Source organism: Nocardiopsis rhodophaea (assembly GCF_039530945.1).
Classification (GTDB): Bacteria; Actinomycetota; Actinomycetes; order Streptosporangiales; family Streptosporangiaceae; genus Nocardiopsis_C; species Nocardiopsis_C rhodophaea.
In genome coordinates, this window is the sequence record NZ_BAAAPC010000005.1 from 57,672 (window position 1) to 114,138 (window position 56,467).

Consider the following 56,467-nt stretch of genomic DNA (forward strand, 5'->3'; position numbering starts at 1 on the left):
CCGCGCTGTGCGGCGCCGACGTCGTCGTCCTCGCGACGACGGCGGGCGAGCCCTACATTCTGGATCGCTCGACATTCGCTCCCGGGCAGGTCGTCCTGAATATCTCGCTGCGCGATATCGGCCCGGACATCATTCTCGACGCGGACAACGTGGTGGACGACGGCGGAAGGCCGCGCACCAGTACCTCCCGAAGTTGCTCGGGGCAACGCTCATCGAGTGGATCGGTACCGGGCTGTTCACGGCCGTTTCGGCCATCTACTTCGTCCGCGTCGTCGGCCTCTCCGAGAGTTCCGTCGGTATCGGCATGATGCTGGCGGGTGTGGTCGCGATGCTCACGGCGGTCCCGGTCGGGGCGCTGGCCGACCGATGGGGCGTGCGCCGCTCTCTGATCGCGATCACCCTGTGGCGCGCGGCGGCGGTGGCCGCCTACGCGGTGGTCACCAACTGGTGGATCTTCTTCGTGGTCACGGCGGCTGTGGTGGTCGGGGAGCAGGCCGTCTACCCATTGACGCAGGCCCTGGTCGGGGAGCGCACCCCGGAGAGCAGGCGCACGAAGGTGATGGCGGCCACCGGGCGGTACTCAACATCGGCATGAGTGTCGGCGGACTGGCCGCCGCCATCCCCCTGGCCATCGGTACGCCAAGCGCGTTCCGCTGGCTGTTCCTCGCCATGGCGGTGCTCTTCGTGGTGAGCGCCGGATTGATCGCGCTCCTCCCCGACACGCGCGTCGCGTGGCGGCCCGCGACGTGGCGGCTCAGCGCGCTACGCGACCGCAGACTCCTCGCGCTGACCACCTACGACAGCATCGCCGCACTGTGGCTGCCCATGCTCAACGTCGCCTTCCCCCTGTGGCTGACCGGACGCACCGGAGCCCCCGACGCACTGGTCGGCGTCCTGTACGCGGTGAACACCGCGACATGCGTCCTGCTGCAGATCCCCATGAGCCGCTTCGTTAACGGTTCCCGCGACGCACTGCGCGCCTACACCGTCAACGCGACCCTGCTCATGGTGTCCTGCGTGGGCTTCGCCCTCGCACCGCTCCTGGGCGGCTGGCCCACCCTCATCCTCCTGAGCGCCGCCATCCTCGTCCTGACGATCGGAGAGCTCTGCCAAGTCAGCGCGGCTTGGACCCTCTCCTACGCGATCGCCCCCGAACAGCGCCGCACCGAGTACCTCGCGACGTTCAGCCTCGGCCGTACCAGCAGCGCACGCCTCTACGGCCCGGTCCTGATGACAGGCGGCGTGCTCGCCCTCGGCAGCACCGGCTGGCTCCTACTGGCCCTACTCTTCGCAGCGGCGGCTCTGGCCCCCGCCGTGGTCCGACACCGGCTCCCACGACCCGCCACCCCTTGAGCCCCCGCGAGCCTCCCCGCCCGGACCCGGCCCGGTCACCGATCCGGGCCACGCGAGAACAGGCACTCCCCGGAGAATCCCCACTGGTCATCCCCTGGATCCGCCACCCACACGCCCTCGGCACCCCCGCCCAGGCCGGAGAAGCTGTCACGAGCACGCTCTGAGATGCGATAGAGTCTTACTCGTTGGCGGGGACGGAAAAGCCTCGAACAACACCGGGACGTAGCGCAGTTTGGTAGCGCACTTGACTGGGGGTCAAGGGGTCGTGGGTTCAAATCCCGCCGTCCCGACACAGGTCAGCAGGGGCATCCGCCGCGGGCGGGTGCCCCTTTTGGCGCTCGGTGGGGTACAGGTGGGGTTGAAGGATTTTCACGTTTCGGCTCCCTTCGAGATCGTCTCCATCGCCGTGGCCGCTGAGCGGCGGACCGGCCGCAGCTGGTGGCGGTAGACCCGCTCGGTCGTATCGGTCTCGTCGTGGCCAACCAGCAGTGAGATTTCCTCGATGCTCACCCCGTGGTCCGACAGCAACGACACGAAGGTGTGCCGCAGCTCGCGCGCGGTCCACTCCTCGGGGGGAAGTCCCGAGATCCTGCAGGCCAGAGCGCAGGAGGGGCCGTTGTGCGCCGTGTGGGCGTGCCCGCTGCCGCGCTTCCGGACCGACCGATGACCGCCTTCGTCACCTCATTGGGTGGCAAGCTCGCCGAACGGTGGCTGGCGGCACTGATGCTGCCCGGTGTGGTGTTCGTCTGCGTGGCCGCGATCGCCGTCGAACTCGGCCAGGCACACTGGGCGGAGCCTGCGTTGCTCCGTTCGGCCGTCGACCGGTTCGCCGCCTCCCCTGCCGCGCACAGCAATGGCGCGATCGCGCTCATCGCGCTCGCGACCGTGGCCTTGGCGGTCGCCGCGTCCGCATTGGCCTAAGCTCTGACCCAGCTGGTGGTATGGATGTGGACCGGGACTTGGGGCCGCTGCGGCCTGCCGCTCGTCCGCCGGCGCCGGCGCCGGCGCCGCTGGCAGCGGGCCGTCCGGCAGTACGAGGACGCGCTACGGGAGAAGGCCCGCCGAATGCGCGGAGTCCAGCCGGCGCCCGCCTCGCGTCCCCTGCCGGACACCGCGGCCCTGGCCGCCGCCCGCGACCGCATCGCGCTGACGGAGCCGCAGCTGCCCATATGGATGGGGGACCGTATACGGGCCGTGGACGAGCGCGTTCGCATGGCCTACGATCTCGACCTCGCCACCGTCTGGCCCTCCTCTGGCTGACACTGTCCGAGGAGGCCCGAGCACCCCTCACCCGAGCCCAAGCCGACTTCACCGGCGCTGCCCGCCTAGCGAGTTGGGGCGGCCTCTATCTCGTATTGAGCCTGTGGTGGTGGCCCGCCTCACTGATCAGTGTCGGTGCCTGGACGATCGCCTGGTGGCAGGGCCGCACCTACATGGAACACCTCGCCCAGCTCGTTGAAGCCACCATCGACCTCCACATCACCCCCCTGGCCACGATCCTGGGACGTGTGGTCGAAGGCCCCTTCACCCCGGCCGACGGGGAGGCGGTCACTCGGGCTCTGCACAAAGGGTACTGAGCCGCGACACGATGACCAGGCTGTCCCCCACGGCCGATCCATTCTCGCCGTGGGGGGTGATCACCGCAGGTCACAGGCGCATAATGAGCCAATTGAACCCCACTACACAGCAACAGGGCCCGGTACGAGCGGAGGAGTCACCTCACCGCTCGCACCACAGGAACCCTGTTGCGCGTCCCCCGCGCCCGGCGGGGCCGCCGCCACCCGATCGAATGCGTCCTGGGGATCGTGCTGTGCGCCCTTGGTTCCGTTCGCGGTTGACGGCTCTGGCTCACTCTGCACGGATCCCTCACCCAGCGTGACAAGCGGTCAGGCGAGCAGAATGCGTTTGCGGAGCAGCGGGAACCCGGCACACCCGTGCATCTGCCGTCAGCAATCGACGGCTTCCGGATCAACCGCTTGGTTCCTGGGGCCAAGCATCTAACTATCGGGCGATCGCTCTGTATGACTATGGAACGACCGACTTGGCGCCGTGGTGCGAACTTTGTGTAGAAGACCTCGGCTGGCGGCCACCCTGCACCTGGCCAAGGGCAGATATGAAGGTGGTCCAGGAGCTGCGGCGGCATTCCACGATCAATCTGACGCCGACACCTACACCAGCGTCGTGCGCGACGTCGCTCGGACCGCTGCGGAGAAGGCCGCTGCACTGGTCCCGCATACTCCTGCTGAACGGGGCTGAGAGGCCGCCATGTACTGAGAAGGTACCGGCGAGCACACCCGGAGCAGACCCGGGAAGCATTAAACCCCAGTCCGGGGCTAGGAATAGCCTGCGGCCTGGGGTTTTCTGTGGGTCACCAGGGGATTGAACCCTGAACCCGCGGATTAAAAGTCCGCTGCTCTGCCAATTGAGCTAAGGGCCCCGATGCGCGCTGCCGTCGTGGGTACGGTGCCACACCATGCGTGCTAAGACTAACGGGTTTTCCGCCCCGATGCGGAACCCAGGGCCGTGTGCGGTCGGTGCCCGGCCGTTTGTGACCGTCCACTCCCGCCCCGTCCGCCCCGGTTCCAGAACTGCCGAGCACACCGGGAGCACACCGACGCTGGGCCCGGCGCGGTATTGACCAGCGGTCCCACCAGCCACTCGATCTGCGCCGGGATGCCGTGGGCGCCCGCCAGCAGGGCAACGTTGACCGTGGACAGGGCCTGGGGCCGATGGTTATCGGGGCGAGCGTATCTAGGCGGAGCTCGCTGCATGCGCTGACATCCACCAGAGTCATGTGTGGGTGGACTTCCAAGATGGGGTGTTCTCCGCCAAGGCAGGGAGCACGGCATGTCCCGGGTCTGCGCTCCACCCACATGGACTTACCCCCGCGTAGGCGGGGAGCACTGTCGGGCTGGTGGAGGCGACGAGTGGAGAAGGGACTCACCCCCGCGTAGGCGGGGAGCACCCTTCACGACCTGCTGCAACGTGGGCCGTTATTCATTCTTTACCTCGTCGTCTTTCGGCCAGCCGATCAGGGTCAGCCCATCGATGGCACGGGGCGTACGGCTTCCCTCTCCATGAGTGAGGACTTGATAGCCCTGCTCATTGTTGGCGCCGTGGACGAGCACCGCCCACCCGCCTTGGTCGTCGATGGCCTCTTGCAGGCCGGACCATAGGTGGTCGCGGACGCGCTTGGTCAGCGTCCCCACATACACCCCGGGTGCCGGTTCCAGCATCCAGCGGGTCAGGGCCCCGCGGGTGCCATCCGCGATGGCGGTGGTGGAGATGACGCAGAACCCGCTGGCCATTACCACCCCGCCTCGTTGGCGTAGTTCACCCCGGAGGGAACCTCGCCGTCGGGGTCCCACAGGTTGATCACGTTCGAGGGGCCAGGCGTGTCGGAGACCGGCAGGTCCAGCACCTTGTAGATGTCGGTGACCATGCGCGGGATCAGCTTCAGCAGGCGGAAGTCCTCGCGTAGGCGCAGGCGTGCGGCGCGTTCAGGGTCGGAACTGTTGTGCAGTGAGAAGGCCAGGGGGATCGTGGTCTCGGCCTTGTACAGGTCGGCCAGGTCCAAGGCGAAGGCGCGCTGCTGGCCGTGGTGGAGGATGCCCAGCGCGGGTGAGGCGCCCAAGCTGAGCACGACCGCGGTGGCGATGCCGTACAGGGCCTGGTTGCCTGAGGTGAGTGCCTTGTTGACGGGGTCTTGGGCATCGAAGTCGGCCGGGTCGTAGCTGCGTTTGAAGCGCGGGACCCGGTGTTGCTGGGCGAGCGTGCGGTAGAGCACCTTCATGCGGCGCCCTTCTAGGCCGCGCAGCTTGTCCAGGGTCAGGCTTTCGGGCAGCGGGTCGGTGAAGCGCAGGGAGAACAGCCGTTTGGCGGCGGCCAGGCGGCGTTCGGGGTCGGCGATGATCTCGACCTGGCGGTCCAGGATGCGGGTGCTCGTGCTGTCGTTGAGGAAGGCCGAGTAGCAGCGCACCCCGCCGTCGCCCACGTGCACGATGACCGCGCCGTCGGCGGTCAGGCGTTTGACGGCGTCGTGGGTGGTGCTGGTGCCCGGCCCTAGTAGCACGCAGCCGATACCGGCGGTGGGCAGGTAGACGCGTTCCTGCTCGCCGTCGTCGAACTCCACCAGCGCGCACACGCCGTTGCGGTCGGCTTTGATCTGCACGGTGTCCAGGTAGAGGAAGCCGAGGCGGTCGGCGATGCGGGGCAGTGCCACAGCGCTGGGGGCACCGAGGGTCTTGGGAAGTCGTCGGGCCACCGGTCACCGCCCAGGTGGGGCCAAGGACAGCAGCCCCAGGCCGTAGGAGCGGCCGCGTCCGATTCCCTCGACCACTGCGGGCAGCAGGCGCTTGGGGTCTTCCACCTTCGCTACGCCGTCGAATCGGATGCCGTGATTGACGATCCGCTTGTCCCTGTCCTGGTTTCTGGTGCCGTTGCGGGCAGCAGGATCGGAGGCCAGGTCGTGCGGGCGTGCGGTGACCGAGCCTGGCAGCAGTCCGATCTGCTCTGCCTTGGTGCGCCACCAGGTTTCGGCCTCGGCCCCGTGCAGTGCGGTGCGCTTGCCGCGCCGCTTGGGGGAGTCGGGGGTGCGTACTGCCTTGGTGGGGTTGGCGGCGATTCGGTAGTGGACGATGGCGCCGGGGGTGAGCTGCTCCAGGAGGGGCAGCAGCGACAGTGTGCGCGCGTGGGGAAGCCCGCTGAGGTTGGGGGCGATGCGTGACTGCACGAGCAGGCGTGCGCCCTGCTTTTCGGGTTCGACGCGGTAGAGCACTCCGGCGGCCTGGCGCGGCTGGTCCCCGAGGTGGTCGGGGAACATGGCCATCACCCGGCGGTGCATGGCGGAAGCGCTGTGGACTAGGCGGTCGGCTTCGTGTGCGGGGAGCAGCGCGTGGGTGAGCCAGAGCTGGTCGGGCAGCATCAGCGTTCCTCCTCAAGGGACCGGGTCATCGCCCGAAAGGCCGTGAGGCCCGTGCCAGCGCAGGCATTCGCAGGTCGGGTCCACGACAGTTCCACGGCCGGGCGCGTCTGGAAGGTGCGTCGATCCGGGGCACGCTCCACGGGTACGTCGTGGATGTGCAGGTCGGGCTGACCGTCGTCGTGGCCGAATCCGTCCCACAGTGCGCTGACCTTGATGTCACCTCCTCGGCGCGGCGCCCTGCCGTAGAGCGGGAGCTCCTCGGCCAGCTGCTGTGGGGGCCGCGTGCTGGTGCCTACGAGGACGGGCAGTGAGGGAGGGCAGCCGCGCCGCCCGAGGTAGGGGGCCCAGCGGGGGGCACGGAGCGCCCCGGACAGTTGGTCGATCACGGTGCTGGGGGCGGCCAGGATGGCGGTGAAGGCGGCGTCGGACAGGTAGTCGCGCTCGGTTGTTATCGGGTTGGCGCGGCGTTTGTGGTCGGCGGTGACCATCTGCTGTTCAGGGGGAAGATTGGCGCCGACGGTGTGGAAGTCGGTCAGCAGGCGCCCGCGCCGATCACGGCGCACCAGCAGCTCGGCCTCATGCAGCTGCGCGGGTAGCGGCTCGTCGCGTCCGATCCCGCAGGCCGAGGCGAGAAGCCCCCAGATCCCCGAACGCGTGGGGTAGGGGTAGGTGTCGCGCTTGTTGAATTTCGAGCGCACCCCCCAGGACTGCAGAGGCCCGGTCAGCAGCATCACCAGGCTCTTCACTGCTGGTCCCCGGAGCTGAGACGGGTGACCATGGCGTCGCGGAGCTTGCTGAGGGGCATCCGCTCGCCCAGAGGCAAGGGCGTCTCGTCGTCGGCGTGGTTCGTGGGGGAGGTGTCGACGGTGGCGGCGTGCCCGTGCCACACGCGTCCTTGGCCGCCGAAGAACGACTCCAGTTGCGTGAGGTGGGTGGCCAGGGCCTGTAGGCTCCTGGGCAGGTGCCCCTCGTCCCGTGCCGGGCGCACTGGAGTCTCGAAGGCGGCGGCCAGGTTGACCGGGCGGTCCGATCGCAGCGAGGTATATACCAGGGCGGGTGGGGTGTGCGGGGCGGTCGAGGTCTTCTTTCCGCTGGGCACCGCCATGGCGAAGGCCTGGAGGAACAGGCCTGCGAGGTGCGCGGCCGTGTCTTCGGAGCCTTGCCCGAAGTGGTCGTGGAGTTCGCGCAGGTCCAGGGTGGCGTAGCGGTAGAAGACGCCGCTGGCGTACTCGGCGGTGCCCAGGTGGCCGCTTCCGCTGCTCTCCTTGCCGGTGAGCAGGTCGTCGACAGCGGTGAAGTAGTCGATCTCGAACTTGGCCTCGTGGGTGGTGAACGCGTGGGCGACTTGGGAGGCGCCGTCGATACGCCCTTCCGGCAGCTTGGCGATCATGCGCCCGAAGAGGGCGAGCCCGGCGCCGGTGCACTGCTTCAAAACGCCCAGCAGTTCCTTGTGCCACTTCGTGTCATTCTTCTTATGGACGACCGGCAGCGGGGCGTCGGCCGACAGGCCCTCGGCGGCGCGTTCGTAATCGTCTCGGTGGGCCTCGGCGAGTTCGACCAGGCGGGGGATGTCGCTGTCGTTGAGGTAGAGCAGCACGTTGGTGAGCAGGCGGGAGGATTCCTGCTCCTGCTCCGAGGGGGCCTTGCGGGCCCTGGCGCGGCCGTTGCCCTCGGCGCCCTCGTCCGAGGCCTCATCTCCGTCAGCCTCGTCATCATCGAGCATGGAGAACAGGTCGCGGGCGGCGATCTTCGCGGCCATCTCCTGCCACCCGCGCTCCTGCAGCGCCTTGGCGATCGTCTCAGCGTGGGCGCGTGAGCGTGTGCCGAAGTCCCACTCGTCGCCGTCGGTCATCTGCTGCAGCGCGGTGCGCGTGGCGCGCTTGTAGCACTGGCTGGAGGCGCGCATACGGGTGGCCCCGCCGAAGGACAGCTCCTTGGGAGCACCCAGCTCGTCGCGGTTCAGATTGGCGAAGGGAACGGCCTGGATGATGTGGATGTCGGCGAAGCGCGCAGGGGATGTCATCGGTTCAGAGGGCCACTTTCTTCATAGGACGGTGATGGAGGTGACAAGGGGGCGGGCTCAGCGCTGGGTGTCGCGCCGCCACACCGGGGGCGTGAGGTAGGACTCCTGCCATTTGAGGGCCACGGCGTCGGGGGCGCGCATGCGCCATTCGATGTCGGCGGCCATCCGGGGCCAGTGCGGCAGCAGGCACTTTTGTCCGTGCAGGTAGGACAGCACCGAGAACAGGTGGCGGGGCAGGCGGTCGGTGTCGGTGCGGCACAGCTGCATGAGCCGCTTTTCCCGAGGCGTCATCCGGTCGGGGGACATGGCGCCGGGGACCGTGCCCGCCTTGTTCTTGTTGATCTCCTTGCGGTCGGCCTCGGCCAGCGCTAGGCCCAGGTCGAGTCGGGACCCCCGCCGGTCGTTGGTGCCGTGTGCGTCATGTTCACCGGAGCTAGCCGGATGCGAGCGGGCATAGGTGTCCCAGCGGGCTTTGAGCGTGCGCGCGGTGGGGAAGCTGGCCATCAGACCGGCGGTTAGAGACAGGGCGTTGCGCACCCGTTCGTCCTGGTACAGGTCCGCATACGGTGCCCCCGGGCCGTCGAGCCACAACAGGATCTGCCGGTTGGTGGCCGGAGCTTTATAGGGTTCTCGGCGCAGGGCCGACTTCAGTTCGCTGCGCACCGCGCCGTAGGACAGCAGCGGGGCCAGATGGCCAGCGAACGCCTCGGCCATGCGCTTGCGGCGCTCCCAGCTGTGCAGGGGCGTGTTGTTGGGCATCCTCGTCCTTCCCGGGGGTATGCGCCGTCAGAGGTGGGGCCGGTGCTTGATCACCGCTCGCCGCAGCAAGAGATCTATGCGTGATGGCGGGTGAGCCGGGCCCCGATCGGACATGACGGTCTGGGTGACCTCGTCATAGGCCCTCACGCACAGGGCCCGTGCGGCGTGGCGGGTGCGCTGGTTCTCAGCCGACTCGTCGGCCGGCGAGTCGACGAGCTCGGCCTCCAACCGTGCGAAGAAGAGGTGCTCGGCCTGTTCCCAGAAGCGCCGCGCCCCGCGCTGGGGCCAGCTCTTGTTGAGGCGCTCCTTGGGGCCGCTGCGCACGCCTTCGCGCCAGGCGCGCCGCAGCCGGGGGCGCAGTTCCTGTTCGCATTCGGCGCTGAGCAGGGCGAGCAGGCGCCGCACTGCCGCGGCGGTCCTTTCGTCGTCATCCAGCAGGCGGGTGAATTCCGGCGGCGCACTGGACAGCCACCAGGTGTGGTCGGTGGTCATGGGGTCCTGCCGGAAGCCCACGGCCGCCAGCCCGCTCGGCGCGCGACGACCGCTCAGGTTCAGGCGCTCCTCCAAGAAGCGGGGCGGGCGGTAGCGGCTGGCGGCGACGGTGCGCCCGGTCGCGCCCTTGGCCGTTTCTGGTAGCAGCGCATCCAGGTCGCGCCACAGGGCGCGGGCCGGGTCGGCTGTCCGCTGCGTGCCCTTGGTGCGCTCATAGCTGACGAAGGGGTTCTCGGTCTTACGTTCGGGCCAGGGCTTGCGGTAGGCCCAGGTGCGGTAGGCGTCGACCACCGCGCCGTGCTCATCGGGCACCAGCAGCATCGCGTGGGTGTGCACGCCGGTCAGCAGCGCACACATCCCACCCGGCGGGCGGGGCGGAGCCGCGGGGTCGGGCAGCTTCTCCCACTCCCAGGGGCACAGGTCGGGTCCGGGGCGACTCGCCGGATCGGGGAGTGCGGCTGCGGGCGGCACCAGCGAGAGCAGCAGGGAGTCGAACAGCGTCTGACCGCGCGGATAGTAGGTGATCGTGTTGCGCAGCATCCCCGCCTTCGCACTGGACGACCGGGACCCATAGACGGTGCGCGCGGTGATCTGCCCGGCCGCCCCGTAGTACCACTGGACGATGAGCCACCAGGCGGCCTCATGCGGCGGGATCGCGCCCTGGTTGCCCTGGTGGTGGCGGGTCCACCATGTGGCACCGTTTTTCCCCACCGGGCGGCCCAGCACCAGCTTGTTGATACCGCAGGTTTCCGACTCTTCGCGCAGGCGCGGGTCCTGCAGGAACGGGCGGGGACCGAACAGGCTGAAGCGGCCCACTTCAAGGCGGTCGAAGTAGCGGCTCACCGGATCGGCGTCGTCGCCCTCCGGGCGCAGTTCGGGCGGGAAGGAGGCGAGGGTACCGTGCTCAAGCCACAGGTCCCGGCGTCGGCGCCATTCACTGGCGGATTCTTGGCGGTCCAGCCCGGTGATGCGGTAGGTGAGCGCGGCCAGGATGTGGCGCAGCCCGCCATAGCCGGGCGGTACCGGCGCCTCGACGTCACTCAGGCGGTGCGCGTGGGCCAGAAGCGCCGACAACCCCAGCGACTCGGCCGTGCCGTCGAGAGTGCGCGCGTTGACCCAGGGGCGGGTGAGCAGGTCGAAGTCGTCCACCATCACTCCTCAGCGGCGCGCCGTGGCGCCGTGAACAGGCCGTAGTCCGGGCTGAAGGCCACCGTGTGGCGCGGCGCGCGTGTCCGGGGCAGGTAGCCGGGGGCGGCGTCGGCGCCGGGGATGACCGAGTGTTCGACAGTGTCGCCGAACGGTACGACAAAAACATCGGCCAGGCGCGGGTGCTCGGCGAACCAGGCAGGCGCCTGCGCTGCGACCGCCTCCTGCCAGCCAGGAGCGCGGCGCACCGGGATGCTGTGGTCGATCACGGTGCGCACCGCCTGTGGAGATGGCCGCTTCCCCGGCGCCGGTGCGCCAGGCAGAGGATCCTCGCCTTGCGGGGCCAAATGGAAGGCGCCATCGCGGATCCACACCGGCAGCAGCCGCAGGGAGTCGGCGCCCAAACGGGTGGTCAGCACGTCGTCCACATCGCGGTCGGCCTCGGTCAGGCGGTGCAGGTCGGGGCGCGACAGGCCGCTGCCCGGGATGGGCACGGTCATCTGGTCGCCCCTGCTGGCGGCCACGTCCTCCTCGGCCCACCAGGACATCAGCGCCTCTGCGAATACGCCCTCGGCCTCCTCCAGCAGCGACAGTTCGGGCTCGGCGCGCTCGACCAGGTCCTGGACGTCGTCGGGGACACGTAGGGTGCGGCGCCACTGCCGCTCTCCGCTGCTGTGCGCGTCTTCCAGAATGGTGTGCCAGGTCTGCAGGAGCGCGGCATGCGGGTAGGGCAGGGCCTCGACCGGCAGGTTGGAGGCGGCTTCGACCGCGGCCAACACATGGACCGTCCACTGGCGCCACCGGGCCGCGATGAGGTCGGCCGGCCGGTGGCGGTGGGCCCGCCCCGCGCGCTGCAACAGGAGCGACAGCGGCGCCAGCTCGCTGACCACCACATCGAAGTCCCAGTCCAGCGACTGCTCGGCCACCTGCGTGGCGACGACGATCGCCCGTCCGGGGCGCTCCGGCTGCCCGGGTGTCTGGCCGTCGCGTTTGCCGAACAACGCCTCAAGGCGGGCCGTGCGCTCCTCGCGCTGGCCGGTGGGAAGGCGGGCGTGCAGGAGGTGGACGTGGCAGTCATCGGGGGCCACAGCACGCAGCGCGGCGGCGATCATCTGTGCCGAGGTCACGGTGTTGGCGATGACCAGCGCGCACCCACCCTCATGGTCGGCGGTATCGAGGATCGGGGCCAAGATGGGTGCAGATGCCTGAGCAAGGCGACGCCCGCGGGCCACAGGATCGCGCGGATCACCGGTGACCGGGACGGCATGGGCGGCCAGGGTGAGTTCCGTGGTCGGGCCGGGAACCGTGCCGCTGGACGTGGTCACGTCGGTGGCCGAGTCGTAGTAGACCCACCCCGGGTAGGGCAGTCCTTCCAGCCGCTCCTCGCACAGCGCGGGTGATTGGCCCTCGCGCGCCGCCGCACCAGAACGGTAGGCCTCCAGGTATTCGCGGGCCACGCGCCGCGGGAGGGTCGCGGAGAGAAGCACGACGGGAACACCGAAGGCTCCTAGCCACGCCAACACGGTGCGCAGCAGCACCCGCATGAACACGTCATAGGCATGGCACTCGTCGATCACGACCACTTTGCCCCAGCTGCCCGCCATGCGGAAGGGCTGGTGCCGACCAGGGAGGGCCGAGGCCAGCAACTGGTCGATCGTCGCCACGGTCAACGGCGCCTGCAACCGAAACAGCTTTTGGGTATCAGCGGCCGAGAGTCGGAAACTCCCACGTGCGCCACCATCCTCGATGGCGGCTGTGCCCGGTTCGGCGGCCGAAATCCGTGCATCGTCGGCGGCCTTGAGGTCACGCAGAATCCGGTCGGCATCCTCGGAGAAGGCGGCCATGGAATGGAGCCGTTCAACAGTGGCGTCTTGGCCCAGCAGCGGCATCAGATCCTTGACCCAGCGGGCGAACTGGGCGTTGGTGGTCGCCATCGTCGGGAGAAACACCCCGACCCCCAGGTGCTGGCCTAGGAGCCGCCTGAAGATCTGCACGGCCTCTTGGGCCAGCTCGGTCTTGCCGCCGCCGGTCCGGTCGGTGACGACCAGCAGCCCGGGGCCGTGCACGTGGGACTCCAGTTGCTCGCATACCGATCTCTGAAGTCCGCGCGGCGCGAACAGGTAGCGCTGGGCGAACGGGAGGTCAGCCAACGTCAGCGGGGCCAACCCCATGCGGCGTAACTCGGCCTGGGCCGCCTGCACCCCGGAGGCCAGGAAACGGGCCGCCGACGGGGCATCCCACGCCTCGGGAAGGTGGCAGCGGCGGTGGCCTTCGATGAAGTGGGTTTGTGAGACGACCCAGTCGGCGAAGGGCACGATCCCGCACGCCGCCACAGCGGACAACACGTTGTCCTCACCGTCGGGTGCCAGACGGGGACGGCCGAGCGCCTGCCAGACCAGCTCGGCCAGATCCGAGCGCACGCTCACCCAGTCGGCCGTGTGATCGAAGCTGCGGGCCAGTTCGTCGTGGGCAGCGGCCTGGCTCATCGCCGAGGTGATGCGCCCGTGGTGGGCGCTGATCACCAGCCCGATGAACTGGCGCAGCTCCTCGACCTCAGTACCCGTCAGCGGCTGGTCGCTTGCGGCCATGCGCAGCGGCCACTCCTCCAACAGGGCACTGGCCTGCCCGGGGCCGGTGTGCCCGCGCGTGGCCCCTATCGCGGATGGGGGTGTACCCGCCCACATACGCGACCAGGACGCGGCGGCTCGGGAAGCGAATCCCGTCGTCGCTTTCCCGACGTCATGCAGGGCGGCAAGAAGCGCCAGGCACAGGACTCCATCAGGGCCGAGCCCGCGCAGAGCGCGCTTGGGAAGAAGCGGGGAACCGAGTGCGTCCAGGGCAAGGATCACGGCCGCCGCGTCGAGCAGGTGGGCCGGGAGGGGGTAGGGCCCGTTGGGGAGAAGGTCTTCCGACTTGCCATAGACCAGCGACAGGCACCGGGGCCGAGCGAGTGCTCTGTCCTCCTGGGCGGAGGCGCGGCGCGAAGCACGGCTGAGACGGCGGTGGCTCATGCGCCTAGTATCAAGCGAGGGACTGACGTTGCGTGACGAATCGGAGCAAGATGGCCACTCTAGGCCAGAATCCGCCCATCCCCTCCGCGGCCTGCCGGTCGCGCGGTAAGCGGTGGAACCACGAAGGTCAAGTTTTGATAACGCGCCGCGTTATCGCAGGATAGCGAGGGTGCTCCCCGCCTACGCGGGGGTGAGTCCCGGGTCATGGCGCCGCCGCGGCATGATCGTCCGTGCTCCCCGCCTACGCGGGGGTGAGTCCGTGGCGGTCGCCTGGCATCCGCAGGGGGGCTCGTGCTCCCCGCCTACGCGGGGGTGAGTCCAAGGATCATCTGTGTGCCACGTGGAATTCCACCGTGCTCCCCGCCTACGCGGGGGTGAGTCCCCGTCAAAGGGACTGCCCGCGAACAGGAGAGCGTGCTCCCCGCCTACGCGGGGGTGAGTCTTGTCGCTGGCCGATCGGATCCGGAGCCTGCCCGTGCTCCCCGCCTACGCGGGGGTGAGTCTGACCGCCACCCTGTCCACGCCGACCGGGCGCCGTGCTCCCCGCCTACGCGGGGGTGAGTCCGACGGAGGCGGACGATGGAGCTGAAACGCACCGTGCTCCCCGCCTACGCGGGGGTGAGTCTCGGTCCGCAAGCAGTTCGGCTACATGAACAGTGTGCTCCCCGCCTACGCGGGGGTGAGTCCGCGTAGCGGGTCATCCACAGCACGTCCCACAGGTGCTCCCCGCCTACGCGGGGGTGAGTCCCACCTCGAAGCCCAGGACGACAGCGAGGAGGGGTGCTCCCCGCCTACGCGGGGGTGAGTCCTCCATCCCGCCGCGCTTGAACGCGGCCAGCGCGTGCTCCCCGCCTACGCGGGGGTGAGTCGTTGTCGGGCGTCCACCCGCCCTTGGGCGCCTGGTGCTCCCCGCCTACGCGGGGGTGAGTCCGAGCTTATGGATGCGGTGCGCCAGCGCACGTCGTGCTCCCCGCCTACGCGGGGGTGAGTCCGAGGACCCGACCGCGATGCCCAGCGACCCGCGGTGCTCCCCGCCTACGCGGGGGTGAGTCCGGGAGCGTCTACGGAAGTAATGACAGGGGCGAGTGCTCCCCGCCTACGCGGGGGTGAGTCCTCACGAGGCTGCCCGAATTCGCGCTGTCGTTGGTGCTCCCCGCCTACGCGGGGGTGAGTCTCGCCTTCTATCCAGGGGTGAAGGAAGACGACAGTGCTCCCCGCCTACGCGGGGGTGAGTCCATGGCCAAGGGGAAATGGCCGTGGGGGTTGCCGTGCTCCCCGCCTACGCGGGGGTGAGTCCAAGCTCGTCGGCAACTCAATCGTCCCTGACCTGTGCTCCCCGCCTACGCGGGGGTGAGTCCCCGCGGTGGGGTGGACGGACTCCCAGGGGGCAGTGCTCCCCGCCTACGCGGGGGTGAGTCCTCGGAATCGGAGGCGCCCGGTGACCGCGACCCGTGCTCCCCGCCTACGCGGGGGTGAGTCTTCGGCCAGGGGGCGCGCCCGCCCTGGGCCATGTGCTCCCCGCCTACGCGGGGGTGAGTCGGCGCCGCGCCGCAAGAAGCGTCACGAGACTGAGTGCTCCCCGCCTACGCGGGGGTGAGTCCACCCCGCGGCGGCCTGCGCGTCCAGCCAGTGTGCTCCCCGCCTACGCGGGGGTGAGTCCGCGCGGCCATCGCCCTGCCGCTGGACCTGGCCGAGTATCTGGGCCGCAGGCGCCGCTTCGAGGAACTGGAGGCGGTCTCCCGCTCAGCCCAGGAGACGGCCCACGCCGCTGGCGACCAGACAGGCGAAGCCGCGGCGTGGACCAACCTGGGCCTGGCCCTGCGGGAGCTTGGGCGGGCGGGACAGGCGGCTGCTGCGCTGGAGCTGGCCGTGGAGCTGTTCGCGCAGACCGGCGACGAGCACAGCGACCGAATCGCCCGGGAGCTGCTTGCCGAGGTCCGCCAGGACGGGGCCTGGAGGGGCGTGGGACCGCGCCGGTGGATTCGGGCGCTCCGGGCGCTCCGGGCTTCCGGTAAGTGAACCTTTCGATGACTTCGGGGAACACCACGCCATGGTGTTCGGAAGTGCCCCAGCTGCGAGTTGGCACTTGGTGACGCGTTCGTTACCGGCGCCCCCATACAGGAGCGCACTCGGGTAAGCGTGAGCATCGAGTGACTGCATGTGGTCATGACCACACTTTCCGAATCATCGATGCGCCAGGGAGGCGCTGCCACCAGCGAGATTCTATTGCTGGCGGACGGTTTTCAGGCTCCCGGGCCGATATCCGCTCCCTTGAATACGGGGGAATCCGATACCTAGACTTCGCGGCGCACATTCCCCCATAGATTGCGAAATGGAGCGGCATGAAAAAGATCGCGTTGAGATCCATGGCCGTCGCCGCTGGTGCATTCCTGGCCGTTTCCTCCGCCGTGGCCCCGGCAGCCGCGGACACCCCCAATATCGAATCCCACATCACGACCGGATCGGACGGGGTGGAGTACAAGGTCACCACGGCCGTCGACGGAAAGCCCCTCGTCGACCAGCAAGGGGACCCCGCGCCGATCCGTGAGCCCCTGGCCGCCGCCCCGATCAGGGAAACCGACTGCGACTCGAGAAGCAAGCCTGTGCACATCAGGTACGGGAACTGGCTCCTCCCGAAAGACAAGTGCTACTCGTCCCCGGGCACGAAGACCGTCGCCATGAGCGGGGTCGACTGGCTCCACGGGGGCCGATGGAACGGCTCCGTCTACTACAAGACGGCTACCGCATGCGTCGTCAGGCCGTTCGCCAGTGGTGAGCGGTTGAACTTCTCCAACGACACCCTCTGCGTTCTCAGCATCGAGTACTAGTAACTCCGGGTATTCATCGGGCGGGGCTGGGGACGAACTCACCTGCCTCGCCCGGCGTCCCATCCGCTACTTATTCCTGCCCCAGAACAGCAGGTCGGTATCCTTGAAGGATGCCAATAGCTATGGGCCCTCAAGTGCATCACGACACCGTAGCCGCAGCGGTGTTCCGGATCATCGACCGCGACGGCGTGGCCGCGGCCACTCTTCCGTGCGTGGCCCGCGAGGCCGACCTGCCCAGCGAGGAAGTACGCCAGTATTTCTCCGACGCAAAGGAATTGCTGGTGTTTGTCCGGGAAGTGGTCTATACGAGGCTGTCGCAGCGCCTCGACCACCACACCCCCGCAATCATCGATACCGACCCGTCGTTGACCAGGGACGAGCGGCGCGCGGCCCTCGAGAACTCCCTGGCCCAGTTCCTCCCGCTGGATGAGGAGCGCCGCAGGGACGCCAAAGTCTGGCTCGCGTGCTCGGTGCACGCGACCGACCAGCCGGAGCTGGAGCCGGAGATCCACTTCTTCCCCCAGAGCATGCGCAAGGGGTTTCCTGAAGCCTTCGCCGCAGCGCAGGAAGCGGGGGTCGTCGCTGAGGATCTTGATACCGCGGTCGAGACGGAGCGGCTCGCCGCCCTACTGGACGGGCTCACCCTCAACGGGCTGCTGCATCCCGAGATCATGCCCCCTGAGGCGATGCTCGCCGTGCTGCGCCGCCACCTCGACAGTCTCCGGCCCGCCGATAGCGGATGACAGTGCTGTCCGTGCCGATCGAGGAGCCGGAACTCAACAGTCCACCGAAGAGTGGGGAGTCTTAGCAGGGCGGGGCTGGCGCACATCTCGGGCGGGTGGCGCCACGACCCCGCGGTGTCAGTCCTCGAAGTGATGGCAGGCCGGTTGAGGAGGGTGCCCGCATATGTCGTCGACCCCTGTAGGGGTCGTCCCACATCGAGAACAGCGCCTGGTGTTGGCAGTTGTCGCGAACCAGAATCCGGGTCAGAGCTCCTGCGCCCACGTGGTGCTCCCCGCCTACGCGGGGGTGAGTCCGGGTGGACGGGCGGTGATTCGCCGATAATCGTATGTTCCCCGCCTACGCGGGGGTGAGTCCACCGAGGGCGTCCAGGTCCTGAATGTCGATCCGTGCTCCCTGCTAACGCGGAGGTGAGTCCCACTGGAACGCGTTCGTCATCCGCGACGAAGCGTGCTCCCTGTCGACGCGGGGGTGAGTCCGATCCTTCGTTTGCACGCCGCAGGTCACGGGCCCGAGCGCTCCTTGTCCCACGCACCTCAGGCCTAGCGCCCTACGTAGCCCCTACAAGGCCCGAACATTCTCCTGCAGCCCCTCTTGCCATGCTGGGCCGCTACCCCTGGAAGGCAGCCCGACCAGAGTTGAGCGATATCTTCGAAACGGGTGCACGGGTGGAATCGCTCATGATTTCATTCCCGCGTGTCCCCACCACACGTGGAAACCACGCTCCCCACATGTCACTCGATCTCACTGCTGCCCAGGTTGCACTCGACGCCTTGGCGATCGCCGCCGCTACCCAGCTTTGGCACGATGCCGGCCCGGAGAACCTTGTCACCGAACGGGCCCTTTGCGACGAGACTGCTAAGCCGCTCACCCAGGTCCAGCTCTCCGCTGAGCATGTACGGGACCGGGCCCTTGAGCCGCCGGATCGCGAGAAGCACAAGCCTCTGGCATAGATGGCTGATGACCGCCGCCCCATTTCCGCTGCCGAGAGGGATGCCCATAAGGCGCAGCTCGGCAGGGCCCTCGGCTCCGCTGACCTATGATCCGCAGGTCCGTCCGCCCCGACAAGGAAAGACGAGGACAATCGTGATTGACCAGCGCACCACCCTGATCATCCTCAGCTCTCTGGGCGCCGGTGCTGCAGCTGTCGCACTGAGCCTCGCTGATTCCGCTTCCTGGCCAGCCGCCCTGTTGACCAGCGGTGCAGCATTCTGTGCCGCTTTCTTCCTGATGACCAAGCTTATAAAGCCGACTGACAATGACGCGTCGCAGGAAGCGTCCCCGCCGCGTACGGAGAAAGAATGACGCGCACACCCCCCTCACCTTTGAGACGTTGGGCTGTTTGTCTTCGTAATGCGGTGAAGGATGCGCTGGCCACTGCGGGGCTGAACGCCCAGTCGGCGGGCGAGTTCAGCGCCGGTGATGTCGGGTTCGGCACGCAGGATGGTCCGGGCTCGGTCGTCATTGAGTTGGCGTTTGTGGAGCCGTCGCTGCTTGCGGGTCATTCGCCGCCCGGTGGTCCTCTCCTTCGCTTTCTGCCGTCCAGGGCGCAGTGCGGGGGTCTCCGTGGAGAAAGGTTGGGCGTCCGGACTTCGTGTAGAGCCAGAGTCGTCGGCGAAGGTGTCCGGTGAGCTGGCCGAAGTCTCCCCGGGGTCCGGACCGGCGCCTTGTTCTGGGTCCGGACATGGCGGCGACGCGTGGACCTGCGGCGAACGGGCCGTGGTCGACGGCGGCTCATCGGATGGCTGGAGGCGTTCGATGAGCCGGGTGAAGCGGGCTCGGTATTGGGGTGCGGCCTCGGCGAGCAGGATCAACAGGATCGGGGCGATGGCGTGCAGCAGGACACCCGTCGGGTCAGGGGCGAATTGCAGCTGGCCGTCATGCGGGGTGGTGAACAGTGAGGACCAGATGTTGAGCGTCAGCGTGACCATCCCGGTGAACGTGCGCGGGAGTCGCGCTGACAGGCTGGGGGCGGTGTCGTAGCGCGAGAGCACGGCGTCGGACGACAGCACCGCCCACAGCGCGATGCCGACCAGTGGTTCCAACAGCCAGGCGATCCAGGCGGGGATGCCGTGGTCGATTGCCAGCAGGGCGACGTTGACGGTGGAGAAGGCGAGCGCGCCGACGGCCACCGTTGTCAGGGCGTAGTCCAGGGTGCGGGCGGCGCGTTGCACTGACCCAGGTGTTTCACGGAAGCCAGGCCCTTGGGGGAACGAATCATCTGAAAACGCAGCGAAGGCGCCCCTGACCTGCTTGGATACGGCTTGTCGAGAGTCGAACCCAAAGCAGCGAGGAGCACCTTCTGCGTGCACGATACCGAGTGGCCCGACGGCCTGTGCGTGGCTCCGCAGGGAAAGAACATCGTCGGCCACGTCGGCGGCCTGCACCTACGACTCCTGGCCCAACGCACCGGGCTGACCACCGCCCTGTCCACCGCCCTGAAGCCGACACGGCCACGCCCCTGGGACCGCGGCCAGCTCTTGGCCGACCTGGCCTGCGCCATCACCCTGGGCGCCACCAACATCCGCGACATCTCGCTGCTCGACCACCACCGCCCGGTCATCGGCCCCACCGCCTCCACCGCGACCACCTGGCGCATGCTGGATGCCACCGGCCCCCGCCTCCTGGCGCGCATCGCCCGCGCCCGGGCCGCCGTGCGCCGCCACGTGTGGAACCTGCTCGACCAACGCCCCGACGGCTTCCCCCAGGTCCGGATCGACGGCGCCCCGCTCACCGGGGTGACCGTGATCGACTCCGACGCCACCATCATCGAATCGGCCTCCGCCAAACAAGGCGCCCGCGGCACCTTCAAAGGCACCTACGGCCACCACCCCCTCACCGCCTACTGCGCCAACACCCACGAGATGCTGGTCGCGGACCTGCGCGAGGGCTCGGCCGCCCCCAACCACCCCGGCGACAACATCGCCGTCCTCCCCACCGCAGTGGACCAGGTCCCCGGCCCCTACCGGCGCCGGGTGCTCTTCCGCCTGGACGGGGCCGGCGCCTCCAAGGACCTGCTGGGCTGGATCGCCTCGGCCGGGGGCCGCACCAGCCCCTGCTACACCTGGGAGTACTCAGCCGGATGGCCCGTCGGCGAACGCGAGCAGGCCGCGATCGAGGCCCTGGACCGGCTCGGGCTGTGGGAGGCCGCCACAGGCGCCGACAGGCAGGCACGCCAGGACGCCGTCGTGGCCGACATCACCGGCCTGCTCGGCGACCTGCACGACTGGCCCAAGGGCCACCGGGTCATCGTGCGCAAAGAACCCCTGCACCCGCGCTACGAACGCGACGCCACCGACTACGAGAAACGCACCGGGCAGCGCTACCAGGCGTTTTCCACCAACACCGCGCGCGGGCAGAGCGCGTTCCTCGATGCCCGGCACCGCCACCACGCCACGGTGGAACAGCGCATCCGCGACTCCAAAGCCTGCGGACTGGGCAGGCTGCCCTCCCGCCACGCCCACGTCAACGCCGCCTGGCTGTGCGCGGTCGCGATCGCCGCTGATCTGCGGGCCTGGCTCCAGCTCCTCGCTCTTTCCGGCGAGCTGGCGGCGGCTGCCCCCAAGACCCTGCGGCTCCGGCTGCTGCACGTGGCGGCCCGGCTGGTGCACGGCCAGCGCAAACGCCGGTTGAAGGTGGACGCGACCTGGCCGTGGGCGGCTCAGATCGCCGCCGCGTTCAGGGCGATCCGCGCTCTGCCCTCGCCGGCCAGAACCTGATCCGCCGTCCCCGCGAGCATGGAGAGGAGGAAACCCGAGAGATTCCGGGAGAGTGGAGCCCGGCGCGCGGCGCGACGGCCGCTGACCGGTCCTGCGCGACACGTGTCCGAGCGGGAACAAGACCGGCATCACGGACACTCGATCAGCGGGTCACCCCCGTGAAACAACGAGGCTGAGGGGCCTTGTTGTTTCCGGACAGGGATTGAACCGCCTATTTCACGCGGCCAGCCGCATCTCCTGATGGGCCGCGTATATCTCCGCCGGCGTGTTGTATCCCAACGCGGAGTGAAGACGCCTGTGATTATACCAGTGCTCGATATAACGAGTGATGTAGCGCCGCGCGCGCTCCCTGGTGGGATACACCACCCGGTTCACTCGTTCGTTCTTCAGCACACCGAAGAACGACTCAGAAAGAGCGTTATCATAGCAGATCCCGGTCCGGCCAACCGAGCGCCGGATTCCCTGCTCGGAAAGAAAGCAGCCGAACTCCCGTGAGGTGTAGTTGCTTCCGCGGTCCGAGTGGAACACCGCCCCAGCGGATACCTTTCCGTTTCTCTGTGCGTTCTTGAGCGCCTGGATGACGAGCGGCGTCCTGTAGTGGTCGTCCATCGCATATCCGATGACTTCCCTGGTACAGCAGTCGATCACGGTCGCCAGGTACAGCCACCCCTCCGACGTCGGAATATAGGTGACGTCACCGACGAGCTTCATTCCGGGCGCGGGAGCGGTGAAGTCGCGGCCGACCAAGTCCGGGATGCGGGCGTCCTCGTCGGGTTCGGTCAGGCACTCCCGGGCGGGACGCGGCTGGCAGGGCTCCAGGTCCATCCTGCGCATGAGCAGGCGCACCAGCTCGGGACCGGCCTGCACGTCCCAGCGCTGTAGCTGGGCGTGCACCCGCCGGTGGCCGTAGGTGCCCTCCGAATCGTCGAACGCTTTGCGGATGAGCAGCATCAACCGGTCGCGGCGCTCGGCGGTCGCCGATTTCGGGCGGTTCCTCCATTCGTAGTAGCCGGATTTCGACACGCCGACGCGCTCGCACATGAAAGTGACGGGGAAGGCGTACTCCGCGGTGTCATCGAATCGGACCGAATCGATGAACTCGTATCTGTCGCTTACGGGCGATCTTTCGCGAAGTACGCCGCACATTTTTTCAGGAACGCGATTTCCATGTCCTTCTCGCGGTTGAGGCGTTCCAGTTCCCGCAGGCGTGCGCGCTCTTTGAGGTCGAGGGGAGCTTCCTCGGTTCGGTTCTCGTTCCTGTGCCGTCGGACCCAGTTCCTCAGGGTCTCGGAGCTGATTCCCAGCTCCTTTGCGACCTGGTTGATCGGCCGCTGGGTCTCGATGACCAATCGGACGGCTTCCTGTTGGAACTCCGCCGAGTACTTGCTTGTCCTGCCCAAAACTTCCCCTCGTTTCCTTACGGGACCATCTTATTGGGTCCCTGTCCGGAGAACTCGGGGCACCTCAAACGCGAGTCGGCAATTCCCCGCCGGGAACTGCCCGGCGTCCAGTACAAACGGTTCGGATCACAGTCTTCTCACAACCTGCTTCTTACTCCGCGGCTGGCCACCAACCCCACAGGTCCGGTCACCCGACTTTGCTTCCGGGGGTAGGGGATTTCACGCGGAGCGTTAGGTGTATCTTGACGACAACTCGCCAAGGGAGCTCTGAGACCGCAGATCAACAATTCCACAGGAAGGGAAGAGCACCGTGACACGGCCATGCTGTTCAGAGCAGCCGTGGGAAGCCGTGTGGAGCCGTCCCCACACGCCGTTACGCAGAGGGATCCTGGGCTATCGAGGTTTTCGTACGGCCCTGTACGGACACCGCAAACGGTTGGAGGCCCCCGATGGTGTTGTGACTCTCGTCCTCGGGTTCAACAACCCGGTGCACGTGCGGGATGCGGCCGGAGGAGACCTGGACGAAAGGCAGTTTGATGGAATTAACTCTCGTTCACTCCTCGTCGGGCTTTCCACAAACGCACGTATCGGTACACATAACGGCAAGGTCGACGGGGTAGAAGTGCTGCTCCAGCCTTGGGCGGCCTTCCGTCTCTTCGGTGTTGCCATGCATGAGGTGGCCGACTCTGTCGCAGACCCTGAGGAGGTGCTCGGTCTCAGGGCCCGCCGGCTGGCCGAGGCCTTGGCTCCGCTATCGGGGTGGGCTGAGCGCTTCGCCTTGCTGGACAGCGTGTTGAGCGGCTGGGCCGCTGAAGGACCGACTGGCTCGCCTCGGGTCGCATGGGCCTGGAACCAGCTCCTACGAACCGATGGGATGCTACCCATCCACCAGCTTACGGAGCAGACCGGATGGTGCTCCCGGCAGTTGAACAACCGTTTCCGGGAGCAGATCGGCCTGCCGCCGAAGACTGCCGCACGCGTGCTGCGGTTGCGCCGGGCGCTGCGGCTGCTGGCTGCGGAATTTCCGCTCGCGGACATCGCTACGCGCTGCGGCTTCAGCGACCAGGCCCATTTGAATCGGGAGTTCAAGAGCATGATCGGCTGCACGCCGCGTCAATTCCTCCTGATCAGGGAATCGTCGGTGGTGTCCCCAGCAGATTCGGTGGAGCGCATACCCGGCGAAGCGACCAGTGTGCTGCTGAATATCTGAGCCAAAGCGGGGGAGTGCAAATTTCTTCAATACAGACGGGTCCGCAGGCCGCAGTGTGTTGACAGGACATCTTCCGAAGAAATCGGAGGAATTACCATGTTCCGAATCGTGGAATCGCTGGGCGTCCGGTTGCTCGGACTGTTCGTGCCCAAACTCGACGCCGCTGCCGCGGCCCAGGCGTGCTGGTCGGCCTGTTGGCAGTGCAACAAGCTCTACGGACACGTGGACGGGGTCTGCAACTGTAACGCCCCGTGCTGCTCCTGGCCGAACAATCGCAACCGCTTCCGCTGTAACTGTCTCGACTGCCCGTGAGATAAAGCCCCAGGCCGTGTGCTCAACGGAGGCTGTCCGTGGGTTGGTGACCGTCAGTATCGGCCCGGATTCTCAGCCCACGGACACCGACCGCGAGGAGGCCCCTGGTGCCCTATGTGGCGATCGGAGCTTGTTGCCTGATCGGAGTGGTTTTCTTCGTCTCGTCTCTCAGTAAAGTGCGGGGACCACGCCGGTTCGGCGACTTCGTGCTGTCCGTTCGCCGCGTGCCAGTGGTGCCGCCAAGACTTGCCCCCGTCGTGGCGCAGTCCGTTCTGGCCGTCGAGTTCACCGTATGGATCCTACTCGTGGTTCCGACGCCGCTTACCGCTGCGATCGGCTGTGCCTTGGCGGCCGTCCTTCTGGTGGTTTTCGTGGTCGGCATCGCTTCGGTCCTCAGGCAGGGAACCGCCGTGCCGTGCCGATGCTTCGGCACCACCACAGTTCCGCTGGGTCTGCCGCACCTGATTCGGAACATCATCCTCTCGACCATCGCTACGGCAGGGGCCGTTTCGGTGCTGGCGACGCCTATCCCCGGGGAGTGGGCGCAACACCCAGGAGCATTCGCGGCGGCGATCGTCGGAGTGCTGCTGGGCGGGCTGGTGGTCGTCCTGGATGACGTTCTCGATCTCTTCCTTCCTCCCGTCCCCAGGCCATGACATCACCGCTGAGGAGAGATGATGCCCGTCCTGATTACGGTTGTGACCCTTGTGGGTGTCCTGTGTGCTCTCGATCTGGTCCTGACATTCGGAGTGATCAAACGATTGCGCGAGCACACGGAAGCGCTGTCCAACCTCAGCGGTCGTGGCTCCCTCGGACCAGGTGAAGAGGTCGGTACGTTCACCACGGCCACCGTGGACGGTGAAACGTTGACGCGCGACGCGCTCGTCGGCGACACGCTGGTGGGCTTCTTCTCCCCCTCCTGTGCGCCGTGCAGAGAGCAGCTCCCGAAGTTCGTGGACCGCGCCCGGCAGATGCCCGGTGGGCGGGAACACGTCCTGGCCGCCGTGGTCGGTGACGGCGCCGCGGCTGAACACATGGTCGCGGAGCTGCGCGCGGTGGCCCGCGTGGTGGCGGAGAGGCCGGGAGGTGGTGCGCTGAGCACGGCGTTCCAAGCCGTTGCCTTCCCCGCGGTTCTCCGGGTGTCTGGGGGTGACGACAGAACTCCCCAGGTCATGGACGCGCGGGTCGATCTGGGCCGGCCCCTCCTCGCGTTCGGTCAGTGACCACCGTACGGCGTGTCGTTGCCGCGGCGTCGTTGGTGGCCGCGGCCGCTCCTGCTGGCTTCACTCTTCACCTGGTGATCACAGTGGCCTCGGGGGGAATTCCGGTGGCGACCGCTTGGCTCATGAAACTGGTGATCGACCAGGTGGTGGCAGGTACCTCGTACAGGACGCTCGTCTCCTGCGCGCTCGGCCTGGCCGCGGTCGGTATCGCCACGGCCCTGCTCCCACAGATCACGCAGTACGTGACCGGCGAGTTGGACCGCCGCACCGGAGTTGCCACGCAGGAGCGGCTGTTCATCACGGTGGGTCGCTTCGTGGGTTTGGCGCGGTTCGAGGACCCTCGTTTCCTGGACCGGTTGCGTCTCGCCCAGCCCTTCAGTGGTATGAACCCAAACGACGTGGTGAACGGGGTCTTGGGCATGGTTCGCGCCGCGCTCACTATGACGGGGCTCCTGGGAGCCCTCTTCGTTCTCGCACCGCCGATGGCGCTGCTGGTGCTTGCCTCGGGGATCCCCATTCTGGTAGCCGAGCGAGCGCTGTCGCGCCGCCGGGCACGGATGGTCTGGGAGGTCGGCCCAATCGAGCGACGGGAGTTCTTCTACAACGAACTGCTGTCGGACGTGACGGCGGCGAAGGAGGTGCGGCTCTTTGGTCTTGGAACCTTTCTCCGCAGGCGGATGCTGGCGGAGCGGCACGCTGCCAACGCCGCGAAGCGCAAGATGGACCGTAGGGATCTAGTCGTACAGGCCGGACTCGGGGTGCTGTCGGCATTAGTCGCCGGCATCGGGCTCGTCTGGGCGGTCGGCGAGGCCCGGGCCGGGACACTGACGGCTGGCGACATTGCCGTCTTCGTGGCGGCCGTGACAGGTGTGCAGTCAGCAGTCAGGAGCATTTCCGGTGAACTGGGCCACACCCACCAGGCGTTGTCCCTGTTCGGCCACTATGTCGCGGTGAATACGTCTGGCCCGGACCTGCCAGTCGCCGCCGTGCCGCGCCCGCTGCCCGACCTGTCGCGGGGCATCACCCTACGCAATGTCTGGTTCCGCTATTCCGCGAACCATCCGTGGGTGCTGCGCGGCATCACCCTGCACATACCCCATGGCAAAGCCCTAGCTCTCGTCGGGCTCAATGGTGCGGGCAAGTCCACCCTCATCAAGCTGCTGTGCCGTTTCTATGATCCGGACGATGGGGCAATCCTCTGGGACGGAGTAGACCTGCGCGACGTCGATCCGGTTGAGCTGCGGCGCAGGATCAGTGCGGTGTTCCAGGACTTCATGGTCTACGACATGACAGCTGCGGAGAATATCGCCCTGGGAGACCTCGACGCGCTTGACGATCACGAACGCCTGCGGAACGCGGCCCAGGAGACAGGCATCGATACGACGATCGGCAAACTGCCGAACGGGTACGCAACTCTGCTGTCGCGACGGTTCTTCATGGAGACGGAGAAGGAGGAACCGGTGGACGGCGTCGTGCTCTCGGGTGGACAGTGGCAACGGCTCGCCCTGGCCCGCGGGCTACTGCGCGGTCAGCGCGATCTCATGATCCTCGACGAGCCGTCCGCCGGTCTCGACGCCGAGGCGGAACACGAAATCCACACCATGTTGCGTCGGCACCGTGCAGGTCGCACCAGCTTGCTGGTCTCCCACCGCCTCGGGGTGCTGCGTGACGCCGACCGTATCGTGGTGCTCTCGAATGGGCGGGTGATGGAAGAAGGTGACCATGCGGGATTGATGACAAAGGACGGGGAGTACGCGCGCCTCTTCAACCTTCAGGCTGACGGCTATCGTTCCCCTGTCGCGAAGCTCGGCGAGGGGGAAGTGTCGGGTAGGACGTGATGGCACGCCGCAGACCCGGCACCCTGCCTCGTCGAGGCGTGGTGATGCTCCTGGGTGCGGTCCTGGCAGCCGCTGTGGTGCTCAGACATCGCATAGCGGTAGTCACCGTTCGAGGAAGGAGCATGGCGCCAAGCTACGAGGACGGCGACCGCGTACTCGTGCTTCGCACTACCTGGCTCGTCCCAGGACAGGTGGTCGTTGTCGAGCAGTCAGCCGCCGGAGGCCAACGGTGGACAGAGTCCGTGTCCTGTGGCACCGGACCAGCTGCCATGGCTACAAAGGCATGGCTGATTAAACGAGTCGATTCCGTGCTCCCCGGTCCGCCCGAGGGCAGCTCTCCGAGGGCGGCGTTTGCCACCAGATCATCCGCCGGTCGGCAACGCGCAGTGTGGATCGTCGGCGACAACGCGAAGGCCAGCTTCGACTCACGTCACATGGGCTGGGTCCCTGCACATCGCATCCTGGGGGTGGTGGTGTGGCCGAGGAAGAAGGCACCGTCCGGGTGTGTCAATGGCCGGTTTGTCTGAATCTGCCCCCCATAACGTGATGGTCACGTTGTCGCCATTACTCGTTCGGTGCTGACCTGACCGGCGTGGAGATCAAAATCTCCGCCGAACACACCGCCCTCAAATGGCTGGACCGCTAGGAAGCCCACGACGTACTCCGGTTCGACAGCAATCGCACCTCCTTGGGCGAACTTCACGAGCGCCTGATTGCCACCGACCTGCCACAACCAGTCGAGTGACTACCGGAATCTCAGCGGTGGTGGGCCGGTTTGCGTAGCGAGTCGCCTGGCCCTCTCAGACGCCTTCCAGGCCTCATCACCACGTGAGCGGAGGTGGAATACCATCGCCTCCGGAGCGGCACCTTAACGGCGGGCGTGATGGACCTTATCCACCAGAACCGCGAGACTAGGTGTTTTGCCTGTGTATATGACGAAGACCGTGGTCCCTGAGATGTGAAACCACGGTCTCTTGTTGGCCGGATCACCAGCGTTTGCACACCGTGGCCGCCGAGTCTTGAGCTACAGTGCGCTTTAGATGAGGCAGTCGTACTTTTCGGTGTGGGTGCCGACATGCCCGCCGAACTTGAAAACGTCCACCTTCACCGTGTGGGTGCGGACGTAGGTGTTGTTGCGCAGGTGCCACTTGCCTTCGGAGACGAAGCGATACTCGCGCTCGGTGTACCAGTTGGGGCTCTCGGATGCCTTGCTGTGGGTGCACTGCGTACGGTTACCCACCGGGGGTGCCGCGTGCGCCGCTGTGGGGAGGCCGACCACCAGCAGGCCGCTCAGGGCTGCCGTGGCGAGCCCGGCGGTGCCGATCTTGCGTAGTTGCATGGAACGTTCTTTCCGAAGGTGCTGGCTAGTTCGCATCACGATCGACCCGAATATCGCCGCATGCTTGAGTCGCGCCTTCACTTCCACTCCTACCGGGGGGCGGTGTCCCTGCCCGGTGCCACCGGCGAAGCTAGATAATGGGGTTATCGGGCGATTATCAATCCGTTTAACGAAGCGCAGCGCGGGTTGAGAAAAGGCCACTCGGGACGCATTTAGCGCTTGGCAAGCCCACATCGCCTCCCACGGTGACGGCTTCCTGTGGGGAGCCTGATCTAGGTCGGGGACGAGCCGTGGCGTCGGCCATGCACTGAACATTGCCCGGCCGACGTTGCGGTGCTGGACATCCTGTCGCGCGGACCAGTCACATCCAGGGCACAGGGAAGAGCAAGGGACAGGGTTATTTTCGACAGTGACCGTGCGGCCCTGGAATGCGGCCCACGGTGAGTTGGGTCCTCGTGGAATCTGCGAGGCGCATGGCGACCGACGATTGATCCTAATTGTAGGTCCCGATTGTTCTTGTCCTGGGCAACACCTCTGAGCTGGTGGTTTTCTGCGGCGTCTCATCGGTTTGTCAGGCGGGGTGTCTCATCGATCTGTCGGATTCTTGCTTGGTGGGTTCGGGTGTGGGGTGCTGGGCGAGTTCGTGGTGGGCGCCTGCCAGTCAGACTGAGATTCGGGCTAGTTCGTGTCTCAGACGAACTGGCGTGTTTTTGCCCGCGCTCCTGGACTCGCGTGCACGGTCTCGAAGTGCCCGCGGGTGAGGTCGGTGCATCAAGGCGAAGTCACGCGTAGGAGGACCAACGAAGTCCGCGCGGTCAGTTCACTGCCAAGGCGCGTTCGAGCGCGGCTTGGCCTGCCGGTTCCCAGGACGGTTTGCCCCCAGGGAGGCCGAGCCTGCCGTTGCGTCTTCAGCAAGCCTCCGGTAACGCAATTGGCTCCGGAGTGTCGCTGAAATCGACGCTATCGCAGGGGCCCTGACCCGCAGCCTGCCCCTCCCAAACAGCAATGGCATCACAGATCGGACCGTCCCTGCGCGTCAACGAATCTCCCGACCATCATGTGTAGTCGAGAAGACCCTGTCTTCCCCACTGCTTGACCAAGCGCCCCCACCGTTCCTTCCGAGCAAACCGCTCAGCGATCTCCTTCCCGCTGGGCAACGATCCGTCGTCACGGCGATGGTCAAGAGCCCATCGTTACGCTTCCGCTTGGACTGGCGGAACTATGTTGGACGACAGCCACGTCTGCGTATCGACGGTTTCGTGTGTGTTGGCGGCTGGGGCCACCCGCAGGTGTGGATGTGTAGCGCAATCATGCTGTTGAGCGTCGCCCGGCTCATCAGCCTTCGCCGGGCCTTGAACGTCGGCCGGGTCGGCCGACCGATTGTGTCCAACTTGCTCATCATCTGCGATCGCATTGCGCACGTCACGGGGGGTCGTGCGGAACTCGCGAATGAGCAGCTCGTAAGCACCCATGAGTGCGAACGACGGCCAAGCGTGGATGATGCGCGACCACACGTTCGGATCGGCCACCGCGATGTTTGCGGCCAGCGACGCGACGCTACCTAGGATCAGCAGCGTCCATGGGAGCAAGCCTCCACGACGGCCGTGGCGAGCGTCGGTGAGCAGTGCCATGGAGGATGTGATGATCATTCCGTCGACCGACAATGGGAACAGGGCGGCGCGCCATTGCGGTTCGCCGTGCCGCTGCGCAAGGTCGAACGTGTGGGAGTAGGAGACCAGTGCCGCAATCACGGCGAGCATCAGGACGGCGGCGATGGTGATCCAGCGGGACCAGCGAGAGGAGTCCATCGTGGGTCACCGCCGGTCCACAGACAACTCGCGGGAATGGTGCGGGGGGTCAGGAGAAAGGAGGGGTTCGTTCTGTGTCCAGCGTTCGGTGAGCATTATTGGTCACGCGTTCGGGTCCCGTGGTGGGATTGAGGTGTGGTTGGGGGAGGGGCGCCCGTGGGCGCCCCGCGGTGACCGTTCCCGTCTTTCGGTGGCCAGGATGTCTGTTTCGGCCTGGCGTTTCGTGGTCTGCAGTGACCTCTTATGGCCCCTCTTAGCCGTGGCGATCACGCCTGGGGGTCAAGGGGTCGTGGGTTCAAATCCCGCCGTCCCGACACAGGTCAGCAGGGGCATCCGCCGCGAGCGGGTGCCCCTTTTGGCGTTTGATGACGGTGCGGGGTTTTCCCGTCCCCGCTCCCTTCACGACTGTCTCCATCACCTTGGCCGCCGCCAGCATGCCAGGCTCTTCGGGCGGCACCGATTCCGGCCCGGAGGTCGCGTGCGTCGGCTCACGCGGATAGTCAAGGCGAGTTCAACCACTAGTTTTGACTAATTCAAGAAAACCCGTCAGACTCTCGTACATGCCAACGCCCTCGGACTTCGAGCGCATGCTGCGCGACGTCGCGCTGCGGGTAACGGGCCCCCGCGTGGCGGTGCTGTCCGCCGTCCACGACAACCCGCACGCCGACACGGAGTCGATCATCGGTGCTGTGCGTGGACAGCTCGGTGCGGTGTCCCACCAGGCTGTCTACGACGTGCTCAAGGCGCTGACCGGCGCGGGCCTGCTGCGACGGATCCAGCCCCGGGGTTCGGTGGCCCGCTATGAGACCCGCGTCGGGGACAACCACCACCACGTCGTGTGCCGGTCGTGCGACGCCATCGCCGACATCGACTGCGCCGTTGGTCATGCACCCTGCCTGAGCGCGTCTGATGACCACGGCTTCTCGATCGACGAGGCCGAGGTCATCTATTGGGGCCTGTGCCCCGACTGTTCCACGAGACCCAGTTCCTGAGTCACATTTGTTCCTCCCTGCCCGGAAGGATGTCCATGTCTGAAAGCCACGACCCCGCCGAGAGCGGCGGCTGTCCGGTCGCGCACGGTCGCGCCCCGCACCCCACCCAGGGTGACGCCAACCGCGGCTGGTGGCCGAACCGGCTCAACCTGAAGATTCTCGCCAAGAACCCCGCCGTGGCCGACCCCATGGGCGAGGAGTTCGACTACGCCGAAGAGTTCAAGACCCTCGACCTCGCCGCCGTGAAGCAGGACATCGCCGAGGTGCTGACAACCTCGCAGGACTGGTGGCCGGCCGACTTCGGCCACTACGGCCCGCTGATGATCCGGATGGCCTGGCACAGCGCGGGCACCTACCGCGTCAGTGACGGCCGCGGCGGCGGTGGCGCCGGCCAGCAGCGCTTCGCGCCGCTCAACAGCTGGCCGGACAACGGCAACCTCGACAAGGCGCGCCGACTGCTGTGGCCGGTCAAGAAGAAGTACGGCCGCAAGATCTCGTGGGCTGACCTGATGATCCTCGCCGGCAACGTGGCGCTGGAGTCGATGGGCCTCAAAACCTTCGGCTTCGCCGGCGGCCGCGAGGACGTCTGGGAGCCCGACGAGGACGTCTACTGGGGCCCGGAGACCGGGTGGCTCGACGACGAGCGCTACAGCGGCGACCGGGACCTTGAGGAGCCGCTGGCCGCGGTGCAGATGGGCCTCATCTACGTCAACCCGGAGGGCCCGAACGGCAACCCCGACCCGCTGGCCGCCGCCCGCGACATCCGCGAGACCTTCGGCCGGATGGCGATGAACGACGAGGAGACCGTGGCGCTGATCGCCGGCGGCCACACCTTCGGCAAGACCCACGGCGCGGCTCCCGACAGCCACCTCGGCCCCGAGCCCGAGGCCGCCCCGCTGGAGGCCCAGGGCCTGGGCTGGCAGAACAGCTACGGCAGCGGCAAGGGCGGCGACGCGATCACCAGTGGGCTGGAGGTCACCTGGACCACCACGCCGACGCAGTGGAGCAACGGCTTCTTCCAGAACCTCTTCGGCTACGAGTGGGAGCTGACCAAGAGCCCGGCGGGCGCCCACCAGTGGAAGCCGAAGGACGGTGCGGGTGAGGACACCGTCCCCGACGCCCACGACCCGGCGAAGAAGCACGCCCCGACCATGCTGACCACCGACCTGGCGCTGCGGTTCGACCCGGTCTACGAGCCGATCTCGCGCCGGTTCATGGAGAACCCCGAAGAGTTCGCCGACGCCTTCGCCCGCGCGTGGTTCAAGCTGACCCACCGCGACATGGGCCCGGTGGCGCGCTACCTCGGCCCGGAGGTTCCCTCCGAGGAGCTGCTGTGGCAGGACCCGATCCCCACGCCGGACTACGAGCTCGTCGGCGCTGAGGAGATCGCGAGCCTGAAGGCCCAGATCCTCGACTCCAACCTGACCGTCGCGCAGCTGGTCTCCACCGCGTGGGCGGCGGCCTCGTCGTTCCGCGGCAGCGACAAGCGCGGCGGCGCCAACGGTGGCCGCATCCGCCTGGAGCCGCAGAACACCTGGGAGGTCAACGAGCCCGAGAAGCTCGCCCCCGTGCTGCGCACCCTTGAGGGGATCCAGCAGTCCTTCAACGCCGCCCAGACCGGCGGCAAGCAGGTCTCCTTCGCCGACCTGGTGGTGCTGGCCGGCTGCGTGGGCGTCGAGCAGGCGGCCAAGGCCGCCGGCTACGACATCGAGGTCCCCTTCACTCCGGGCCGCGGTGACGCCACCCAGGAGCAGACCGATGTGGAGTCCTTCTCCCACCTGGAGCCGACCGCGGACGGGTTCCGCAACTACCTCGGCAAGGGGCACCGCCTTCCGGCGGAGTACCTCCTGATCGACAAGGCGAACCTGCTCACCCTGAGCGCCCCGGAGATGACGGTCCTCCTCGGCGGTCTGCGGGTCCTGGGCGCGAACTACCAGGACTCGGAGCAGGGTGTTCTCACCACGGCGCCGGGGACGCTGACGAACGACTTCTTCGTGAACCTGCTGGACCTGGGCAACACGTGGAAGCCGGCCGACGAGACCTCCCAGACCTTCGAGTGCCGCAGCGACGCCACGGGCGAGTTGCTGTGGACCGGCAGCCGCGTCGACCTCCTCTTCGGGTCGAACTCCGAGCTGCGCGCGCTCGCGGAGGTCTACGCGGCCGACGACGCGAAGGAGAAGTTCGTGAAGGACTTCGTCGCGGCATGGGACAAGGTCATGAACCTCGACCGGTTCGACCTCGTCTGATCCTCTTCTCCGGGCTCTGACGCCCGCGCGGGTACCGGCCCGGCCGTGACGGCCGGGCCGGTTCTCGTTTCGGCCGTGCTGGGGCCTACGGCTCCCGCATAGGCGAGTCGCGCGCTGTAAGCGGTGACCGGCGCAGGGACAGCGCTACTACGAGTGGGCGCTCATCGACGACCGCGCCGATGGGGCCGGGGTGCGGTGGGTGCCGATCCGCCGCAGCCGCGCCCCCGGCCAGCTGGCGTTCTACCGGTGCTACGCCCCGAGCCGGTGGCCTTGTCCCGGCTGGTCGCGGTGGCGGGGCGCCGGTGGCGGGTGGATGAGTCCTTCCAGCAGGGCAAGGGCCTGGCAGGGCTGGACGAGCACCAGGTCAGGACGTGGACCTCCTGGCGGAGGTGGACCCTGCTGGCCATGGCCGCCTACGCGTTCGTGGCCGCATGCCGGGTCCGGGAGGCCCGCCGCCGCCCGGCTCCAAAGGGGGTGATCGGGTTGACCTGCAACGAGATCGCCCGTCTGCTGCACGCCCTGTTCCCGGCCCGCCCCGGCGATGAGCGCACGCTGGGCTGGTCGGTGTTCAGACGCTCTCACCAGGCGCGTGCCTTGAGCTGCCACTACCGCAGACAAGACCAGCGAGATCGCCGCGCTCAAAGACGCCCTGGCCGGGGTGGACATCACCGGATGCCTGGTCAGCGCGGACGCGCTGCACACCCGGGCCGACACCGCGAGGTACCTGGCCGGCGAACGCCGCGCCCATTACCCGTTCACGGTGAAAGCCAATCAGCCGAAGCTGTTCGCCCAGGTCAAAGCTTGGCGTTGCTTCAGTTCGGTAGACGCCTGTGAGCTTGGGTTTTACGCGGCTTCAGCCAGGTCGGATAGACCACTTCGGGCCGCTTGGGCGTGACGACGTTCATACTCCGCAGGGCTGAGCAGGCCGTTGGCCGAATGCCGCCGCCAGGGGTTGTAGAACCCCTCGATATAGGAGAACACCTCCCGCTCGGCGTCGGCCCGGGTGGCGAACGCGGTTCGGTGGCCGCCAGGGTCCGGCGTACGCCACCGTCCACACGCACGGACCCGGCACTCCTTCCCTGTCACCGCGGCAGGTAGCGAGCCGCCCCAGGGGGCCAGGGCCCCTTAGCGCATTGCCTTCACAAGCCTCTCGAACGCTTCCTCGGTGATGACCGGAACCCCGCGATCGCGTGCCTTCCGCGCCTTGCTTGACAGAGAGTCGGGGTCGGCCGCCACCAGGACGCGCGTCTGCTTGGTCACCCCGTTCTTCGGGGCGAGCCCTGCTCCTGCCGCCAACGCGTGCCAGTCCTCCCTGCTCCGTCGACTGGCGCCGGTGAAGACGACCTGATCCCCCGGTTCCAGGGAGAACCCCGGTGCGGCGAATGCGCCGGAGGAACCCGCGCTGTCGGTCTTCCGCGCCGCCTCAGCGCGGCGCAGCTCCTCGTGCACACTGCCCTCTGGCAGGCCGAGAAGCGCGGCAACACTCTGCAGATCCGCAGTCTCGGCATCCGTGACGACGCCGTCCTCCCAGGCCGCGTCGGTCAGCGCTGCCAGATAGCGACGGTGAGCCGCTGCCACGGTGCTGCGTGAGAGCCCGAGATACCGCGCCGTGTCGACGAGTTCATCGGCCTCGGTCGCCGACAAGTGGCGGTCCAGCAGTGCGCGGTCGAGGACGGCCAGATACGGGTCGACCGAATCGGGAGTGGTGTCGTCGGGCAACTTGTCGATGATCCGCTTGAGGAAGTGCTTCTCCACCTCGTCGGCCGCCGAACGCGTCACCGGAGTGAACGCAGACCGCGGCACCGGCGGCCATTCGAGCTCGGCGCACGACCTCAGCAGGTCGGTCCACGGTCGCGGGTTCGGGGCGAGGTCAAGATAGTGGCGCAGGAGGCCGGCCGCCGCACGCGCGTCGCCGAGGGCCGAGTGCGCCTCCGTCAAATCGATCCCTGCGCTATGACAGCACCTTGCCAGCGATCGCCTGCCGGCACCGGGCAGGTAGCGCCCGGCAAGGGTCATCGTGCACAGCCCGGCGGAAGCCGACACCGGTATCTCGACGCCCATCCGTGCGTATTCTGCGGCGAGGAAGCGCATATCGAACGCGAGGTTGTGCGCGACCACCACGCGGTTGCAGAGAAGATCCGCCAGCTCACCGGCGACCTGGTCGAACTGCGGCGCGTTACGGACGTCGCGGGCACGGATCCGGTGGATGTGTCCGGCGCCGAGGTCGCGCCGGGGGTTCAGCAACGTCGTCCACTCGGTACCGGCCGAACCGGACTCGTCCACGTGCACCACGGCGATCTCGACGACGCGGTGGTGGCTTGCAGGTGTGATCCCCGTCGTCTCTACGTCCACGACGGCGTATCCGGTCATCGCCGACCCCTCTTCGACTGGATGGGCAGGGAGAGGCTCGCCAGCGGGTCGCGAGGTCGGACCAGGTTACAGCCTGAATTTCGACGTGTGATGAGAAATGCGGATTTCTCGCTGCTCACCCCGAGGGTGGTCGGTCAGCACGGGGATTCGGCGGGCGGTGGCGGCCGTTCACATCGAATTCCCTGTATCCCTCGACTTACCAGGACGGCAGATATTTCTTACCTAAGGGATATCTATCTACCGCGGGTCCGGAATCGGACACGATATTGGCGCGAATCGCCCTTCCTGTCCGAGTGACAGGAAGCTAGGGTTGCCGCCATGCCCGATGATTCCTGGGAACCACCGCCCGTCTTACTCGCCGTGGACCTGGTCATCTTGACCCTGCGATCCATGACGCTCCATGTGCTGCTCGTGGAGCGCGGCATCGATCCCTATGCGGGTACGCAGGCCCTCCCCGGCGGATTTCTGAGCAATGCCAGTGAGGGCATCGAGACCGCCGCCCACCGCGAGCTGCGCGAGGAAGCGAACCTCGACGCATCGCGCCTCCACCTGGAGCAGCTGGGTGCATACGGTGCTCCCGACCGCGACCCCCGCGGACGGGTCGTCTCCGTGGCCTACCTTGCGATCGCGCCCGCTCTCCCCGTACCGGTAGCGGGCACCGACGCGGCGGCCGCCTCCTGGCAGCCCGTCCACGAAGTGTCCCTGGGCCGACTTAAGCTCGCCTTCGACCATGAGCAGATCCTCACCGATGCTCTGGAACGCGCCCGAACAAAGCTCGAACGCACTTCGCTCGCCACTGCTTTCTGCAGTGAGACCTTCACCATCGCGGAACTTCAGCAGGTCTATGAGGCCGTATGGGGCGTCCGGCTCGACCCGCGGAACTTCTACCGAAAGATCCAGCGGGTCCCCGGCTTCATCGTCCCCGCGGGGCCGAACCAGCGCACCACGAAGGGCCGACCTGCCCGACTGTTCCGAGCGGGGACGCGGACGACGCTCCACCCTCCGCTGGTCCGCCCCGGACCATCGACCACGAACGAGGTGCATACATGACGAACGGCCTGGTGGTGGTACTCACCGCCTTCAATCTCGAATACGAGGCCGTGCGCCGTCGGCTGGTCGATCCCCGGATGCACCGCCACGAAAGAGGCACCCGATTCGATATCGGCACCCTTCCGGGGGCCGGGGGGCGCGTGGCACTGGGGCTGACCGGTAAAGGGAATCACCCCGCCGCTGTCCTGGCCGAGCGTGCGATCCAGCAGTTCTCCCCGGACGCCGTCATATTCGTCGGTGTCGCCGGCGCGCTGTGGGACACCACCTCGCTCGGTGACGTCGTGATGGCGACACAGGTGTACGCCTACCACGGGGGCACCAGCGAGGACGACGGCCTCAAAGCGCGTCCCCGCGCCTGGGAAGCCGCCCACGAGATCAGTCAGATCGGCTCCTACTTGGGACGGGTCGATGATTGGGCAGATCCGACGGGACCCGGCGGTCGAAAGCCGACCGTTCACTTCGGACCTATAGCCGCCGGTGAGATTGTGCAGAATTCCCGAATCTCCCACGAGGCAATGTGGATCCGGGAAAAATACAACGATGCGCTGGCCATCGAGATGGAAGCCGCCGGGGTCGCACAGGCCGGGCACTTGAACGGATCGCCCGTGGCGATCGTCCGCGGCATCAGCGACCGCGCCGACGGCAGCAAGGCCAGCACGGAAGACCGCGCATGGCAACCGGTGGCCGCCGAGAACGCGGCGGCGTTCGCCATCCGCTTGGCCGCGGAACTGATCACGGATCGGGAGCGTAGTGCGATGCACTCGGGAGAATTCTCCAGGGGCGGCTACACCGTCAACAATTACTCATCAGGCCAGGTGGGCATCCAGGCCGGGACCGCCTCCGGAGGCAACTACGTCTTCATGGGGCAGGACGCTCGGGGCGCGCGTACCCCCGATCTCGCCACCGACCTGGAGGAATTCCGGAGCGAGCTGGTGCGCGAGCGGTCATCCGGAGCGCTTGACGACGCTACCTACATGGCAGCCGACGCGGAACTCCAGCTCGCTAGGAAGGCGCTGGAGGGGAACACCGCGGCGGAGAAGAAGGGCTCCGTTCTTTCCCTCAAGCGGTTGCGGGGGCTGATCGACGGCGTACCGGGACTCGAAGCGAAGGTGGACGGCTACATCGCCGCAGTGCAAGGAATGTCATGAACACCGTCGGCGCCGAAACGACCAACACGGCCGGTCCAGGTTCCACGGTGGGGATTCAGGCCGAGAGCGTCCACAACTCGACGGTGTACCAGGTCAATCCTGAGTCGCCACCTTCCCGGAAGTACGAGGTCGGGCTTCGATTCCTGGAGAACGGAGCCCCGGCGCGGGCCCGCGAGCTCATCGATGAGGCGATCGCCCACGGGTATGACGACGCCGAGGTGTACTTCCACTGGGCACTCTCCATGCTCAGCAAACGCTCCTACCGCGACCTTGTCCCCGACGAGCGCGAGCGCCTCCGGCGGCTCCCGGAGAAGCTGGCTGGTCACGCCGACGATGACTGGAAACGCGCCTCGGAAGTGGTGTGCGACCTCGTTGACTGCCTGGAGGTCCCCGCCCGCGATCACGGACTGGCTCTCAAGAAGCTGGACTCCCTGCCGGGGCCTCAACGCGACAAGGTCATCCGCCATCTCGACCTCGTCCTGACCGGGGGTCTCAAGAACAGCGTCTGGGCTGAGACCTACAAAGCCGCAAAGGACGCCAGGGAGAGCAATGACCGCGCCGGCCGCATATGGGCGTACTTTCAGGCCGACCCTGCCGAGCCGCGTGTTCGCCCCGTCGCCGCCATAGCCGTCCCCGCCACCGTCCTCCTGCGAACGGCCGCCTGGTCCGCACCGTTCACGGCGGCGACCGGCTATCTCGGCTGGTCGGTGCTGATGCACGCCGAGCCGCTGCCGATACTCTCCTACCTACTCCTCCTCGCATCCGGATACTTCGCCCTCCAAAAGGGGCGCGACTGGCACTACCGCGCAAGGAGGCTTCGAGAAAAGGAGCGCGAGCACAGGGCTCCACTGGCACGATCCCGGGCCCCCGAAAAGGGGTTCGCCAATCGCATCGACAGCGCGTTCGACTATTACTTCGTCAAGTACGGCCCGAGAGGCGAGAAGCGCGACCAGTGGCTCGCTGAAACGGCGGGAATCCGGAACACACTCCGCAACGAGGTCGTCGAGATCTATCGAGAGAGCAGAATCAGGGCCGAGAAGGTCCACTGGCTCATCCGATTCATGGCCCGCGACGTCCGCGGACGCTGGGAAGCAGGAACACTGTTCGGGTACCGCGAGAAGTACAAGGTCGCGGCGTCCACAAAGGCCTGGTGCTGGACCTCCTGCCTCGCCCTTTTCCCTGCGGCCGCAGGAGTCCTCATCGGGGCGCTGCACTCGTCACCGGTCCTCACCGTCGTGTCCGCCCTGGTGGCAGTGGTGACCGGCAGATTCGCCGCGCCCCTCTGGCTGCACATCAGCAGTGAGTACCGGTGCCGCGAAGACAGGGCGAGCGAGCGCTTTCAGGCGGCGGCAGAACGTAAAAAGGAGTGCAAGCGCTGGAAGGAGAAACTCGACGCGACACGTCCGTCCGAAGAGGAGATGGAGGAGTGGCTGAACTGCGATAAGACGATAATTCTCAACCGTGCTTTGAAGTACCACCGGCTGGCCTGGCACGACATCCTTGCGCACGCCTTCCTTCAGACCCCGCATCGCCCCTCCAAGAGAGCGCGGGTGCGGGGCGGCCCTTGGCGCTACTCGAAATACAACATCCAAGTCTTCCTCATGACGGAGGACGGCGTCCATGAGGTCAACTCCAAGCTCGACTTCGAGCACGCCGTGACTTTAGGTGAAGAACGCGAGCACTTCCGTTTTGATGCGATCTCGTCGGTGCACGTGGACCAGACAGAGGGGTTCGGCTGCACCCTGAAGCTCACCCTCATGAACGGGGATCCGAAGAGCACCGTCGTCACTGAACCCGAGGCCGGGCAACCGGATCCCGGGGAAGATCCTCGGGCGATCTCCAAGATCAGCATCGATGCGGCGGGTTTCGGGCACACGCTTCGGATCCTGGAAGGGATCGCCGCCGAAGGGAAGAGCTGGCTCGACCGCGACCGGCGATCGCATGCTTCCGAACATTCCTTCCGCAAGTCCAGCGTCGGGCAGGGCTGACCCCAGCTCATTGATGAAGCTCTTGTGCCCTGGTCAGTGGTCGTAAGCGATCAGCGACCGCTTGACCGGGGCGGCCCTGATCAACCAGCTGTGTCATATCCCGGCGTTGAGCGCGTAGATGCTCTGGCGGTGCGTTCCCGCAGGTCATCGGCGGTGCGAGCGGCATGGCGATGCAGCCCAAGCTGGCGCTTCAGCGTCGATATGAGCGCCTCGATCCGCTGGTTAAGCCAGGTCGGGAACACATTCATCCCCGATTCGCGCTCATCATCGCGCCGGGACCGGATGCAGTGCGCGGAACGGTGTGTGCGCGACTCAGGTCCTCGGGTCCTCCTCCGCGACGGTCCGACGATCGGGGCATTGCGCAGGATGCGTTGAAACTTCAATATTCACCCGCAAGAGTAGTCCGGACACGTCCTCCTCCCCCCACAGATATCGGAGGCCACATGTCCCGCTCACTCGCCGTTGGTGCGGCGGTACTGCTCCTGCTGGCGCCCCTCCCCGCACTCGCGTCGACGCCGTCCCCCGCGGAGGCGGCTCACGGCGGCCGATTCTCCGTCCTCACCTACAACATCGCCGGGCTGCCCGAGATCGGTACCGACGAGAACCCCAGCGTCAACACGCCGATCATCGGCGAACGAATCGGCGCCTACGACATCGTCCACGTGCAAGAGGACTTCAACCACCATGCAGCGCTCTACGAGGCCGACGACCACCCGCACCGTACTCCGACCAGCGGAGGCGTCCCGTTCGGGGACGGCCTGAACACGCTCTCCACCTACCCGTACAGCGACTTCGAGCGGGTGAGATGGGACGAGTGCAACGGGGTCGACTGCCTGACGCCCAAGGGCTTCACCTTCTCCCGGATCCGTCTCGCCGAAGGTGTCTACCTCGACCTCTACAACCTCCACACCAACGCCGGGGTGACCTCCGCCGACCTGGCCGCGCGCCGGTCCAACATCACCCAGCTGTCCGAGTACATCCAGCGGAACTCGCGGGACAACGCCGTGGTCGTCATGGGAGACACCAACACCCGCTACACACGCGCTGAAGACAACATCCGTGAGCTCGTCGACGCCAACGGCCTCACCGACGCCTGGGTCGCGACCGAGCGCGCCGGTCGGCGCCCCGCTGCCGGAGACCCCGCTCTGGTGTGCGACCCGGACGCGCTCGTCGACGACTGCGAGGTGGTGGACAAGGTGCTGTTCCGCGGCAACGTGTTCATTGACCTGGAGCTCACCGGCTACGCCAACGACCACGCCGACTTTCTCGACGGCGCGGGCGAGATGCTGTCCGACCACTTCCCGCACACGGCCGAGTTCTCGTGGACGACGGACGACGCCGTCCAGATGAGTGACCCCACGGGCGGCCCGCACGGTACGCCCTTCACCGACGTCGCCCGCATCGCGGCAGGCGCGCGACCGACCGCCCTCACCCTGCGGGCCGGATCGCGCATCGACGCGGTCGGGATGCGCTATGCCGACGGCACCCGCACCGCTCACGGCGGCACCGGCGGAACCGCCGCCGAGCTCTCTCTGGAGACGGGGGAGAACCTGGCGTCGGTGACCCTCTCCACCGGCAAGAAGAACGGCCACACCCGCGTATTCTCCGCCGAGTTCCGCACCGACCGCGGCCGCACCCTGGCCGTCGGAACGCCCACCACGGACACGGTCACCTACACGGCACCGGTCGGGTGGCGGATCGCGGGATTCCACGGCCGCTCCGGCGACGAAGTGGACAAGCTCGGCCTCATCTACACGCCGATCGCCTGACCTTCGACCGCTTCGAGGCGTCGTAGTACCGGGGGCGTCGAGGCGCATGAGGTGCCATGGACGCTCCCGCGCACGGTGGTCGGACCAGCGGGGCGCACTGGCAGCCGCGGGAGGTCCAAGGTGCCACGGCACTGCCGCGGGCAGAGGTGAACGAGTTCCCCAAGGTCCTCTAGTCCGCGGTCAGTGCAGAGGTCCCCACCTTCGCAGAGCGAGTCCCTCGGATGCCGTTGCGGGAGTCGGCATGGCGCAACCGTCGTCTCCGCAGCCGCGCGCCGAACCGGTCGGTCTCGCGGTGGACGGCGTCGGCGGCGAGCAGTTCCAACGTCGGGATCGCGCCGGTCCACGTCTTGTTTTTGTGCAAGTGGTCGACGGTCAGGCCGGGGTGACCGCTGGCCGGTACGTAGGCCAAGTGGGGACGGCGATGGTTTGGAGCGGCCGCGCTGCCGCGGCAACCGTCCGGACCGGCTGCGGTCCGTCGAGAAGGCCGCTGCCAGAAGCCGGTGCGGTCAGTCAGTTCGGCGCGTGCGGCGTCGCGGTGCCATAGAGATCTGTTCCTACTGCCCGCAGCGACCGGGTCCGTTCCAGGGAAGCAGCGCTCTGATGCCCGAACGCAACCAGATGAACCGCCGCCTTTCTTTGGCGAGCCGGCCACCCTGATTCCGTGATGGTCGTGTAGTTCTCTACTCCTTGAACGCTTCGTCCATGGCGTTGGCGGCTCTCTCCATGGCCGCGCGTTCCTGCTTCTCGCGTTCCTCTTCGGGGAGTTCGAGTAATTCTATTTCTCGGTTGAATCGTTCGCTCAAGTCGTATCGGTCGAACCACCTAAGCGGGTGGAGGGGGTCGCTCGTCTCGTATACGCCCTGTCCGTACCATTTCATGAGGGCGAGCTTCGTTCCTCGATGGCCGTTGGCTGAATCGGTTGGAATAAGTCCACCGAACATGCGATCCATCCATTCCTCTCGATGGGAGGCCATGTCATCAGGGTCGTCTACGTCCGGGTCGCAGCCGAAGATATCTTCGCCGCCGAGGAGGCCTGGGTAGATCTCGTCGTCCCCTTGGCGGGGTGGGTCCGTATTCGTAATGACGATGGACATCGCAACCTCATCAGCGATGCACCGCATGACGGGAATCCTCGCTCTTTCCAGGATTGAATCCCCGATGCGCATGATGCATTCGCCCATTCGGGTGAGCCAGTGGTTATTGACCTGGACGAGGACCCAGTCCGGTAGGTCACAGAGAAGCGGAACCTCTCTGATCGTTACCTCTCCCTTGAGGTAAGAGGGAAAGTCAACCGAGAATCCGCCCGTGGTGGAGTACCGTCCGGTTTTGGTGGGGGCGAAGTCAGAGAATGCCACTGTCTGGCCCAATGCCATGGCATCTCTGGGGGTGAGGGGGTCTCCCTTGAAGCTTGCATTGAATTTCTGGACAGTGTTGTGGGTCTCCATCCTGTGCTGATCCCCAGGTGCCTGTCCGGTCCCTTCTGTTAGAAATTGGTTGAGTTCTGAAAGCTTTAGTGCAAGTGCGCGAGCGAGCCCTTTGAGGCTCTCACTGCGAAAGGCACCGAGATCACTCGCGGAAGATGTCTCATTCTCGAAACGCCGCCATGTAGCCAGCGACACTCCGCCGCGCCGGGCTGCTCCCTGTTGGGTGATTCCAATCTCGGATCGGCGCTCTTTTATCGGATTTTTTCGAATCTTCATAGGTTCCTGCTCGTGAGTGTCCAATAAGTGCTCGTGGATCTAGCGCTCATTGAGTGCTCACGCAACCCCCGTGCTGGCCATGGCTCGCCCCTCGGAGGACCTACGTTCTGCCCAGGCGTGAGTTCCCCCTGGGCCGTGGCGACGAACGAAACGACACGGCCGCCGTCACTGCCATGACAAGGGCCAGTGTCGCCAGCCCGATCGTTCCCGCGTTCAGGCCGACGCCGTAGCTGAGGACGTAGGCCAGCATTCCGGCGGCCAGGCAGTAGTAGGCCATGGGGAAAACGGTCTTGCGGATGAGGGCGCCCTCCTTGTCGATGAGGCCGACCGTGGCGCAGGCGGCGACGACGTTGTGCACCGTGATCATGTTGCCCGCCGCTCCGCCGACGGCTTGGGCGGCGACGACCACGTGGGTCGGGGCTCCGATCTGGGCGGCGGTGGAGAACTGGAAGAGCGAGAACATCAGGTTGCTGACCGTGTTGCTCCCGGCCGCGAAGGCGCCGAGGGCGCCGATCCAGGGGGCGAAAATCGGCCAGGAGTGGCCGGCGAGTGCCGATGCTCCGGCCGCCAGGGTCAGGGGCATGCTGTCCAGGCCCGAGGCGTTGAATTCGGCGCCCGAGTTGATGAAGACCCGGACCATCGGGACCGCGGCCAGGAGTGCGACGGCGGCCATGCCGAGCTGGCGGCCGGCGACGATCCATGACCGGGCGATTTCCGGCCGCTTCATGCTGTGGATGGCGTAGGTCAGCGCGATGACGGTCAGGAACACGAACCCGGGGGACCACAGCGGGCTAAAGTCAGCGGAGATGTCGGTCCCGAAGATCCCTGTCCACTCGATCGTCACCGCCTGGAGGGGGTCGGCCAGGGCCAGGCGGGTGAGCAGGAGGAGTGCCGCGACCAGGACGTAGGGCACCCACGCCCGGGCCACCCCCATGTCGCCGTCGGCGATCTCCCGGGTGTCCGGCACGATGCGGCCCATCCAGTCGGGCAGCCACCGCCGACGAGGCGGGAAATCCCATGGTTCGGACGGCATAAGGAATCCCCGCCGCGCAGCGAACACCACGATCACCAGCCCGATGAGCCCACCGAAGAGGGCGGGGAACTCCGGTCCCAGCAGCCAGGCGGTCAGGAGGTAGGGGACCGTCATGGCGAGCGCGGCGAACAGCGCGAAGGGGGCGATCCGCAGGCCGTCCGCCGCGCTGCGGCGCTCGCCGAAGAAGAGCGTGAGCATGCAGACCAGGAAGAGCGGGACCAGGGTGCCGACGATGGCGTGCATGACCGCCACGTGGAGCGTGACCGGCCCGCTGATGTAGGCGTCCAGTCCAATCTGGGCGGCGTCAAGGCGCTGCTCGACCTCCGCCGATCCCGCGAGCCCTCCGCGGACGCCGACGAGCAGAGGGGTTCCGACCGCGCCGAAGCTGACCGGCGTGCTCTGGATGATGAGCCCGGCCATGACGGCGGCCATTGCGGGGAACCCGAGCGCGAGCAGGAGGGGAGCGGCCACGGCCGCGGGGGTGCCGAACCCGGAGGCGCCCTCGATGAAGCTGCCGAACAGCCAGGCGACGATGATGACCTGTGCTCGTCGGTCGGGAGTGATGCGGGTGAACGCCGCGCGGATCGAGCGCAGGGCGCCGCTTGCGTTCAACGTCGCGAGGAGGAGCAGGGCTCCGAAGACGATGTAGAGCAGCCCGATGGCGATGATGAACCCCTGGACGGTCGAGGCGGCGATCTCCCGCCACCCCACCTGCCAGACCGCGACGGCGAGGGCGACCGCCACCGCGTAGCCCACGGGCATCGCGTACTTGGCGGGCCATCGCAGCCCGACAAGGAGCACGCCGATCGCGACGATGGGAAGGACGGCCGACAGGCTGAGGACGGCCGGGTGCAGGGTCGCCATTGTGTATCCTCCCCGGCCGCGGTGTCCGGCGGCCTCTCAAACTTCTCCGGAATCACGCTTTTCCCGCTTCGCTCCCCCGAAATATGTGACATGACGCCGTTAACGCAAGAGTTCTTCATCGTTCTTCGACGGGCGCCGGTCGCCTATCGTCCGGCGATCATTGAAAGGGCTCTCTCATGACCTGGGGAAAGGGAAAGGGGAGTCGGGCGGTGAGTCGATCGGCTTGTTCGGCGCTTCGATTCTGAGGGGCGCGCCCGGGTGGTTCCAGGTGTGTGTCCCGCCGGTGGGGGCGGTCCGGCGCTGTGAAGCGCGGGTGTGGGGGCGATGGGGGAGTTCCACCGTCCGCGCCGAAGCGGGGACGGAGGCGGAACGGAGACCCCGCGGCCGGAAGATGGCGCGGTGCCGGGGGACGGATGGGGATCGGACGTCGGGGGTGAGCGAGTGGTGCCCACGCGTCGAGGCGCGCCGCCAGCGGTGGCGGGCGAGTGCGGGGTGATCGTGCGCCCGGGCCGCTCGCGCTCGCCATCTTTGTGATACGTGTGTATCATAACGCTGGGGCGGGGTCCGGCCGCTGGCGGTTCCACGGCCCCGAAGTCCCGATCGCCGGAGCTCGTCCAGGGACCACTAGGGACGTCCAGAAAGGATCCCTCTGCCGTGACCGCATCTGCGCCGCGTGCTTCGGCCTCTACGGCGATTCCCCTCCGGGTCTGGAAAATCGCGGCGGTTACCGGGGCGGGCGCCTTCCTCGCCATGCTGGACTCCACGGTGGCCAACCTCGCCCTGGAGTCCATCCGTTCCGACACGGGCGCGGCCCTCCCGATAGTTCAGTGGGTCGCCACCGGATACCTCATCGCGCTCGCTGTCTCGCTCCCCGCCGCCGGATGGCTCGGCGCTCGCTACGGGCAGGGGCGCGTCTGGGCCGTCTCGCTGGCTGTCTTCACCGCTGCCTCGGTCCTCTGCGCGCTGTCGCCCGGGATCCTGTTTTTGGTCGCCGCCCGACTCGTCCAGGGGCTGGCCGCGGGCGTGATGGTTCCGGTCGGCCAGGCCGTCCTCGGCTCGGCGGCCGAACGCGACCAGCTCGGCCGGGTCATGGGACTGTCCGGCATGGTCGTCAGCCTCGGTCCGGCCGTCGGCCCGGCGGTCGGCGGGCTCCTCCTGGAGGTGGCCTCGTGGCAGTGGCTGTTCTGGATGAACGTCCCGATCGGCGCGGCCGCTCTCATCGGCGCCCGTGGTCTGGCGATCGACGCCGTGACGGACACCGACCGCCGTCTCGACCTCCGCGGACTCGTCCTCCTCGGCCTCGGGCTTCCGCTCGTGCTCTACGGTGCGACCGGGACCGGCGCCACGGGTACCACGGCGGTCACCGTCGTCGCGGTGTGCCTGGGGACACTGCTGGCCGCCGGATTCGTCGCCTGCGCGCTGCGGAGCGAGCACCCCTTGATCGAGCTGCGGTTGCTGGGCCGGGCGAGGTTCGCCGCCGCCACCCTGATCGCCGGGCTCACGGGCGCGAACATGTACGGCGGACTCCTGCTGCTACCGCTTTACCTGCAACTCGTAGCCGCCCGGGACAGCATGGCCACCGGGCTGATGCTGCTGGCCATGGGGCTGGGATCGGCCGTCGCCCTCTACGTCGCAGGGACGGTGAGCGACCGACTCGGGGCGGGGCCGGTCTGCCTCATCGGGGCGGTGCTGCTCACCAGCGCCACCCTGCCGTTCCTGTTCTCCGGAGCGCTTCCGCCCGCCGCGCTGACCGCGATCCTCGTGCTGCGCGGGGCGGCGCTGGCCCTGGGCCAGATGCCCGCGATCACCGCCGCCTACGCGTCGGTCGCCACTGAGCGGATGGGCGACGCCGCCACCCTGGTCAACATCGTGCAGCGTGTCGGCGGCGCCCTGGGCGCCGCGGTGGTGGTCATCGCCCTCACCGCGGCCGGCGGCAGTAGCGAGCCGGCCGCCTACCGCTGGGCGTTCGGCCTGCTGGGGGCCGTCTCGGGGCTCACCGCGGTCACCGCCGCGTTTCTGTGGACGACGACCGCTGGCCGCTCGACGTCTCCTCCGTGAACGCCGCGCGCAACGCCGAAACCAGTGCGGATTCGGCGCGTCTGGCCGGGCTCAGGAACTGTCCGAAGCCGAGAATCCCGTGGAAGCCGTCGTTGATCCGCACGGTGGTCGTCGGGACCCCCGCCGCCGCCAGCGCGCGGGCGTACGCCTCGCCCTCGTCGCGCAGAGGGTCGAAGTCGGCGGTGAGGACCAGCGCGGGTGGCAGGCCCTCCAGGGACGCGGCGCGGATCGGTGAGGCGCGGAAGTCGTGTCGGTCCGCGGGGGTCGCGATGTACTGCTTGCCGAACCACCCCATCGCCGCGGTGGTGAGCAGGTAGTTGTCGCCGTTCTCCGCGCGCGACGGATACAGCCGGCCGTCGGAGCCGCCGCCCTGGTCGACCACCGGGTAGACCAGCGCCTGGTAGGCGATCGCGGGCCCGTCCTCGTCCCGGGCCAGCAGGGGGACGACCGCCGCCAGGCAGCCGCCCGCGCTGTCCCCGGCGACCGCAAGTCGGTCCGGGTCGATGCCGAGCTCCGCTGCGTTCTCAGACACCCAGCGCGTCGCCGCGAAGGCGTCGTCGGGCGCGGCGGGGAAGGGGTGCTCTGGCGCGAGTCGATAGTCGACCGAAACGACGACGACCCCGGCCCGCGCGGCGATGATGCGGCACACGTGGTCGTGCGAGTCCAGATCTCCGAGGACGAACCCGCCGCCGTGGAAATACACGACGCCCGGCGCGACCGTGTCCGGGGCGGGGCGGTACTGCCGGAGGGGGATAGATCCGGCCGGTCCAGGGGCCGTCAGGTCACGCACCAGGGCCACGTCGGGGCCCTGAATCGCGGCACCGGGGCTGGCAGCGGCGCGAAGCTCGGCGGCCGACGCGTCGTCGTCGATCGCGGGGAACCCTTCGTTGAGCTTGTCGATGAAGTCGCGCGTCTCCTGCGTGAGCTGCATGGATTCACCTGGCCTTCGGAAAACAGGGAGAAAGAGGAATAGAGGGGCCGCCTGCGCGAAACCGGCGACCGAACCGTGTTCTGCTTTGGGACTCTAATCGCTGTTTCCCCTGGGCACCAGTACGCGCGCGTGTTCTCCCGGATCACCTCCGTGTGCTCGGGGGTGCCCGCGGCACGCGGATCAGCCCGTTCCGGGCGGTCGGGTCGCGTCGACCGATGCGAGGAAGTCGCCGAGCAGCGAGGTGACGGCCTCTGGCTGTTCGATCGGGCTGGAGTGGCCCGCGTCCGGGATGGTCTCCAGCCGTGCCCCGGGGATGCGCGCGGCGACGCGTTCGGCGTGGTCGGGAGGGAGTGCGGCGTCCTCGGCGCCGGTGGCGACGAGGGTGGGCACGGTGATGCCCGCGATCTCCTCGTGGACGGGAGCTCGGTCGGCGACGCCGAGGACGGCTTTGCGAATGCCCGAGCGCGGGCACCGCTTCAGCCGCCGGGCCCACTCGTCGATGACCGCTCGACTCTCCGCGGAGGCGCGGAACGTCGGCCCGAACATCAGCGGGGCCACCTGTCCGAACACCGGCCGCAGTCCGACGAGCCAGTAGACGGACGCGAGCAGCCGGTAGCGCCCGACTTTTGCGGTGTCCTCCGCGTCGGCGCTGGTGTCCAGCAGCGTCAGCGACCGCAGGAGACCGCCGCGCCGGGCGCCGATGCGCTGTCCGATGAAGCCGCCCATCGACAGGCCGACGTAGTGAACAGGGGCCACGCCGAGCCGCTCGATCAGGGCGACGGCGTCGGCGGTGAGCGTGTCCATGTCGTAGCCGTCGCGCGTGGGCGCGCTGTCGCCCTGACCGCGCCAGTCGACGGTGACACAGCGGTAGCGGTCGCGCAGCGCGGCCACTTGGTGGTGGAACAACCACCCGCTGAACAGCAGGCCGTGACCGAACACCACGGTCGGCGCGTCGGGCAGGTCCGGGGGCGCTCCGGTGTCGGTGTAGGCGATCGTCGCCTCGCTGACCTGGATCGTCGGCATCCCATGCTCCCTCGCAGCGGGGTCACCCGTGGACGCGCCACGCGCCCGGCCCCGTCCGCAGGGTCGGTACCCACCGCGACCCGCACCCACACAGGGCGCTCGCGGAGGCCGGCCAGAGGGCGGGTCGGAGTTGGCCGAGCCGGACGCCGACCGCGTCGTTACGAACCTTGCCGCCACGAGCGGAGCGGTCGAGGACTCCGTTGGCGCCCACGGCGGGCGCACTGGGTTCGTCGTCGACACCGCCCGCGGCCAGCGCCGCGACGGCGGGTACGTCGAGTCAGCGCTCCCGGCCCTCGGCCAGGGGGTCGAGTTCCCGCCCCACGCGCTCGGGTATGACGGCGGCCGCTGCGCCGCCGATGTCGTCCGTTACTTCATCTCGGACTGAGTCGCGGGAAGGGATTCGGTCACCCACACCCAGCGGCCGTTGTACTCGGTGTAGCGGCGCTGGACCTGCTCGATGTCGGCGAGCGGGGAGCCGAATACGGGGCTCCAGTCCCCGGAGGAGCGGTGTTCGAGGTAGAGGTTGTCGTTGTCGGTGCGCACACGGAGAGCTTGCTCGGTGTGCAGGGATCCGTCGGTCATTCGGACGCGAAAAGTCGCCATGGTCCCTTTTTCGATTGCGCTCGGTGTCAGTGGTGAAGAGCGCGGAGATCGCGTCCCGGTACCTCGGCGGCATGCCCGAGGAGTGGACGATCGTCGGGACGCGGCGCGATCAGCGTGCGGTCCACTCTACGCTTGCGTCCGGTCGCTGCTCGGGGCGGGGGTGAGACGACGCCGACCGCCCCGGGGGAGGCGGCCCTCCGTCGCTCTCGTCCGGTGCGACCTGTTCGGGGCTGGCCGGGCCGTCGTCCCGCCGCCGACGGTGCCGCTTGCTCGCGTCGTCACCGCGGTGCCTTTCGCCCGCGGCTACCGCCCATGCCGGTCGCCCCGGCCTCCTTGCCCAACGGACCCTTTGAGGACCATGGTGAATGAGGACCGGCAGTGGTCCTCATCCGTTCTGTTGTGATGGGTGACAATCCGTGTTCTCGGAGAGAAGATGAGGCATGGAGCAACAGCGCACCGAGAAATGGCTCCGTCCGCGACTGGCGGCGGTGGGCCGCCGGTCCCGGCTGGTTCCGAAGCAGGCACACGCCGTCGACCTGGTCTCCCGCGTCTTTGAGGCGGAGGAGATCGACACACCCGACCAAAGGGACGTCGCCGCTGCCGCCGCGCGCACGGCGATCTCCCACGAGATCGAGACCCGCTGGCCGGGAGCCCCCTACGTCATCCGGCAGGGGAAGGCCGCGGAGTTCGAGGACCTCGAACTGGGAACCGAGCCGGACGCGCTGGTCGTGTTCGGGGTTGTGTACGAGTTCGACGGCTGAGCGGAGTCCGCTGCGCGGGTGAGGCGGTCGGCCGACCGGTCGCCTCGCCGTACCCCAATCGCCGGGAGCGGGCGTGTTCCGGCCGAGGCGGGTCGGTGCCGACCCGGCGCAGGTCGTGGTTCTGTCACTGCCCATAAACCCCTGGCGTGCATTTCCCGATTCCGGGTAATGGTGGGGGAGTGGGGCTTTTCACAGTGCGGGGGCAGCGGGAATGTGCCCTCGCACCTGGGGGGTTGCCGCAGAGGGAGTTAGTAGCTCAACGCTTCGGTTGAGCCTGCAGTGACGGGGGAGTACATACATGTTCACGGTTCCCGAAGTCACCCTCAACAACGGTGTGCGGATTCCGCAGCTGGGGTTCGGGGTGTGGCAGGTAGCCGACGAAGACGTCGTGGGCGTCGTCGGTACGGCGCTCGAAGCTGGTTACCGCAGCATCGATACGGCCGCGGTCTATGGAAACGAGGCGGGGGTCGGGGAGGCCATCCGCCGTTCCGGAATCGATCGCGACCAGCTGTTCATCACCTCCAAGGTGTGGAACAGCGACCAGGGGTATGACGCGACGCTGCGCGCCTTCGACGCCTCGATGCAGCGCCTGGGACTGGAGCGGCTCGACCTGTACCTGATCCACTGGCCGATGCCTGAGCGCGACACCTACATGAGCACCTACAAGGCGCTGGAGCGCCTGTACATCGAGGGTCGTGTGCGGGCGATCGGGGTCTCGAACTTCCAGATCGAGCACCTGCAGCGGATCCTGGACGAGGGCGGCATCGCGCCGACCGTCAACCAGGTCGAGCTGCACCCGCGGATGACTCAGGGGCCGCTGCGCGAGTTCCACCGCGAGCACGACATCGCCACCGAGGCATGGAGCCCGCTGGGCCAGGGCAACCTTCTGCAGGATCCGGACATCGTGAAGATCGCCGAGGCGTACGGCAAGAGCCCGGCCCAGGTGATCATCCGGTGGCACCTGCAGATGGGCAACATCGTCATCCCGAAGTCGGCCACGCCGGAGCGGATCCGCTCCAACTTCGACGTCTTCGACTTCGAGCTGGCCAGTGGCGACATGGAGACGATCTCCGGCCTCAACGCCGATGAGCGCTTCGGCCCGGATCCCGACACCTTCAACCAGGCCTGATCCACCGGCCCGGTCGGCGACCGGCCACGCCGGCGACCGAAGAGGGCGACCGATACGGAAGCGGTGGCCCGCCCCTGCACGGGGGCGGGCCACCGCTTTTTTGGTGAGACACCCGTTGGTGCGGACCGGGGCGCGTGCTGCGTGGAACCGTCCGACGGGTCCCGTGGTGCCGCCACCGTTGTATGACGATCTTCTGACGAAGGTCACAGGCGCGTGATAGCGTGCCGCGCATGGAGACCTCCGCCCGTCTCGCCGTGGTGTCCGGCGGGGGCGGCGGCATCGGCCGCGCCCTGTGCCGGGAGTTGTCCCAGCGCGGGTACGAGGTGGTCGCCGTGGGGCGCGACCTCCGGCGTCTCCGGGATCTCGAAGTGCTGATCGCCCGCGCCGCGGACACCGGACCGCCCGGCCACCCGCCGGTGCGCGGCGTCGTCTGCGACGTCACCGACGAGACGGAGACAGAGCGCGTGCTCTCCGCCCTCGGGCCCGTCGACGTCCTGGTGAATAACGCCGGCACCGCGGAAAGCGCCCCGCTGCACGGCACCACGCTGCGCTCCTGGCGCGAGCACTTCGCCGCCAACGCCACATCGGCGTTCCTGCTCACCCGCCATGTCGTTCCCGGCATGCGGGAACGCGGCCATGGGCGCGTCGTGTTCATCGCCTCCATCGCGGCCCGCGCCGGAACCCCCTACACCGCCGCCTATGCGGCGTCCAAGCACGCCATGCTGGGCTTGGCCCGCGTGGTGTCGGCCGAGGTCGCCGGCACCGGCGTCACCAGCAACACCGTCTGCCCGTCCTTCGTGCGCACCCCCATGACCGAGCGTTCGGTCCGGCGCATCGCCGAGCGCACCGGCCGCACACCGGAGGCCGCGCGGCAGGCACTGGCCGACTCCGGGCCGCTGGGCCGCCTGGTGGAGCCGGAGGAGGTCGCGGCGGCCGTCGGCTACCTGGTCTCCGACGCGGCCGCCTGCGTCAACGGCCAGTCCCTTGTCCTCGACGGAGGAGGTATCCAAACGTGAGCCCGTTTCGTGCGTCTGCCCCGCTGACGGACACGTGGGACCACTTCGAGCTGACCAACGCCGGGGGCGTCACCACGGTGACGTTCACCCGCCCGGACAAGATCAACGCCCTCACTTTCGACGTCTACGCCGACCTCCGCGACCTGCTGGCCGAGCTACCGCACCGCGACGATACGCGGGTGCTGGTGCTGCGCGGCCAGGGGCGCGGCTTCTGCTCCGGCGGGGACGTCAACGAGATCATCGGCGAGACGTTGCAGATGGACCCCGACGGCCTGCTCGCCTTCACCCGCATGACGGGCGAGGTCGTCAAGTCGATGCGCGAGTGCCCGGTCCCGGTCATCGCGGCCGTCCACGGGATCGCGGCCGGTGCGGGAGCCGTCCTGGCCCTGGCGGCGGACTTCCGCGTCGTCGCGCGCTCGGCCCGATTCGCTTTCCTGTTCACCAAGGTCGGCCTGTCGGGGGCGGATATGGGCGCCGCCTACCTGCTGCCGCGCGTTGTCGGGCTCGGGCACGCGACCAAGCTGCTGATGCTCGGCGACACCGTTGGCGCGGCCGAAGCCGACCGGTACGGCCTGGTCAGCGAACTGGTGGAGGATGACGACCTGGACGCTTCGGTCACCGCGCTGGCGGAGCGGCTGGCGGGCGGCCCCGCGTTCGGCTACGCGCAGACCAAGGCCCTGCTCTCCCGGGAGCTGGACATGAACCTCTCCGGCGCCATCGAGCTGGAGGCCATGACGCAGGCGCTGCTGATGAAGAGCCAGGACTACGCGGAGTTCCACGCGGCCTTCACCGGCAAGCGCGATCCTCAGTGGAAGGGCCGGTAGATGAGTGGAGTGAGCGACGCCGCGGGCGGAGCCGCGGGGCCGTCGCCGGGAGATCGCCACGGCACGCCGCACCGCGTCGTCAACCCGCCCACGCTCGCCGCCCCGGTGGGATTCGCGCACGCCGTCGTCTCGGTCCCGGGCCGCACCGTTCACCTGGCGGGGCAGACCGCGCAGCGTCCCGACGGCACGATCATCGGCCCGGGGCTCGTCGAGCAGTTCGACCAGGCGCTCGCCAACCTCCTGGAGGCCATGCGCGCCGCCGGAGCCGAGCCGGGCCACCTGGTCGCTCTGAACGTCTACACCACTGATGTCGCCGCCTATCGGGACAACCTCAAGCCGCTCGGTGCGGCCTACCGGCGCCACCTGGGCCGCCACTACCCGGCGATGGCGCTGTTCGGTGTCAGCGGCCTGCTCGCCCCCGAAGCCAAGGTCGAGCTGCTGGGCACCGCCGTGATCCCCGACCCCTGAGCGCGGTGGGGCCGGGGTGCGGGTCCGGGCCTTCGCCCGCACCCGCTCAGTGTCGGCCGGTCGCCGCGCGCACGTGCTCCAGAGCGGGGCGGCGGAGCAGCTCGTGGAGGGCGAAGAAGACGTCGGCGGCCCCCCGGCCCGCCCAGGTGTCGGGCAGCAGGTCCGGCGGCAGGCCGGGGTCGAGGTAGTGCAGGTGCCGCCAGGCGTCCACGGCCCGCAGGTGGTCGGTGAACGCGGCGGCGTTGTCCGGTCCCGCCTCTGCTGTCTCCGCGTGTGCCTCCTCGGCCGTGCGCGTGGTCGCGCGGTCGTGCTGCCGCCATCGCTCCAGCACCGGGGCGTGGGCGTCGAGGAAGCCCCGGTACATCTCCTGGAGGGCGTCGAAGTCCCACCACTCCGCCACGGTCGAGGCGAGCTCACCGAATCCCAGATGATGGCTGTGGAAGAGCTGGACGTAGGACTCCATGCCCAGATCGGCGATGGTGCGCCGGGCCTGCTCGGTGAGGTGGGCGGGGGCGATCCACACCCCGGCCGCCGTCGTCCCGAACCCCAGACGGCCCAGCCGGGAGCGGAGCAGGTGCCGCTTGTGGCGCTCGGACTCGGGGATCGAGAACACGACGAGCACCCACCCGTCGGCGAGACTGGCGACCCGCCGGTCGAAGATCCGCCGATCCCCCTCGTCGAACAGGGCCAGGCCCTCGGGGGAGAGCCGGTACCCGGCCACCCCGCCGACACGCTCGGGGGCCAGCAGGCCGCGCCGCTTCAGCCGGGAGACGGCTGAGCGCACCCCGGGCGCGTCCACGTCCAGCTCGGCCATGAGCGAGATGAGCCCCGCGACCGGGACCCATCCGCCGACCTCGCGGGCATAGGTGCCGAAGAACGACACGATCAGCGAGCGGGGCCGCCGGTTCTGCCGCTCCGCCGGGTGTTCTGCGACTTCGGCCCCATATGTCGTCCCGGATGTCGTCGTCACACATGCACGATATCGCGACCGCGTGGGATGTTCCCGCTGTCCGCGTCCGGCGGCCCTGTGGCGCGGCGTGACAGCGATGACCCGGCAGCAGTGTGCGGGGCGCTGAGGTGCCGGTCGCCTCGCACCGGGAGAGGCGCGGCGACTTCCGAGGTCTGCTGGGCGGCCTTGTCCGCCTGTCGCCACTCCGGCGCTCTGGGGTGAGAAGCGGCACCGACGGCGGAGGGGACTGGGGGCGCCGGTGTCCTCGCGAGTTCGGCCTGGCGTCGGCCCGCACCCCGGTCTCCTCCCTGGTGGAGGAACGAAGGCGGCAGCGACGAGGGGGAAGGGGCAGGGCGCCCCTGTCGTCTCCCGGGCGGGCCATGCGGGCGGCCCGGAAGTCGGTGTGCGGGCCACCGGACGCCGGGTATGCCCGGTTTGCCACAAGTTCCCCGCGATGATCATGGGGATGGTCCCGGTTATGTCCGGTTTGCCGGGACCATCCCCATGATCATCGCGAGACGTGGTTCGGGACATCGCCTATCCCTCCTTGCGGCCACCCGCCTCGCCAGGAGGCCGGCGCCCCAGCCCCCTCCGGCCGTCGGTGCCGCTTTTCACCGCCGAACACCGGAAAGGACGTTCGCCGACAAGGCCGCACAGCACGTCCCCACCCCCTCTATGCCTGTGGGGCTCCAGGTGCGGTCCGGCCGTCGTCGGTGATGCGTAGTGAAGTATTGACGGTCGTCACGAAATCGGTATATTCGAGCCTAGGCCACCGAGCCCGCACCGCCGGAGGACCCGGGAGGGGACGTCATGGCGTTCACGCTCAGCCCCGACCACCGCGAGTTCGCCGCGTGGGTGCGTGCGACCGCCGAGCGTGAGCTCCGCTCAGCGTTCCCCGCGCACTCGGCCTCCTCGTTCCCTCCGCCGCCGCGCCGGTCGGGCCCTGGCCCGGGTGGGCTCGGCGACGCCGCCCACGCGACCGCCCGCGCGTCGCCTCCCCCCGCGCACACCGGCCGCGTCGACCGCGGCCTGCTGCACCGGCTCGGCCGCTGTGGGCTGCTCGATCCCCTCTTCCCCGGCGCCGCCGGCGGGGGGCCGACACGGTCGGTGTCCGCGGTCGAACTCTGCCTGCTCCGCGAGACACTGGCCCAGATCAGCACCGCGGCCGAGACCGCACTGGCCCTGCAGGGGCTCGGCGCCACCCCCATCGTCCAGTCCGGCACCGAGAAGCAGGTCGCCCACTGGATCCCGAAGGTCGCGGCCGGCGACGCCGTCGCGGCGTTCGCGCTCAGCGAGCCGGAGGCCGGGTCCGACGCCGCCGCGCTGCGCCTGGCCGCCGAACCGGAAGCGGGAAGCGGCGCGGCGCCGAGCCGGTGGCGCCTCACCGGTGAGAAGACCTGGATCTCCAACGCTCCCGAC

At 68.0% G+C, this 56,467-nt stretch carries 53 protein-coding genes, 2 tRNA genes, 3 pseudogenes and 1 CRISPR repeat array (2 of these 59 only partly in view); of the genes and pseudogenes, 33 read left to right on the top strand and 25 right to left on the bottom strand.

Annotated elements, in window-relative coordinates; translation table 11 throughout:
* The 4 genes from ABD259_RS06980 to ABD259_RS06995 all read left to right on the top strand — a co-directional run.
* A protein-coding gene (locus ABD259_RS06980) for a hypothetical protein (protein ID WP_344160941.1) crosses the window boundary here: on the top strand, positions 1–308 show its 3' portion. The gene continues 652 nt to the left of window position 1, outside the view; 308 of the gene's 960 nt are visible here — the last part of the coding sequence; the start codon falls outside the window, past its left edge; its stop codon occupies positions 306–308.
* A complete protein-coding gene (locus tag ABD259_RS06985; protein ID WP_344160944.1) occupies positions 194–595 on the top strand; it encodes an MFS transporter in 402 nt (133 codons plus the stop codon). The genes ABD259_RS06980 and ABD259_RS06985 overlap by 115 nt, the downstream gene beginning before the upstream one ends.
* Positions 592–1,353, top strand: coding sequence for an MFS transporter (locus ABD259_RS06990; RefSeq protein WP_344160947.1), 762 nt, complete (start codon positions 592–594; stop codon positions 1,351–1,353). The genes ABD259_RS06985 and ABD259_RS06990 overlap by 4 nt, the downstream gene beginning before the upstream one ends.
* 216 nt (positions 1,354–1,569) lie before the next feature.
* Positions 1,570–1,643, top strand: a tRNA-Pro gene (locus ABD259_RS06995).
* Between the two features lie 79 nt (positions 1,644–1,722).
* Here the strand turns inward: ABD259_RS06995 and ABD259_RS07000 are convergent.
* Positions 1,723–1,953, bottom strand: coding sequence for a tyrosine-type recombinase/integrase (locus ABD259_RS07000; protein WP_344161232.1), 231 nt, complete (start codon positions 1,951–1,953; stop codon positions 1,723–1,725).
* A gap of 63 nt (positions 1,954–2,016) precedes the next feature.
* Between ABD259_RS07000 and ABD259_RS07005 the strand changes: the two genes are divergently transcribed.
* From ABD259_RS07005 to ABD259_RS07015, 3 genes are all read left to right on the top strand, one after another.
* Complete coding sequence (locus ABD259_RS07005) at positions 2,017–2,274, top strand: hypothetical protein (RefSeq protein ID WP_344160950.1); 258 nt, start codon at positions 2,017–2,019, stop codon at positions 2,272–2,274.
* 24 nt (positions 2,275–2,298) lie between these two features.
* Positions 2,299–2,613 (top strand): hypothetical protein, encoded by a 315-nt coding sequence (locus ABD259_RS07010; RefSeq protein ID WP_344160953.1) that lies wholly within the window; start codon positions 2,299–2,301, stop codon positions 2,611–2,613.
* Between the two features lie 95 nt (positions 2,614–2,708).
* Positions 2,709–2,930 (top strand): hypothetical protein, encoded by a 222-nt coding sequence (locus tag ABD259_RS07015; protein ID WP_344160956.1) that lies wholly within the window; start codon positions 2,709–2,711, stop codon positions 2,928–2,930.
* A 787-nt stretch (positions 2,931–3,717) separates the two neighbouring features.
* Here the strand turns inward: ABD259_RS07015 and ABD259_RS07020 are convergent.
* The 10 genes from ABD259_RS07020 to ABD259_RS07065 form a co-directional block, all read right to left on the bottom strand.
* A tRNA-Lys gene (locus ABD259_RS07020) sits at positions 3,718–3,790 on the bottom strand.
* Between the two features lie 556 nt (positions 3,791–4,346).
* Positions 4,347–4,661 (bottom strand): type I-E CRISPR-associated endoribonuclease Cas2e, encoded by a 315-nt coding sequence (cas2e, locus tag ABD259_RS07025; protein ID WP_344160959.1) that lies wholly within the window; start codon positions 4,659–4,661, stop codon positions 4,347–4,349.
* Positions 4,661–5,617 (bottom strand): type I-E CRISPR-associated endonuclease Cas1e, encoded by a 957-nt coding sequence (gene cas1e / locus ABD259_RS07030; protein ID WP_344160962.1) that lies wholly within the window; start codon positions 5,615–5,617, stop codon positions 4,661–4,663. Before cas1e ends, cas2e begins: the two co-directional genes overlap by 1 nt.
* A gap of 3 nt (positions 5,618–5,620) precedes the next feature.
* Positions 5,621–6,277, bottom strand: coding sequence for a type I-E CRISPR-associated protein Cas6/Cse3/CasE (gene cas6e / locus ABD259_RS07035; protein WP_344160966.1), 657 nt, complete (start codon positions 6,275–6,277; stop codon positions 5,621–5,623).
* A complete protein-coding gene (cas5e, locus tag ABD259_RS07040) occupies positions 6,277–7,023 on the bottom strand; it encodes a type I-E CRISPR-associated protein Cas5/CasD (RefSeq protein ID WP_344160969.1) in 747 nt (248 codons plus the stop codon). The genes cas6e and cas5e overlap by 1 nt, the downstream gene beginning before the upstream one ends.
* Positions 7,020–8,300 carry a type I-E CRISPR-associated protein Cas7/Cse4/CasC gene (cas7e, locus tag ABD259_RS07045; protein WP_344160972.1) on the bottom strand — a complete coding sequence of 427 codons (1,281 nt, stop codon included), beginning with the start codon at positions 8,298–8,300 and terminating at the stop codon, positions 7,020–7,022. Before cas7e ends, cas5e begins: the two co-directional genes overlap by 4 nt.
* A 57-nt stretch (positions 8,301–8,357) precedes the next feature.
* On the bottom strand, positions 8,358–9,059 hold the full coding sequence (locus ABD259_RS07050; protein WP_344160975.1) for a type I-E CRISPR-associated protein Cse2/CasB: 702 nt from the start codon (positions 9,057–9,059) through the stop codon (positions 8,358–8,360).
* A 27-nt stretch (positions 9,060–9,086) separates the two neighbouring features.
* A complete protein-coding gene (gene casA, locus ABD259_RS07055; RefSeq protein ID WP_344160978.1) occupies positions 9,087–10,703 on the bottom strand; it encodes a type I-E CRISPR-associated protein Cse1/CasA in 1,617 nt (538 codons plus the stop codon).
* Positions 10,703–13,708: a CRISPR-associated helicase Cas3' gene (gene cas3, locus ABD259_RS07060; RefSeq protein ID WP_344160981.1), complete on the bottom strand. Its 3,006-nt coding sequence runs from the start codon at positions 13,706–13,708 to the stop codon at positions 10,703–10,705. Before cas3 ends, casA begins: the two co-directional genes overlap by 1 nt.
* 169 nt (positions 13,709–13,877) lie before the next feature.
* A CRISPR array of direct repeats spans positions 13,878–15,367; the repeat unit is 28 nt; unit sequence GTGCTCCCCGCCTACGCGGGGGTGAGTC.
* Between the two features lie 84 nt (positions 15,368–15,451).
* Positions 15,452–15,610 carry a hypothetical protein gene (locus tag ABD259_RS07065; protein WP_344160984.1) on the bottom strand — a complete coding sequence of 53 codons (159 nt, stop codon included), beginning with the start codon at positions 15,608–15,610 and terminating at the stop codon, positions 15,452–15,454.
* A gap of 440 nt (positions 15,611–16,050) precedes the next feature.
* Between ABD259_RS07065 and ABD259_RS07070 the strand changes: the two genes are divergently transcribed.
* The 4 genes from ABD259_RS07070 to ABD259_RS07085 all read left to right on the top strand — a co-directional run bounded on the left by ABD259_RS07070 (position 16,051) and on the right by ABD259_RS07085 (position 18,582).
* Entirely contained in the window at positions 16,051–16,536 is a 486-nt protein-coding gene (locus ABD259_RS07070; RefSeq protein ID WP_344160987.1) for a hypothetical protein, read from the top strand.
* A 122-nt stretch (positions 16,537–16,658) separates the two neighbouring features.
* Positions 16,659–17,279, top strand: a complete 621-nt coding sequence (locus ABD259_RS07075) for a TetR/AcrR family transcriptional regulator (protein WP_344160990.1) — start codon at positions 16,659–16,661, stop codon at positions 17,277–17,279.
* Positions 17,280–18,008: 729 nt separating this feature from the next.
* A complete protein-coding gene (locus tag ABD259_RS07080) occupies positions 18,009–18,230 on the top strand; it encodes a hypothetical protein (protein ID WP_344160993.1) in 222 nt (73 codons plus the stop codon).
* A 133-nt stretch (positions 18,231–18,363) separates the two neighbouring features.
* Positions 18,364–18,582 (top strand): hypothetical protein, encoded by a 219-nt coding sequence (locus ABD259_RS07085; RefSeq protein ID WP_344160996.1) that lies wholly within the window; start codon positions 18,364–18,366, stop codon positions 18,580–18,582.
* A gap of 14 nt (positions 18,583–18,596) precedes the next feature.
* Here ABD259_RS07085 and ABD259_RS07090 read toward each other — a convergent pair whose 3' ends face one another.
* Entirely contained in the window at positions 18,597–19,451 is an 855-nt protein-coding gene (locus ABD259_RS07090; protein WP_344160999.1) for a hypothetical protein, read from the bottom strand.
* A gap of 132 nt (positions 19,452–19,583) precedes the next feature.
* Here ABD259_RS07090 and ABD259_RS07095 point away from each other — a divergent pair, with 132 nt between their 5' ends.
* Positions 19,584–20,996, top strand: coding sequence for an IS1380 family transposase (locus ABD259_RS07095; protein WP_344161002.1), 1,413 nt, complete (start codon positions 19,584–19,586; stop codon positions 20,994–20,996).
* A gap of 216 nt (positions 20,997–21,212) precedes the next feature.
* Here the strand turns inward: ABD259_RS07095 and ABD259_RS07100 are convergent.
* Positions 21,213–22,396, bottom strand: a protein-coding gene (locus ABD259_RS07100) for an IS3 family transposase (RefSeq protein ID WP_344161005.1) whose coding sequence is annotated in 2 segments (ribosomal slippage) — positions 21,213–22,135 and positions 22,135–22,396 — 1,185 coding nt in all. Because the reading frame shifts where the segments join, the coding sequence is not laid out codon by codon here.
* A gap of 457 nt (positions 22,397–22,853) precedes the next feature.
* Between ABD259_RS07100 and ABD259_RS07105 the strand changes: the two genes are divergently transcribed.
* The 6 genes from ABD259_RS07105 to ABD259_RS25805 all read left to right on the top strand — a co-directional run bounded on the left by ABD259_RS07105 (position 22,854) and on the right by ABD259_RS25805 (position 27,506).
* Entirely contained in the window at positions 22,854–23,606 is a 753-nt protein-coding gene (locus tag ABD259_RS07105; protein WP_344161007.1) for a helix-turn-helix domain-containing protein, read from the top strand.
* Positions 23,607–23,702: 96 nt separating this feature from the next.
* Complete coding sequence (locus tag ABD259_RS07110) at positions 23,703–23,918, top strand: hypothetical protein (RefSeq protein ID WP_344161010.1); 216 nt, start codon at positions 23,703–23,705, stop codon at positions 23,916–23,918.
* A gap of 107 nt (positions 23,919–24,025) precedes the next feature.
* Positions 24,026–24,574, top strand: coding sequence for a MauE/DoxX family redox-associated membrane protein (locus tag ABD259_RS07115; RefSeq protein ID WP_344161013.1), 549 nt, complete (start codon positions 24,026–24,028; stop codon positions 24,572–24,574).
* A gap of 93 nt (positions 24,575–24,667) precedes the next feature.
* Positions 24,668–25,141, top strand: a complete 474-nt coding sequence (locus ABD259_RS07120) for a TlpA family protein disulfide reductase (RefSeq protein WP_344161016.1) — start codon at positions 24,668–24,670, stop codon at positions 25,139–25,141.
* Positions 25,138–26,979 (top strand): ABC transporter ATP-binding protein, encoded by a 1,842-nt coding sequence (locus tag ABD259_RS07125; RefSeq protein WP_344161019.1) that lies wholly within the window; start codon positions 25,138–25,140, stop codon positions 26,977–26,979. The genes ABD259_RS07120 and ABD259_RS07125 overlap by 4 nt, the downstream gene beginning before the upstream one ends.
* 44 nt (positions 26,980–27,023) lie before the next feature.
* Entirely contained in the window at positions 27,024–27,506 is a 483-nt protein-coding gene (locus ABD259_RS25805; protein ID WP_425573493.1) for a S26 family signal peptidase, read from the top strand.
* A gap of 509 nt (positions 27,507–28,015) precedes the next feature.
* Here the strand turns inward: ABD259_RS25805 and ABD259_RS07130 are convergent.
* Positions 28,016–28,318, bottom strand: a complete 303-nt coding sequence (locus ABD259_RS07130; RefSeq protein ID WP_344161022.1) for a hypothetical protein — start codon at positions 28,316–28,318, stop codon at positions 28,016–28,018.
* Between the two features lie 1,196 nt (positions 28,319–29,514).
* Positions 29,515–30,126: pseudogene (locus ABD259_RS07135) on the bottom strand (DUF2637 domain-containing protein); the annotation flags it as partial.
* A 560-nt stretch (positions 30,127–30,686) separates the two neighbouring features.
* Between ABD259_RS07135 and ABD259_RS07140 the strand changes: the two are divergent.
* The 3 genes and pseudogenes from ABD259_RS07140 to ABD259_RS25810 all read left to right on the top strand — a co-directional run.
* A complete protein-coding gene (locus ABD259_RS07140; protein WP_344106321.1) occupies positions 30,687–31,118 on the top strand; it encodes a Fur family transcriptional regulator in 432 nt (143 codons plus the stop codon).
* Positions 31,119–31,153: 35 nt separating this feature from the next.
* Positions 31,154–33,364 carry a catalase/peroxidase HPI gene (gene katG, locus ABD259_RS07145; protein ID WP_344161028.1) on the top strand — a complete coding sequence of 737 codons (2,211 nt, stop codon included), beginning with the start codon at positions 31,154–31,156 and terminating at the stop codon, positions 33,362–33,364.
* A gap of 130 nt (positions 33,365–33,494) precedes the next feature.
* Positions 33,495–33,982, top strand: a pseudogene (locus tag ABD259_RS25810) (IS701 family transposase); the annotation flags it as partial.
* Between the two features lie 225 nt (positions 33,983–34,207).
* Here ABD259_RS25810 and ABD259_RS07150 read toward each other — a convergent pair.
* Positions 34,208–34,450, bottom strand: coding sequence for an IS3 family transposase (locus ABD259_RS07150; RefSeq protein ID WP_425573491.1), 243 nt, complete (start codon positions 34,448–34,450; stop codon positions 34,208–34,210).
* A 39-nt stretch (positions 34,451–34,489) separates the two neighbouring features.
* On the bottom strand, positions 34,490–35,734 hold the full coding sequence (locus ABD259_RS07155; protein WP_344106326.1) for an exonuclease domain-containing protein: 1,245 nt from the start codon (positions 35,732–35,734) through the stop codon (positions 34,490–34,492).
* Positions 35,735–36,052: 318 nt separating this feature from the next.
* Here ABD259_RS07155 and ABD259_RS07160 point away from each other — a divergent pair, with 318 nt between their 5' ends.
* From ABD259_RS07160 to ABD259_RS07170, 3 genes are read left to right on the top strand one after another with little or no spacing between them, the layout of a single operon-like run.
* Positions 36,053–36,784 (top strand): NUDIX hydrolase, encoded by a 732-nt coding sequence (locus ABD259_RS07160; protein WP_344106328.1) that lies wholly within the window; start codon positions 36,053–36,055, stop codon positions 36,782–36,784.
* Positions 36,781–37,932 (top strand): 5'-methylthioadenosine/S-adenosylhomocysteine nucleosidase family protein, encoded by a 1,152-nt coding sequence (locus tag ABD259_RS07165; protein ID WP_344161031.1) that lies wholly within the window; start codon positions 36,781–36,783, stop codon positions 37,930–37,932. The genes ABD259_RS07160 and ABD259_RS07165 overlap by 4 nt, the downstream gene beginning before the upstream one ends.
* Positions 37,929–39,920 (top strand): hypothetical protein, encoded by a 1,992-nt coding sequence (locus tag ABD259_RS07170; RefSeq protein WP_344161034.1) that lies wholly within the window; start codon positions 37,929–37,931, stop codon positions 39,918–39,920. Before ABD259_RS07165 ends, ABD259_RS07170 begins: the two co-directional genes overlap by 4 nt.
* A gap of 93 nt (positions 39,921–40,013) precedes the next feature.
* Here the strand turns inward: ABD259_RS07170 and ABD259_RS25815 are convergent.
* Positions 40,014–40,204, bottom strand: a pseudogene (locus ABD259_RS25815) (IS982 family transposase); the annotation flags it as partial.
* Between the two features lie 159 nt (positions 40,205–40,363).
* Between ABD259_RS25815 and ABD259_RS07175 the strand changes: the two are divergent.
* Positions 40,364–41,689, top strand: coding sequence for a jacalin-like lectin (locus ABD259_RS07175; RefSeq protein ID WP_344161038.1), 1,326 nt, complete (start codon positions 40,364–40,366; stop codon positions 41,687–41,689).
* A gap of 169 nt (positions 41,690–41,858) precedes the next feature.
* On the opposite strand, the gene ABD259_RS07180 is transcribed toward ABD259_RS07175, so the two are convergent.
* The 3 genes from ABD259_RS07180 to ABD259_RS07190 form a co-directional block, all read right to left on the bottom strand.
* Complete coding sequence (locus ABD259_RS07180) at positions 41,859–42,050, bottom strand: hypothetical protein (protein ID WP_344161041.1); 192 nt, start codon at positions 42,048–42,050, stop codon at positions 41,859–41,861.
* 319 nt (positions 42,051–42,369) lie between these two features.
* Positions 42,370–43,134 carry a hypothetical protein gene (locus ABD259_RS07185; RefSeq protein WP_344161044.1) on the bottom strand — a complete coding sequence of 255 codons (765 nt, stop codon included), beginning with the start codon at positions 43,132–43,134 and terminating at the stop codon, positions 42,370–42,372.
* Positions 43,135–43,489: 355 nt separating this feature from the next.
* Positions 43,490–45,286: an L-lactate permease gene (locus ABD259_RS07190; protein ID WP_344161047.1), complete on the bottom strand. Its 1,797-nt coding sequence runs from the start codon at positions 45,284–45,286 to the stop codon at positions 43,490–43,492.
* Positions 45,287–45,940: 654 nt separating this feature from the next.
* Here ABD259_RS07190 and ABD259_RS07195 point away from each other — a divergent pair.
* Positions 45,941–47,344, top strand: a complete 1,404-nt coding sequence (locus ABD259_RS07195) for a DHA2 family efflux MFS transporter permease subunit (protein ID WP_344161050.1) — start codon at positions 45,941–45,943, stop codon at positions 47,342–47,344.
* On the opposite strand, the gene ABD259_RS07200 is transcribed toward ABD259_RS07195, so the two are convergent.
* Positions 47,289–48,275 carry an alpha/beta hydrolase gene (locus tag ABD259_RS07200; protein WP_344161053.1) on the bottom strand — a complete coding sequence of 329 codons (987 nt, stop codon included), beginning with the start codon at positions 48,273–48,275 and terminating at the stop codon, positions 47,289–47,291. The genes ABD259_RS07195 and ABD259_RS07200 overlap by 56 nt on opposite strands.
* A 180-nt stretch (positions 48,276–48,455) precedes the next feature.
* Entirely contained in the window at positions 48,456–49,298 is an 843-nt protein-coding gene (locus tag ABD259_RS07205) for an alpha/beta fold hydrolase (protein WP_344161056.1), read from the bottom strand.
* Between the two features lie 130 nt (positions 49,299–49,428).
* Between ABD259_RS07205 and ABD259_RS07210 the strand changes: the two genes are divergently transcribed.
* Entirely contained in the window at positions 49,429–49,683 is a 255-nt protein-coding gene (locus tag ABD259_RS07210) for a hypothetical protein (RefSeq protein ID WP_344161059.1), read from the top strand.
* On the opposite strand, the gene ABD259_RS07215 is transcribed toward ABD259_RS07210, so the two are convergent.
* Positions 49,665–49,880: a hypothetical protein gene (locus ABD259_RS07215; protein ID WP_344106735.1), complete on the bottom strand. Its 216-nt coding sequence runs from the start codon at positions 49,878–49,880 to the stop codon at positions 49,665–49,667. The genes ABD259_RS07210 and ABD259_RS07215 overlap by 19 nt on opposite strands.
* A gap of 461 nt (positions 49,881–50,341) precedes the next feature.
* Here ABD259_RS07215 and ABD259_RS07220 point away from each other — a divergent pair, with 461 nt between their 5' ends.
* The 5 genes from ABD259_RS07220 (at position 50,342) to ABD259_RS07240 (ending at position 54,099) form a co-directional block, all read left to right on the top strand.
* Positions 50,342–50,662, top strand: coding sequence for a hypothetical protein (locus ABD259_RS07220; protein ID WP_344106734.1), 321 nt, complete (start codon positions 50,342–50,344; stop codon positions 50,660–50,662).
* 298 nt (positions 50,663–50,960) lie between these two features.
* Positions 50,961–51,791: an aldo/keto reductase gene (locus ABD259_RS07225; protein WP_344106733.1), complete on the top strand. Its 831-nt coding sequence runs from the start codon at positions 50,961–50,963 to the stop codon at positions 51,789–51,791.
* Between the two features lie 230 nt (positions 51,792–52,021).
* The gene (locus tag ABD259_RS07230; RefSeq protein ID WP_344161062.1) at positions 52,022–52,807 is read left to right on the top strand and encodes an SDR family NAD(P)-dependent oxidoreductase; all 786 of its coding nucleotides are present in this window, start codon (positions 52,022–52,024) and stop codon (positions 52,805–52,807) included.
* Positions 52,804–53,631: an enoyl-CoA hydratase family protein gene (locus ABD259_RS07235; RefSeq protein WP_344106731.1), complete on the top strand. Its 828-nt coding sequence runs from the start codon at positions 52,804–52,806 to the stop codon at positions 53,629–53,631. The genes ABD259_RS07230 and ABD259_RS07235 overlap by 4 nt, the downstream gene beginning before the upstream one ends.
* Complete coding sequence (locus tag ABD259_RS07240; protein WP_344106730.1) at positions 53,632–54,099, top strand: RidA family protein; 468 nt, start codon at positions 53,632–53,634, stop codon at positions 54,097–54,099.
* A gap of 46 nt (positions 54,100–54,145) precedes the next feature.
* Here ABD259_RS07240 and ABD259_RS07245 read toward each other — a convergent pair whose 3' ends face one another.
* Complete coding sequence (locus ABD259_RS07245) at positions 54,146–55,069, bottom strand: PaaX family transcriptional regulator (protein ID WP_344161065.1); 924 nt, start codon at positions 55,067–55,069, stop codon at positions 54,146–54,148.
* A 789-nt stretch (positions 55,070–55,858) separates the two neighbouring features.
* Here ABD259_RS07245 and ABD259_RS07250 point away from each other — a divergent pair.
* On the top strand, positions 55,859–56,467 hold the start of the coding sequence (locus ABD259_RS07250; RefSeq protein WP_344161068.1) for an acyl-CoA dehydrogenase family protein. It continues 741 nt past the right edge of the window; the window shows 609 of its 1,350 coding nt (coding positions 1–609); its start codon is at positions 55,859–55,861; its stop codon lies off the right edge, out of view.

Coding starts and splice junctions, on each gene's coding strand:
- ABD259_RS07205 (WP_344161056.1), bottom strand. CDS start 49,298: ATGCCGACGATCCAGGTCAGCGAGGCGACGATCGCCTACACCGACACC.
- cas2e (WP_344160959.1), bottom strand. CDS start 4,661: ATGGCCAGCGGGTTCTGCGTCATCTCCACCACCGCCATCGCGGATGGC.
- katG (WP_344161028.1), top strand. CDS start 31,154: ATGTCTGAAAGCCACGACCCCGCCGAGAGCGGCGGCTGTCCGGTCGCG.
- ABD259_RS07200 (WP_344161053.1), bottom strand. CDS start 48,275: ATGCAGCTCACGCAGGAGACGCGCGACTTCATCGACAAGCTCAACGAA.
- ABD259_RS07080 (WP_344160993.1), top strand. CDS start 18,009: ATGTCACTCGATCTCACTGCTGCCCAGGTTGCACTCGACGCCTTGGCG.
- ABD259_RS07140 (WP_344106321.1), top strand. CDS start 30,687: ATGCCAACGCCCTCGGACTTCGAGCGCATGCTGCGCGACGTCGCGCTG.
- ABD259_RS07005 (WP_344160950.1), top strand. CDS start 2,017: ATGACCGCCTTCGTCACCTCATTGGGTGGCAAGCTCGCCGAACGGTGG.
- ABD259_RS07225 (WP_344106733.1), top strand. CDS start 50,961: ATGTTCACGGTTCCCGAAGTCACCCTCAACAACGGTGTGCGGATTCCG.
- ABD259_RS07155 (WP_344106326.1), bottom strand. CDS start 35,734: ATGACCGGATACGCCGTCGTGGACGTAGAGACGACGGGGATCACACCT.
- cas6e (WP_344160966.1), bottom strand. CDS start 6,277: ATGCTGCCCGACCAGCTCTGGCTCACCCACGCGCTGCTCCCCGCACAC.
- ABD259_RS07110 (WP_344161010.1), top strand. CDS start 23,703: ATGTTCCGAATCGTGGAATCGCTGGGCGTCCGGTTGCTCGGACTGTTC.
- ABD259_RS07240 (WP_344106730.1), top strand. CDS start 53,632: ATGAGTGGAGTGAGCGACGCCGCGGGCGGAGCCGCGGGGCCGTCGCCG.
- ABD259_RS07130 (WP_344161022.1), bottom strand. CDS start 28,318: ATGCAACTACGCAAGATCGGCACCGCCGGGCTCGCCACGGCAGCCCTG.
- ABD259_RS07075 (WP_344160990.1), top strand. CDS start 16,659: ATGGGCCCTCAAGTGCATCACGACACCGTAGCCGCAGCGGTGTTCCGG.
- ABD259_RS07190 (WP_344161047.1), bottom strand. CDS start 45,286: ATGGCGACCCTGCACCCGGCCGTCCTCAGCCTGTCGGCCGTCCTTCCC.
- cas7e (WP_344160972.1), bottom strand. CDS start 8,300: ATGACATCCCCTGCGCGCTTCGCCGACATCCACATCATCCAGGCCGTT.
- ABD259_RS07215 (WP_344106735.1), bottom strand. CDS start 49,880: ATGACCGACGGATCCCTGCACACCGAGCAAGCTCTCCGTGTGCGCACC.
- ABD259_RS06990 (WP_344160947.1), top strand. CDS start 592: ATGAGTGTCGGCGGACTGGCCGCCGCCATCCCCCTGGCCATCGGTACG.
- ABD259_RS07165 (WP_344161031.1), top strand. CDS start 36,781: ATGACGAACGGCCTGGTGGTGGTACTCACCGCCTTCAATCTCGAATAC.
- ABD259_RS25805 (WP_425573493.1), top strand. CDS start 27,024: ATGCTCCTGGGTGCGGTCCTGGCAGCCGCTGTGGTGCTCAGACATCGC.
- ABD259_RS07050 (WP_344160975.1), bottom strand. CDS start 9,059: ATGCCCAACAACACGCCCCTGCACAGCTGGGAGCGCCGCAAGCGCATG.
- ABD259_RS07220 (WP_344106734.1), top strand. CDS start 50,342: ATGGAGCAACAGCGCACCGAGAAATGGCTCCGTCCGCGACTGGCGGCG.
- ABD259_RS07175 (WP_344161038.1), top strand. CDS start 40,364: ATGTCCCGCTCACTCGCCGTTGGTGCGGCGGTACTGCTCCTGCTGGCG.
- casA (WP_344160978.1), bottom strand. CDS start 10,703: ATGGTGGACGACTTCGACCTGCTCACCCGCCCCTGGGTCAACGCGCGC.
- cas3 (WP_344160981.1), bottom strand. CDS start 13,708: ATGAGCCACCGCCGTCTCAGCCGTGCTTCGCGCCGCGCCTCCGCCCAG.
- ABD259_RS07010 (WP_344160953.1), top strand. CDS start 2,299: ATGTGGACCGGGACTTGGGGCCGCTGCGGCCTGCCGCTCGTCCGCCGG.
- ABD259_RS07160 (WP_344106328.1), top strand. CDS start 36,053: ATGCCCGATGATTCCTGGGAACCACCGCCCGTCTTACTCGCCGTGGAC.
- ABD259_RS07170 (WP_344161034.1), top strand. CDS start 37,929: ATGAACACCGTCGGCGCCGAAACGACCAACACGGCCGGTCCAGGTTCC.
- ABD259_RS07230 (WP_344161062.1), top strand. CDS start 52,022: ATGGAGACCTCCGCCCGTCTCGCCGTGGTGTCCGGCGGGGGCGGCGGC.
- ABD259_RS07070 (WP_344160987.1), top strand. CDS start 16,051: ATGAAAAAGATCGCGTTGAGATCCATGGCCGTCGCCGCTGGTGCATTC.
- ABD259_RS07185 (WP_344161044.1), bottom strand. CDS start 43,134: ATGGAGACCCACAACACTGTCCAGAAATTCAATGCAAGCTTCAAGGGA.